At 67.4% G+C, this 57,422-nt stretch carries 51 protein-coding genes (1 of these 51 running past the window's edge); 14 read left to right on the top strand and 37 right to left on the bottom strand.

The features are described 5' to 3' along the window. From CQ034_RS08145 to CQ034_RS08085, 13 genes are all read right to left on the bottom strand, one after another. On the bottom strand, positions 1-885 hold the 5' portion of the coding sequence (locus tag CQ034_RS08145; RefSeq protein ID WP_105710645.1) for an SRPBCC family protein. 93 nt of this gene lie to the left of the window's left edge; the window shows 885 of its 978 coding nt (coding positions 1-885); it begins with the start codon at positions 883-885; its stop codon lies beyond the left edge, outside the window. Position 886: 1 nt separating this feature from the next. After that, positions 887-1,276 (bottom strand): helix-turn-helix transcriptional regulator, encoded by a 390-nt coding sequence (locus tag CQ034_RS08140; RefSeq protein ID WP_029273822.1) that lies wholly within the window; start codon positions 1,274-1,276, stop codon positions 887-889. A 212-nt stretch (positions 1,277-1,488) separates the two neighbouring features. Next, complete coding sequence (locus CQ034_RS19555) at positions 1,489-3,516, bottom strand: glycosyl hydrolase family 28-related protein (RefSeq protein WP_219860778.1); 2,028 nt, start codon at positions 3,514-3,516, stop codon at positions 1,489-1,491. Continuing rightward, on the bottom strand, positions 3,516-4,769 hold the full coding sequence (locus tag CQ034_RS08130; RefSeq protein ID WP_105710644.1) for a right-handed parallel beta-helix repeat-containing protein: 1,254 nt from the start codon (positions 4,767-4,769) through the stop codon (positions 3,516-3,518). The genes CQ034_RS19555 and CQ034_RS08130 overlap by 1 nt, the downstream gene beginning before the upstream one ends. 166 nt (positions 4,770-4,935) lie before the next feature. After that, positions 4,936-6,285 (bottom strand): right-handed parallel beta-helix repeat-containing protein, encoded by a 1,350-nt coding sequence (locus CQ034_RS08125; protein ID WP_167381582.1) that lies wholly within the window; start codon positions 6,283-6,285, stop codon positions 4,936-4,938. 240 nt (positions 6,286-6,525) lie between these two features. Further along, on the bottom strand, positions 6,526-7,761 hold the full coding sequence (locus tag CQ034_RS08120; protein WP_091032894.1) for a right-handed parallel beta-helix repeat-containing protein: 1,236 nt from the start codon (positions 7,759-7,761) through the stop codon (positions 6,526-6,528). An 81-nt stretch (positions 7,762-7,842) separates the two neighbouring features. Continuing rightward, the gene (locus CQ034_RS08115; protein ID WP_105710643.1) at positions 7,843-9,051 is read right to left on the bottom strand and encodes a right-handed parallel beta-helix repeat-containing protein; all 1,209 of its coding nucleotides are present in this window, start codon (positions 9,049-9,051) and stop codon (positions 7,843-7,845) included. A gap of 75 nt (positions 9,052-9,126) precedes the next feature. After that, entirely contained in the window at positions 9,127-10,584 is a 1,458-nt protein-coding gene (locus CQ034_RS08110) for a rhamnulokinase family protein (RefSeq protein WP_105710642.1), read from the bottom strand. Beyond that, positions 10,581-11,360, bottom strand: a complete 780-nt coding sequence (locus tag CQ034_RS08105; RefSeq protein WP_105710641.1) for a class II aldolase/adducin family protein — start codon at positions 11,358-11,360, stop codon at positions 10,581-10,583. The genes CQ034_RS08110 and CQ034_RS08105 overlap by 4 nt, the downstream gene beginning before the upstream one ends. Positions 11,361-11,380: 20 nt before the next feature. Beyond that, entirely contained in the window at positions 11,381-11,947 is a 567-nt protein-coding gene (locus CQ034_RS08100) for an RpiB/LacA/LacB family sugar-phosphate isomerase (RefSeq protein ID WP_105710640.1), read from the bottom strand. Continuing rightward, on the bottom strand, positions 11,944-12,912 hold the full coding sequence (locus tag CQ034_RS08095) for an alpha/beta hydrolase (protein WP_167381583.1): 969 nt from the start codon (positions 12,910-12,912) through the stop codon (positions 11,944-11,946). The genes CQ034_RS08100 and CQ034_RS08095 overlap by 4 nt, the downstream gene beginning before the upstream one ends. Continuing rightward, entirely contained in the window at positions 12,896-15,691 is a 2,796-nt protein-coding gene (locus tag CQ034_RS08090; protein WP_146114818.1) for an alpha-L-rhamnosidase, read from the bottom strand. Before CQ034_RS08090 ends, CQ034_RS08095 begins: the two co-directional genes overlap by 17 nt. A gap of 2 nt (positions 15,692-15,693) precedes the next feature. Then, positions 15,694-16,632: a dihydrodipicolinate synthase family protein gene (locus CQ034_RS08085; protein ID WP_105710638.1), complete on the bottom strand. Its 939-nt coding sequence runs from the start codon at positions 16,630-16,632 to the stop codon at positions 15,694-15,696. Positions 16,633-16,737: 105 nt separating this feature from the next. On the opposite strand from CQ034_RS08085, the gene CQ034_RS08080 reads away from it, so the two are divergent. Further along, on the top strand, positions 16,738-17,745 hold the full coding sequence (locus CQ034_RS08080; RefSeq protein ID WP_091032916.1) for a LacI family DNA-binding transcriptional regulator: 1,008 nt from the start codon (positions 16,738-16,740) through the stop codon (positions 17,743-17,745). A 9-nt stretch (positions 17,746-17,754) separates the two neighbouring features. Here CQ034_RS08080 and CQ034_RS08075 read toward each other — a convergent pair whose 3' ends face one another. The 6 genes from CQ034_RS08075 to CQ034_RS08050 all read right to left on the bottom strand — a co-directional run bounded on the left by CQ034_RS08075 (position 17,755) and on the right by CQ034_RS08050 (position 23,798). Next, a complete protein-coding gene (locus CQ034_RS08075; RefSeq protein WP_181156252.1) occupies positions 17,755-18,546 on the bottom strand; it encodes a sugar phosphate isomerase/epimerase in 792 nt (263 codons plus the stop codon). Next, on the bottom strand, positions 18,543-19,628 hold the full coding sequence (locus tag CQ034_RS08070; protein WP_105710636.1) for a Gfo/Idh/MocA family oxidoreductase: 1,086 nt from the start codon (positions 19,626-19,628) through the stop codon (positions 18,543-18,545). Before CQ034_RS08070 ends, CQ034_RS08075 begins: the two co-directional genes overlap by 4 nt. Next, the gene (locus CQ034_RS08065; protein ID WP_105710635.1) at positions 19,600-20,427 is read right to left on the bottom strand and encodes a carbohydrate ABC transporter permease; all 828 of its coding nucleotides are present in this window, start codon (positions 20,425-20,427) and stop codon (positions 19,600-19,602) included. The genes CQ034_RS08070 and CQ034_RS08065 overlap by 29 nt, the downstream gene beginning before the upstream one ends. Before the next feature lies 1 nt (position 20,428). Then, positions 20,429-21,268, bottom strand: a complete 840-nt coding sequence (locus tag CQ034_RS08060) for a carbohydrate ABC transporter permease (RefSeq protein WP_244175983.1) — start codon at positions 21,266-21,268, stop codon at positions 20,429-20,431. 167 nt (positions 21,269-21,435) lie between these two features. Beyond that, the gene (locus CQ034_RS08055) at positions 21,436-22,737 is read right to left on the bottom strand and encodes a sugar ABC transporter substrate-binding protein (protein ID WP_105710633.1); all 1,302 of its coding nucleotides are present in this window, start codon (positions 22,735-22,737) and stop codon (positions 21,436-21,438) included. Between the two features lie 470 nt (positions 22,738-23,207). After that, positions 23,208-23,798, bottom strand: coding sequence for a TetR/AcrR family transcriptional regulator (locus CQ034_RS08050; protein WP_105710632.1), 591 nt, complete (start codon positions 23,796-23,798; stop codon positions 23,208-23,210). A gap of 99 nt (positions 23,799-23,897) precedes the next feature. Between CQ034_RS08050 and CQ034_RS08045 the strand changes: the two genes are divergently transcribed. Together CQ034_RS08045 and CQ034_RS08040 are read left to right on the top strand one after the other, a co-directional pair. Then, a complete protein-coding gene (locus CQ034_RS08045) occupies positions 23,898-24,704 on the top strand; it encodes an NAD(P)H-dependent oxidoreductase (RefSeq protein WP_105710631.1) in 807 nt (268 codons plus the stop codon). A gap of 58 nt (positions 24,705-24,762) precedes the next feature. After that, a complete protein-coding gene (locus tag CQ034_RS08040) occupies positions 24,763-25,206 on the top strand; it encodes a hypothetical protein (RefSeq protein ID WP_105710630.1) in 444 nt (147 codons plus the stop codon). 37 nt (positions 25,207-25,243) lie between these two features. Here CQ034_RS08040 and CQ034_RS08035 read toward each other — a convergent pair whose 3' ends face one another. Next, positions 25,244-25,597 carry a helix-turn-helix transcriptional regulator gene (locus CQ034_RS08035; RefSeq protein WP_105710629.1) on the bottom strand — a complete coding sequence of 118 codons (354 nt, stop codon included), beginning with the start codon at positions 25,595-25,597 and terminating at the stop codon, positions 25,244-25,246. A gap of 83 nt (positions 25,598-25,680) precedes the next feature. On the opposite strand from CQ034_RS08035, the gene CQ034_RS08030 reads away from it, so the two are divergent. Continuing rightward, on the top strand, positions 25,681-26,982 hold the full coding sequence (locus CQ034_RS08030; protein WP_105710628.1) for an FAD-dependent oxidoreductase: 1,302 nt from the start codon (positions 25,681-25,683) through the stop codon (positions 26,980-26,982). A gap of 45 nt (positions 26,983-27,027) precedes the next feature. On the opposite strand, the gene nhaA is transcribed toward CQ034_RS08030, so the two are convergent. Beyond that, entirely contained in the window at positions 27,028-28,335 is a 1,308-nt protein-coding gene (nhaA, locus tag CQ034_RS08025) for a Na+/H+ antiporter NhaA (protein ID WP_219860777.1), read from the bottom strand. Between the two features lie 304 nt (positions 28,336-28,639). Between nhaA and arsB the strand changes: the two genes are divergently transcribed. The 3 genes from arsB to CQ034_RS08010 are packed head-to-tail and all read left to right on the top strand — an operon-like array spanning position 28,640 to position 31,068. Further along, a complete protein-coding gene (gene arsB / locus CQ034_RS08020; protein ID WP_258134158.1) occupies positions 28,640-29,647 on the top strand; it encodes an ACR3 family arsenite efflux transporter in 1,008 nt (335 codons plus the stop codon). Beyond that, positions 29,644-30,636, top strand: coding sequence for a metalloregulator ArsR/SmtB family transcription factor (locus CQ034_RS08015; protein ID WP_105710625.1), 993 nt, complete (start codon positions 29,644-29,646; stop codon positions 30,634-30,636). The genes arsB and CQ034_RS08015 overlap by 4 nt, the downstream gene beginning before the upstream one ends. Positions 30,637-30,660: 24 nt before the next feature. Further along, positions 30,661-31,068, top strand: coding sequence for an arsenate reductase ArsC (locus CQ034_RS08010; protein ID WP_029264043.1), 408 nt, complete (start codon positions 30,661-30,663; stop codon positions 31,066-31,068). Between the two features lie 24 nt (positions 31,069-31,092). Here the strand turns inward: CQ034_RS08010 and CQ034_RS08005 are convergent, their stop codons facing one another. Both CQ034_RS08005 and CQ034_RS08000 read right to left on the bottom strand, forming a co-directional pair. Beyond that, positions 31,093-32,004 (bottom strand): arsenic resistance protein, encoded by a 912-nt coding sequence (locus tag CQ034_RS08005; RefSeq protein ID WP_258134137.1) that lies wholly within the window; start codon positions 32,002-32,004, stop codon positions 31,093-31,095. A gap of 50 nt (positions 32,005-32,054) precedes the next feature. Continuing rightward, positions 32,055-33,074 (bottom strand): LacI family DNA-binding transcriptional regulator, encoded by a 1,020-nt coding sequence (locus CQ034_RS08000; protein ID WP_181156249.1) that lies wholly within the window; start codon positions 33,072-33,074, stop codon positions 32,055-32,057. A gap of 126 nt (positions 33,075-33,200) precedes the next feature. Between CQ034_RS08000 and CQ034_RS07995 the strand changes: the two genes are divergently transcribed. From CQ034_RS07995 to CQ034_RS07980, 4 genes are all read left to right on the top strand, one after another. Continuing rightward, positions 33,201-34,691, top strand: a complete 1,491-nt coding sequence (locus CQ034_RS07995) for an MFS transporter (protein ID WP_181156248.1) — start codon at positions 33,201-33,203, stop codon at positions 34,689-34,691. Between the two features lie 8 nt (positions 34,692-34,699). Continuing rightward, positions 34,700-35,716, top strand: coding sequence for a Gfo/Idh/MocA family protein (locus tag CQ034_RS07990; RefSeq protein WP_105710621.1), 1,017 nt, complete (start codon positions 34,700-34,702; stop codon positions 35,714-35,716). Further along, on the top strand, positions 35,713-38,160 hold the full coding sequence (locus tag CQ034_RS07985; protein WP_105710620.1) for a glycoside hydrolase family 2 TIM barrel-domain containing protein: 2,448 nt from the start codon (positions 35,713-35,715) through the stop codon (positions 38,158-38,160). The genes CQ034_RS07990 and CQ034_RS07985 overlap by 4 nt, the downstream gene beginning before the upstream one ends. 109 nt (positions 38,161-38,269) lie before the next feature. Continuing rightward, a complete protein-coding gene (locus CQ034_RS07980) occupies positions 38,270-38,851 on the top strand; it encodes a hypothetical protein (RefSeq protein WP_105710619.1) in 582 nt (193 codons plus the stop codon). 33 nt (positions 38,852-38,884) lie between these two features. Here the strand turns inward: CQ034_RS07980 and CQ034_RS07975 are convergent, their stop codons facing one another. From CQ034_RS07975 to CQ034_RS07935, 9 genes are all read right to left on the bottom strand, one after another. After that, on the bottom strand, positions 38,885-39,535 hold the full coding sequence (locus CQ034_RS07975) for a hypothetical protein (RefSeq protein ID WP_219860776.1): 651 nt from the start codon (positions 39,533-39,535) through the stop codon (positions 38,885-38,887). 99 nt (positions 39,536-39,634) lie between these two features. Beyond that, the gene (locus CQ034_RS07970; protein ID WP_105710618.1) at positions 39,635-40,984 is read right to left on the bottom strand and encodes a GHKL domain-containing protein; all 1,350 of its coding nucleotides are present in this window, start codon (positions 40,982-40,984) and stop codon (positions 39,635-39,637) included. Beyond that, on the bottom strand, positions 40,981-41,703 hold the full coding sequence (locus CQ034_RS07965; RefSeq protein ID WP_029264036.1) for a LytTR family DNA-binding domain-containing protein: 723 nt from the start codon (positions 41,701-41,703) through the stop codon (positions 40,981-40,983). Before CQ034_RS07965 ends, CQ034_RS07970 begins: the two co-directional genes overlap by 4 nt. Before the next feature lie 18 nt (positions 41,704-41,721). Beyond that, positions 41,722-42,747 (bottom strand): glycosyltransferase family A protein, encoded by a 1,026-nt coding sequence (locus tag CQ034_RS07960; protein ID WP_029264035.1) that lies wholly within the window; start codon positions 42,745-42,747, stop codon positions 41,722-41,724. A 26-nt stretch (positions 42,748-42,773) separates the two neighbouring features. Next, a complete protein-coding gene (locus CQ034_RS07955) occupies positions 42,774-43,421 on the bottom strand; it encodes a hypothetical protein (RefSeq protein WP_029273808.1) in 648 nt (215 codons plus the stop codon). Beyond that, entirely contained in the window at positions 43,421-45,847 is a 2,427-nt protein-coding gene (locus CQ034_RS07950; RefSeq protein WP_258134136.1) for a glycoside hydrolase family 3 C-terminal domain-containing protein, read from the bottom strand. The genes CQ034_RS07955 and CQ034_RS07950 overlap by 1 nt, the downstream gene beginning before the upstream one ends. Before the next feature lie 71 nt (positions 45,848-45,918). Continuing rightward, a complete protein-coding gene (locus CQ034_RS07945) occupies positions 45,919-48,879 on the bottom strand; it encodes a glycoside hydrolase family 3 protein (protein WP_258134135.1) in 2,961 nt (986 codons plus the stop codon). 94 nt (positions 48,880-48,973) lie between these two features. Beyond that, a complete protein-coding gene (locus tag CQ034_RS07940; RefSeq protein ID WP_105710617.1) occupies positions 48,974-49,414 on the bottom strand; it encodes a hypothetical protein in 441 nt (146 codons plus the stop codon). Positions 49,415-49,514: 100 nt separating this feature from the next. Then, positions 49,515-51,881: a glycoside hydrolase family 3 N-terminal domain-containing protein gene (locus CQ034_RS07935; protein ID WP_105710616.1), complete on the bottom strand. Its 2,367-nt coding sequence runs from the start codon at positions 51,879-51,881 to the stop codon at positions 49,515-49,517. Between the two features lie 398 nt (positions 51,882-52,279). Between CQ034_RS07935 and CQ034_RS07930 the strand changes: the two genes are divergently transcribed. Then, a complete protein-coding gene (locus tag CQ034_RS07930) occupies positions 52,280-53,044 on the top strand; it encodes an SDR family NAD(P)-dependent oxidoreductase (protein ID WP_105710615.1) in 765 nt (254 codons plus the stop codon). A 147-nt stretch (positions 53,045-53,191) separates the two neighbouring features. Here the strand turns inward: CQ034_RS07930 and CQ034_RS07925 are convergent, their stop codons facing one another. Together CQ034_RS07925 and CQ034_RS07920 are read right to left on the bottom strand one after the other, a co-directional pair. Continuing rightward, positions 53,192-53,518, bottom strand: coding sequence for a hypothetical protein (locus CQ034_RS07925; protein ID WP_029264028.1), 327 nt, complete (start codon positions 53,516-53,518; stop codon positions 53,192-53,194). A 144-nt stretch (positions 53,519-53,662) separates the two neighbouring features. Further along, positions 53,663-54,121 (bottom strand): MarR family winged helix-turn-helix transcriptional regulator, encoded by a 459-nt coding sequence (locus CQ034_RS07920; RefSeq protein ID WP_029264027.1) that lies wholly within the window; start codon positions 54,119-54,121, stop codon positions 53,663-53,665. Positions 54,122-54,250: 129 nt separating this feature from the next. Between CQ034_RS07920 and CQ034_RS07915 the strand changes: the two genes are divergently transcribed. Both CQ034_RS07915 and CQ034_RS07910 read left to right on the top strand, forming a co-directional pair. After that, positions 54,251-54,493 (top strand): hypothetical protein, encoded by a 243-nt coding sequence (locus tag CQ034_RS07915; protein ID WP_091033026.1) that lies wholly within the window; start codon positions 54,251-54,253, stop codon positions 54,491-54,493. Next, positions 54,493-55,044 (top strand): MarR family winged helix-turn-helix transcriptional regulator, encoded by a 552-nt coding sequence (locus CQ034_RS07910; protein WP_029264025.1) that lies wholly within the window; start codon positions 54,493-54,495, stop codon positions 55,042-55,044. Before CQ034_RS07915 ends, CQ034_RS07910 begins: the two co-directional genes overlap by 1 nt. 3 nt (positions 55,045-55,047) lie before the next feature. Here CQ034_RS07910 and CQ034_RS07905 read toward each other — a convergent pair whose 3' ends face one another. From CQ034_RS07905 to CQ034_RS07895, 3 genes are all read right to left on the bottom strand, one after another. Then, positions 55,048-55,365, bottom strand: a complete 318-nt coding sequence (locus CQ034_RS07905; protein WP_308737263.1) for a metalloregulator ArsR/SmtB family transcription factor — start codon at positions 55,363-55,365, stop codon at positions 55,048-55,050. Further along, the gene (locus CQ034_RS07900; RefSeq protein ID WP_105710614.1) at positions 55,362-55,844 is read right to left on the bottom strand and encodes an SRPBCC family protein; all 483 of its coding nucleotides are present in this window, start codon (positions 55,842-55,844) and stop codon (positions 55,362-55,364) included. The genes CQ034_RS07905 and CQ034_RS07900 overlap by 4 nt, the downstream gene beginning before the upstream one ends. Positions 55,845-56,104: 260 nt before the next feature. Next, positions 56,105-57,328, bottom strand: coding sequence for an MFS transporter (locus tag CQ034_RS07895; RefSeq protein WP_105710613.1), 1,224 nt, complete (start codon positions 57,326-57,328; stop codon positions 56,105-56,107). Positions 57,329-57,422: the final 94 nt, after the last annotated feature.

The raw sequence follows: 57,422 nt of genomic DNA, 5'->3' as shown, positions 1-57,422 counted from the left end.
GTCGGGGTACTCGATGAGCACCGTGACGAGGGTCGCGCCGTCCTCCTCATACAGGTTCAGATCGTTGAGGGTCTCAGTCGGCATGCCCTGCATCCGCTCGGTGGTGACCGCGCGGCGCGGGGCGTCGATCAGGAGCGCCTCCCCCTCGAAGCCGAACGGCTCCCCCTCCGTGTCGCCGACCGGCGCCCACGAGTTCCGGTACGACTGGCCGACCTCGGTGGCGGCGACGCACTCCGTCATCTCCCAGCCGTCGGGGCCGAGCATCCACTTGCGGATGAGCTCCGGCTCGAAGTGCGCGCGCCAGACAAGCTCGCGCGGCCCTTCGACCAGACGGGTGATGCGCACGTGGGTGTCGTCGAGCAGCTCGACCCTGGTGCCCTTGCCCTGCGCGTATTCGCGGAGGTCCTGCAGCACGGCATCCAGCTGCGCCATCGCCATCTTGATGCCCTCGACCTGGCCCATCTCGACGACCTGCTCGAGTGCGTCGACCGAGTCGAAGTGGCTGGTCGTGACCATGCGGGTGCCCTCGGCGGTGGGCTCGAACGAGAACGACATCCGCTGCGCGGGGAAGCCCTCGAGCGGCTTGCCGGACTCGTCGACGAAGGAGTCGATCACCTCGAAGGAGTTCGGTGCATCGATCGAGAGGAACTCCCACGACCCGGACGACTTCTCGCCGCGCGGGCCGTTCATCGAGTAGACCGCGCGTCCGCCGACGGTGTGATCCCAGGCGGTGAAGGTGGCCGGCCATCCGGGAGGCCCCCAGAAGCGTTCGAGCTGGCGCGGATCACTGTAGGCGCTCCAGACCCGCTCGATGGGTGCGGCGAAGTCGGCGACCACAGTCATCGTGAGGTTGTCGGCATCGGTGGTGACGTCGGTGACAGGCATTTCAGTCTCCTTGCTCGTTCTTCTGGGTGTCGCTGTTGTCGGATGCGCCGGACCGAGGCGTCTCGGCCAGCAGGTCGTCGAGTCGGGCGATGCGCGACCGCCACAGCTCTTCGTATCGGGCGAGGAGCGCCCTGGCGCGGGCGATCATCTCGGGGTTCGCGCGGACGAGCCGCTCGCGTCCCTCGGCGCGCTTGACGATGAGGTTCGCGGCCTCGAGCACGGCGACGTGCTTCTGCACCGCCGCGAACGACATCTCGTAATCGGCGGCGAGGGTCGAGACCGACTGCTCACGCTCGATCGTCCGGCGCAGGATGTCGCGCCGGGTCGACGTCGCCAGTGCGTGGAAGACACGGTCGACCTCCGCTTCGCTCAGTTCTCTTTGTGCAACCATTTGGTTGTACGTTATGCCTGTGCGGCGGGGATGTCAAGAGGTGATCGTGTCTGCGTGTCGAGCGACGCCGACGGCCTTCCTGCGCATCGGGCAGAAGGGGACTCTGTCCAGAGGGGAGGAGTAACGGCGAGCGGGAGGACGAATCCTGCATCACGACATCGCCACCGGAACGCGTGATTCCGGTGGCGATGCGGCTGATACGACGCTGTCGATCAGTTGAGGACGAATGCGTATTCGACGGAGTTTCCCGCCAGATCGTATGCGACGAGGACGTTAGCACCTGCGACAGCGCCGAAGACGCCGGGGCGTAGCCCGTTGACGTCCGACCAGACGTCATCCGTGAGGTTCTTCACCTTCCCGTTGATCTCCACCTTGTCGATACGGCCGACATCGTGGAGCTTGAGGCTGAGTCGGTCATATCCCTCCCCTGCAGAGACCGTCTCGCCAACGCCGGACTTCACCACCACGGTAGGTGCTGTGCGGTCCACCGTGAAGGCGAATGAGCCGGTCGCCGAGACGTTTCCCGCCAGGTCATGCGCGTTGTACCTCACTGTGTAAGCCCCGTCGTCCAGCTCCGGCGCCGCGGCATGGGTGGCACGCGACGCTCCGTCGAATGCCGTCTGAGTGCTGGTGACGAGCGACGCCCCGCGATAGATGTTGGCGACGACACGTCCGACGCCGAAATCATCTTCCGCTGTCACCTCGATTCTCAGATCGCGGAGGGGTCCGGCAGTCGTCGGATCGACGAGGGAGGCTGTCGGCTTCGTCTCGTCGCCTCTCTCGATGAGTGTGTTGCGCGCAGGATCGATATCGAACGCACTGATCTCCGCGCCACGGACAAGATTGTTCTCGATGATGTTGTCCACCGCGCGTGAGGGCAGCCCGGATTCTTGGTTGCCTGGCAGAGCGTGGCGATCGGATACCCCATACGGCATCCGACCCGAGTTCGAGACGATCGTGTTGTGGCGCACCACATTGCCCTGCGGCCGTGCGTCGTGGTCGAGGTTGGCGAAGAAGGAGAAGGCCCCCTCGAACATGATGCCGGTGCCTGTCGTGGCATCCGGACCCCAGAACTCCCGCCAAGCCTGCGCGCCGAAGCCGCCCCCGGAGTCGACGATGTGATTGCCTTCGACGACATTGCCTCGAGTCGAGGAGTGATCTGCTGCGGCCGTCGTGCCCGCCGTGATCCAGATGCCCGTCAGGCCTGTCGTTCGAACGGTGTTGAACCGGACGATATTGTCTCGGACATCGTTCACGAGCTTGATCCCGGGACCGTAGATGTCCACCACCGTGTTGTGCTCGATGATCGAGCGCTGCGTTCCCCGGTATCCCTGCTCGGTCCGTTGCGCGATGTCCGCGGCAGAACGATCGGGGACGTTCTTGCCTCCGCCGATGTCGATGCCTTGGCCGGCCAGCTCGACGTAATTGTTGCGCACGGTTCCGTCGATGCTGCTGATGACCGCCAGACCCGCACCTTGAAAGTTCGTATAGGGGTCATCATCGTCGAGGAAGCGCTTGGTCTCGATCACGGAGTTGTTCTCGATGACGTAGTCCTTGCAGTGCGCGAGCGTGAGCCCTGTCCCCTTCACCATCGTGATCACCCCGGCCGCGTCGGTCGTGGTGCGCTGATAGTCGCGGATTGTCACGTTGCGCACAACCACGTCATGGCACGGCGTGAGGTCGGAGGTGTCCTCGAAACGCCCGGCGATGAAGATGGCCGAGTTGAGTCCGCGGTGGTCGAGAATCGTGATCCCGTCGATCGTGATGTTGTCGGAACGGTAGATCTTGATCGCGGCGTCTTCGGTGAGGTGAGTCGGTTCGTCGCGCTGGAGCGCGAATCCGGTCAGCTGCACCTCCGAGAGGAAGTCGCCCTCGATGCGGTTGGTCCCGTTGAGGACGAGCGTGGAGTCGGCACCGCCGGTGAGCCCTCCGCCGCTACGGAGGTCGAGGTTTCCCGTGACTCGGAAGGTGCCGGGCCCGAGATCGACGAGACCACCTGTGTCGAGGGCTGCCTGAAGTGCGGCCGTGTCGTCTGCGGCGCCGTCTCCGGCGGCACCGAAATCACGCGGATCCACGGTTGTCGGCGCGGCGAGCGAGGCGTACCGTCCGCTGACGGACGTCTCCGTTGTCCCATCGGAAGCGGAGGCGCTGGGAGCCGCGGCGACGAGCCCGAGGGCTGTGACCGCCACGGCGATCACGGCGACGGGACCGCTGCTTCGGCGCCGATTCCTAACGCGCATCAGTACTCCCCGCATCCGGTCGCGTCGCACCACGGTGTGGTGTCATCGCGGAAACTCGCCTTCAGCGCACCGACGATCACATTGTTCTTCACTGTGTTCCCGACGTTGTTGAGGTCTTCCCAGATGCCGTATTCCATCCGGTGAGGTGAGTAGGTGTCGATGATGACGTTGTGCTCCACACGGGTGTTGGTCACGGGAGCCCACTCCGAGTGGTAGCCGTGCAGCGAGATGCCGGCGCGAGGGATCTCCGGGAACGGATGAGTCGTGCGATCCTGCGAGCCCGCGTTGACGACGGTGTTGAACGTCACGGAGTTGTTCTCGGTCGGTCCGTTGCCAGCGATCGATGATGCCCCGTTGAAGACGACGATTCCCGCGAGTTGAGCCCGCAAGACGTAGTTCGCGGTGATCTCGTTGTTTCGTGAGCCGTTTCCCATCTTCAGGCCCCACCCGGAGATGTCCGTGGCTCGATTGAATCGGATGGTGTTGTTCTCGGCGGCACCGAGATCGATGGCTTCGCCGACATTGCGGATGACGTTGTGTTCGACGATCACGTCGTCGCCGGTCAGGAAGATTCCGTCCGACTGCAGGCGCGGGCCACCATCGAGGTCCTCGATGCGGTTGTGGGCGACGAGGCCGTCGTCGGACATCCGGATGTAGATGGCATCGATGGAGATCGGGTCGCCGTCCGGAAGGATACCGGGATCGTCGGCGGAGTAGCCGTGCAGATGATTGTCGGTCACCGTGAAGTCGCGAGAGTTCAGGAGTTCGATTCCCGACCGAGCACTGATACCGGTGATCTCGACCCCGTCGATGCGCAGTCCGTCGACGTTCTCCAGACGGATGCCGTCGGCGATGGAGTTGTTGACGAAGTCCTTGTCCAGGACGAAGCCCTCGAGAGTGATGTCGGCATCCCCACCGGCCGGATCGGCATTGAGGATGGTGTCCACATCGGCAGTCTGGTGCAGGGTCGCAGCGCCTGAGAGACCGCTGCCTCCGGGGACACGCAGGGTGTCGCTGAGCAGATATCGCCCTGAGTCGAGCGCGACGACGCCGCATCCGGAGGACAGCGCGGCTTGGAGGGCGGCGGTGTCGTCGACGCCGTCGTCAGGCACGGCTCCAGATCCGGCTGCGTCGCAGGCTGTATCGGCGATCGCTGGGGCCGGTGCAAGAGTGACGAGTGTCAGCGCAAGCATGCCGGCGAGGGCGGCGGTGAGGGGCTTGCTTCGTGCGGAGTTCTTCTCTGAGCCGGTCATGTGCTCTCCTTCGAGCCATCGGACGATATCTGCCGCTGCGGCAACCGGGCCAACGATAGGACAGGTCCGACGATTCCGCAATCGTTAACGCAATCGTTTCCTGTTTTGCTCGGCCCAGGTTATTTGGTCACCGGGACCGGCCCCTCGAGGCCGGTCCCGGTGCTGACTACTGATTGAAAGCGAAGTTCCGCGCCGGATCGATGCTGTCCCTGGCCAGGGACCACCCGGAGATGGAGTTGGAGATGATGTAGTTGTTGTACGCGTACTGTTGCCCCGTCTCGCTCTGCGTTCCCGCGTCCGTGATCCCGTACGGCATGTCGCCCGTGGTGCTCGTGATCGTGTTCCGTGTCACCGTGTTGTATCGGGGTCGCGGATCAGCATTGACGTAGGGGCCGTTCGGGTTCACGATCTCGAAGACGATGCCCGAACCGGCGGCATCCTGAAGCCACGCGGCCCCGCCGGGTCCCGTACCCGGGTCGGTGATCGTGTTGCCGCTGATGATGTTCTCCCGGGTGATCGAGAGGTCCTTCGCAGCACTGTTGCCGGCAGTGATCCACACGCCGGTAAGACCGGGGTTCTCGATCACGTTGTCCGTGATCGAATTCCCTGTGGCTCCATTGACGAGCTTGATCGCCGGTCCGTAGATGTCTTCGATCAGGTTGTCATGCACCGAGACGAAGGTCGACCCGCGGAACCCCTCCGTAGTGTCCTGATTCGTGTCATCCGTCGAGCGGTCGGGCACGTTGTAGCCGCCTCCAATATCGATGCCCTGCCCGGCATAGTTGACATGATTCTGAGACACAACCCCGTACTTCGAGCTCGCTACCGTGATGCCCGCGCCTTGGAAGTTCTGATAGCTGTCTGTCGGGCCGATGAACCGCTGGTTCTCGATGACCGTGTTGCCTGAGACATCGAACACCTTGCAATGCCCCAGCAGCACGCCAGTGCCCTTGATGCCCTGCCCCGAGCCCGCGCCAAGGCCTCCCGCTTCGATGCGTTGATAGTCCTGGATGTTGTTGTTGGTGATGCGGATATCGGAGCAGGTGTTGGCGTCAGAGGTGTCTTCCCAGCGGCCGAGCACGGAGATCGTCGGAGACGTCGTCCTTGTGCCCGTGATGGTGAGCCCGTCGAACGTGACACCCGACGAACGCCAGAGTCGAATCAGGCTCTTGGTCGCCGTGTTCGCCCCGACTGATCGCTTGATCTTCATCGTGGTGAGCGAGACGTTGTCCGCTCCGTCACCGAAGAACTCGTAGTCGCCTTCGACGTCGATCACCGACGTGGCCCCGACGCCGCGAAGCCACGAACTCGTGGTCAGGGTCAGATTGCCGGTAACTCGGTAGGTGCCGGCGGGCACGTCAACCCGTTCCCCGGCGTCGAGTGCAGCCTGGATCTCCGCCGTGTCATCGGCTACGCCGTCGCCGACCGCGCCGAAATCCGACTTGAGGTCGAGGGTGACCGCCGCCGCAGGGGCAGCGGGTGCAAGCAAGGATCCGACGACGACGAGAGCGCCCACGGTAACTGCTCCCGCGACGGCTGTTCCGATGGACTTCCTTGTCCTTTGTATGACCACGAGGTGTTTCCTTCCATTTTCGATTGGCCGCATCGTTGCGGACGGGGTGTCGGGACCGACACGTCTATGTATCGATTGCAGGAACGACTGCGCGAGCGACCGCGCGGATCAGTTCCGGTTGAGGGTGGCCGAACGGAATCCGACCACCCTCAACCGGGCGCTCACGCTGTCATCGCGCGGGATTCAGTACTCTTCACAGGTCGAATCGGTGCACCACGGCGTCACATCGTCCCGGATCTGCTGTTTCGCTGCTCCGATGATGACGTTGTTCGAGATCGTGCTGTCGACGTTGTTCAGATCCTCCCAGATGCCGTACTCCATGCGGTGCGGCCGGTAGGTGTCGATGATCACGTTGTTCTTCACGACGCTGTTGGCTACCGGGGCCCATGCACTCAGGTATCCGTGCAGGGAGATGCCCGCTCGCGGAATGAAGGGGATGGCGTGAGTCGTCTTGTCTTGTGAACCCGTGTTGAGGATCGTGTTGAAGCTGACCTCGATGTTCTCCGTAGGGCCGTTGCCTGCGATCGTCGACGCGCCATTGAACACGACGATTCCGGCGAGCTGGGCACGCTCCACGTAGTTGCGGGTGATGACGCTGTTACTGGAGCCGTTGCCGATCTTCAATCCCCAGCCCGAGATGTCGGTCGCTCGGTTGTATCGGACGGTGACGTTGTCGGCAGCACCGACGTCGACGGCCTCGCCGACGTTCCTGATGACGTTGTACTCCACCACGACGTCGTCACCGGTGACGAAGATGCCATCGGATTGAAGACCGGGCCCGCCGACCATGTCCTCGATCCGGTTGTGCGACACGGTGCCACCACTCGACAGCCGCACGTATATGGAGTCGATCGAGATCGGGTCCCCGTCGGCGAGGGCGCCGGTCTGATCGGCGGAGTACCCGTGCAAGTGATTGCGAGTGATGGTGAAGTCGCTGGAGCGGAGCAGCTCGATGCCCGATCGGGCACTGATACCCGTGATCTCGAGACCCTTGACCGTCGCACCGTTCACGCGCTCGAGCCGGAGGCCGTCCGCCAGCGAGTTGTTGACGAAGTCCTTCGCGATCTTGAAGCCGTCAAGGGTGATGTCCGAGTCTCCGTTGACGGTGTCCGCATTGAGAATCGTCACGACATCCGCCGTCTGCCGAAGCGTGCCCGATCCCTTGATGCCCCCTCCGCTCGGCACGCGCAGCGTATCGCTCACGATGTAGGTCCCTTTGGGCAGCGACACCACGCCACATCCCGACGACAGAGACGCCTGAATCGCCGCAGTGTCGTCGATGCTGTCGTCGGCGATCGCCCCATGCGAGGTGACCGAGCACGAGGGACTCGCGTGAGCAGCGGGAACAGCCAACACCGACATTGCGAATGCGGCGATCACCGTCCGCCAGATGTGCTTCTGTGTGCGGGCGAACATCATTGTTGGCTCCTTCTCTCACCGGCTCGGCGCCGGCGATCTGTTGAGGACCGACGTGCGCCGTCGATCCGGTCCGTCGCGGACCTACGAGAGGTCCCTGAGGCCTTCGACCGTGTGGCCGGAGATCGTGTTGTCGACATAGGTTGTGCCGACGGTGTACTCATCCACGAGGATCCCGAATTGCATCGTGTGGACGGTCTGGGTGTCCGTGATCTGGTTGTCAGTGATGATCGTGCCGGCAACGGGCGCCCAGAACGGTCGATCGCCGGTGACATAGACACCAGCGCGCGCGCTGCCGGGGAACGGGTGCCCCGCCGTCCCATCCGAACCGGTATCGGTGATCACGTTGCGGTCGACCGTGATGTTCTCGGTGGGGCCGTTACCCGCGACAGTCGAAGCGCCTCCGAAGACCACGACGCCGGACATCTGAGCGCGGGCCACCGTGTTGTACGCGAATGTGCTGTCGATCGAGCCGTTGCCGACCTTGAGGCCGAAAGCTTGAGCATCTTCGATGAGGTTGTAGTCGACGAGAACGTCCTCGGTGTTGCCGAGGTCGATCCCTTCACCGACGTTGCGGATCTCATTGTCGGTCACGTGAACACCTACGGCATTGGAGACGAAGATGCCGTCGGTCTGGAGCGATGGACCGGCATCCATGTCCTCGATCCGGTTCCCGGAGACCGTGCCGTTGTCGGAACTGCGGATGTAGATCGAGTCGATCGAGACGGGGTCGCCGTCGCCGAGCACTCCGGTCGCGGTGGCCGAGTAGTCGTGAAGATAGTTGTCGGAGACGGCGAACGTGTCGCACAGCAACAGCTCGATTCCCGATCTCGCACTGATCCCGATGATCTCCACTCCCGATACGACGATGTCTGTCGAGCGTTCGATCCGGATGCCGTCGGCGAGGGAGTTGTCGACGAAATTCTTGTCGATCACGAACCCGTCGAGGGTGATGTCACTGTTGCCGGCTGCAGTGTTGCTGTTGAGGATGGTCGTGACGTCTGCGGTCTGGTGCAGGACGCCGGGGCCGACGATGCCACCGCCCGAGGGAACCGTGAGCGTGGCAGAGATCAGGTACGCCCCGGCAGGAAGATCGACCGGACCACACCCGGCATCGAGCGCAGCCTGAATCTCGGTGGTGTCGTCGATGCCGTCACCGGCGACCGCTCCGAAATCGACCACGGAGCAGGCGAAGGCATGAGCGGGCTCCGGCGAGCCAATCGCACCGACGGACGCACTGAGCAGCAGCGCACCGGCGATCGACGAAACCGACAGGCGAATGGGATGCATCATTGATCCTCACAGTCCTTCGTCTTTGAAGCACACGCGGCGAGCGAGCGCACAACAGGTCTACCAGAAATAGGATCGTTAACGCAAACGTTCCCGTCTGCGATGGGAAACCGGCTCATAACGGCGAGGGATGTGCGTCCGCCCAACGAGATCGCGGAGGGAGTCGATCGAACCCGATACGAGACCGACCGCGCGCGCTTGGACGAGAATGTTGCCCAGAGAGGTCGCCTCGACAGGGCCGGCGAAGACGGGAAGCCCCGCACGATCGGCAATCCGCTGGCAGAGGAGCTCATTGAGGGCTCCTCCCCCCACTATGTGGACTGTCCTCACGTCGACGCCGCCGACGCGACCGGCAGCGTGGGCAGCATCCGCGAACGCCTGTGCAAGCGACTCGATGATGCTGCGGACGTACTCGGCGCGAGTGCGAGGCGCAGGGACGCCATGCTCATCACACCAGGCGTCGATCCGCGCGGGCATGTCGCCAGGCGGAAGGAACCGCGCATCGTGGACATCGAAGACCGGAACATCGACGGCGACCTCGGCAGCCGCGCCCAACAGAGTCGAAAGATCGATCGAGCTCCCGACGCCGTCCCAGGCGCGGAGGGCTTCGGAAAGCAGCCAGAGTCCCATGATGTTGCGAAGCAACCGCACACGGCCGTCGACGCCGCCCTCGTTCGTGAAGCTCTCCGTCAGCGCCGCCAGCGTCAACACGGGACGCTCCAACTCGACTCCGACGAGACCCCACGTGCCGCAGGAGATGTAGGCGGCGGCCTCCGGCCGCATCGGGACAGCGAGCACCGCCGACGCGGTGTCGTGCGAACCGACCGCCGTCACGCTCACCCCGTCGGGTGCGCCGAGCGACTGGGCCACCGTCGGCGACAACACACCCAGTCGCTCGCCGGGCGAGATCAGCGGCTGCATCAGCGAACGAGGCAGCTCGAGCGTCTCGAGCAGGCCCTCGTCCCAGGTACGGCTGGTCGGATCCAGCAGACCGGACGTCGAGGCGATGGTCCGTTCGGAGCGTGAGACGCCGGTCAGCCAGAAGCCGACGATATCGGGGATGAACAGCAGCGCGTCCGCGAGCTCGAGAGACTCGTCAGCCTCTGCAGCCACCTGGTAGATCGTGTTGATCGGAAGCAGTTGAAGACCGTTCCGCGCGAAGAGCTCCGGCGGCGCCACCCGCTGATGAACACGCGCGACACCACGCGCCGTGCGGTCGTCCCGGTAGTGGAACGGGGCGCCGATCAGGCGCGCCTGCGACGTACCCGCTCCGCGAAGAAGCCCGTAGTCGACACCCCAGGAGTCGACGCCGACGCTCCTGATGTCAGGCATCACCGCGAACGCCCTGCGCAGACCATCGAGCGCCTCGGCGTATAGGCCGAAGAGATCCCAATGCAGCCCATCGGCCGCGCGTACGGGTCTGTTCGCGAACCGCGAGATCGCTCTGGTCTCGAGCGTCGCCGGGCCGACTCGACCAACGATCACGCGGCCGCTGGTCGCGCCCAGATCGACAGCGACGACGCGACCCCCTCTCATCCGCTCTGCTCCCAGGAGGCGCGGGGGCGCGCGACCGCGAGCGCTTCCCGCCGAAAGATCTCGTCGGGCCTTTCATCGATCCGAGCCACATCGGCCGGCTCGAGGAATCGAGGCCCGCCTGCGCTCAGCGCCCCCAGGACGACCGAGGCGCACTTGACCGCCATCTCAATGATCTGGAGCACTTCTTCTGCGGTTGCACCGAGAGCGAAGACGCCGTGATTCTGCAGGTACATGATTCGAGGAGTATCGCGACGAGCACTCAGCAGCCGTCGAACCGTGCGCGCGAGCTCGAGCCCGGGATCCACGTAGGGGACGAACATCGGCTCACTGCCGAGCACGACGATCTGATCGGGGAAAAGGCTGCCTCTGGCGAGCAGTCCGGCATCACTCGAGCAGAGCAGAGCGAGGATCGCCGTGGGGTGGGCATGCCCGACGATCTCGATGCCCGCTTGATCCAGGCACACGGCGTGGAGCAAAGCCTCCACCGACGGCCTGCGACCGGCGGCCGCCTGCACACGATCGAAAAACCTCGCCACGTCGGCGTCACCAGCCCGCGGATCGTCGATCAGTCGGAGCAACTCCACGATCGATACGGCGACCATGTCGTCTGCGTCCGCCGTGCCCATCTGCACCCCGCTGGCCTTGACCCGCATGGTGACCGCATCGACGCGAGCGGACACATTCCCCTCGGCGAGTATGACCCACTCTCGCTGCGGTCCGGCGATGTTCCGTGCAAGCGCCGCGAGCGCTCGTGCGTCGGAATCTCGATCAGTCATCGACTCATCGCCCCTCGACGTCAGAATGCGAGCCCCCGCGGCTGCGCTCCGAGCCGCGGCACAGAGGCATCCGCCACCATGAAGCCGTTCGCTCGGTACGCGGCGTAGTCGAAAGCGTCGCACTCGTCATAGCCGAGCCGGTGATAGGTGTCGAACCCGTCCCACTCCTCGTAGCCGTCACCGAGTGAGCTCTCGAGAAACGCATCCGCCATCGCCATCGCCAACTCCGGACCCGTGAAGAAGGCACCCATCGCGAGCAGGTTGGCGTTGTTGGCTGTGGCCGCGCGTCGTGCCGACGCCACGCTCTCGCAGACGGCGGCATGCACGTGTGGACACTTGCTCGCGGCGATGTGAATCCCCATCCCGGAACCGCAGAACGCGAGAGCTTTCTCGAACTTCCTCTCGGCTATCTGCGAGCCGACGAGGAATCCCACTCGGTGATACATGGGCAGCTCGTCACGAACGGGGGTGAGGTCGGTCACCGCCCAGCCGCGTGATCGGAGATGGTCCGCCACGGCGTTCTTGAGGGCGAACCCGGCGAAGTCTGCGCCGAGCACCACCCGCTTGTCTTCGAGTGTTCTTGTCATCGTTGTTCCTCTCGTTCCCGAATCTGCTTGTGGGCTTTCACCGCAGCCGCGATCGCCAGGTACTGATCACGATTGATCGCCGCACCCGCCGCGACATCCATACCGACGAGGGCAGAGCCGTGAAGCGATCCCGCGTACATCCGCAGGTCGACGTCGACCTCGTCCAAAGCCATCCGCCGCGCAAGTTCCAGGGCCTCGTCGCGGAGCGCGTCGACCAGGTTGATCGTGATCAGGGTCGGCGGCAATCCGGCGAAAGCAGTCGCGCGTCCCGGAGCGGCATACGACGGCACAGGTCCCTCGTTGCGGGCGAGATAGTGGCGCCAGCTGACCGTCGCCTCCTCAATGGTCCACACCGGTCCGCCTGCGGATCGCTGCATGCTCGCGCTCTCGAGTCGATCGTCGACGACAGGGCAGTCGAGGATCAGGCCGGCCAGGACGTCATGGCCGTCGTCTCGCAATCGCAGCGCGACCCCGGCCGCGATCGCGCCGCCCGCACTCTGCCCGTGCAGAATGATCGGTGCGTCGGCCATCACTCCCAGCTCCTCCCGGTGTCCGGACGACCAGATCGTGGCAGCATGACAGTCGTCGTGCCCCGCCGGATACGGGTGCTCAGGGGCCAGACGGTAATCGACGGCGAGCACTGCGGCTCCGGTCTCACGTGCCGTCCTGGCGCACCAGGCGCGAGTGTGCGGATCGGTCGCCGACCCCAGCACGAAGCCGCCGCCATGGACGTGCACCAGGAGCGCATGCGCGCTTCCTTCGTCGTGACGGAAGAGCACGGCCGGCACTGCCCGCCCTGCGACCTCGAGGTCGATCGCCTGTTCGCTGATGCCCCCTTCCGTCGACGGACGAGAGCCGACCGCGATCTTCCCTTCGAAGGCCCTCACGCTGGGCATGTCTGTGAGGTCGAGCCGAGGGAAGTCCGCGTACAACGCTGCGAGTTCTGAATCAATACGTGCGGACATCGGGGCGCCCTTCTCCCAGCGATTCAAGGAACGCGCGGCGCACGAAGGGGCCGGCCGCGCGAAATGCCGGGTGCGCGATCTCATCGGCCAGATCGCGCACTGGCATGCTCGCGTAGGGCGAGAGCCTGCGGTACGCGTCGTCATCGTCGTCGGCAATCCCCAGACGCACCAGCAAATCGATCAGTCGGGTTCCCTGATCTTCGTCGGCCAACACGTCTTCGACGAGCCGGTCCGCCGACGCATCATCTCCTCTGCTCGATGCCTGCGGCGTGCCGGTCCTGAAGTGGTGACGTCCAGAGGGGAGCCGCCCCGGAACCCCGGGGATGTCGACCACGGCATCGACGCCCGGAGGAAGGATGATGTCGACTGTCACGCCGTCACTCCCGCGCGCCCACTCGACCGAGATCTCGCCATGCGGGCTCTCGTGCCGCACCGATGCGGAGGAGATCGAAGAGGTCAGGATCGGTGCGATTCGGGCGGTGCGATATCCCGGGGCTGCGGGGGCAAGCCCCCCGACTCGACGATGGATCCAGTCGGCGACGGAGCCCAGGGCGAAATGGTTGAACGACGTCATGAACGGATCGTTGACCACGCCGTCGTCGTCGAGGCTGTCCCACCTCTCCCAGACCGTCGTCGCACCGAGACGGACCTGCGCGAGCCACGACGGCATCCGATCCGTCAGCAACATCCGCATCGCGATATCGGAAGCCCCGATATCGTCGAGCGCGTCGAGCACCTGCGCAGTACCCAAGAAGCCTGTCGAGGCTCGGTAGCCGCGACCGCGCAGATGTGAGATGAGGCGTTCGGCCGCCCGCAGTCGCTGCTGCGGATCGAGAGCGGCTAGGCGGATCGCGAAAACGTATGCGCTGACAGAGTCGCCGAGAACGAGTCCGTCGTGGGTGACATAGCGTTTCGTGAATGCCGAGAGCAGCCGGCTGTGCTCATCACGGAGCGCGGGGACGTCATCGGGAGACGCGACGGATGCCAGCTCGGACAACGCCTCGACGGTGCGCGCGAGCGCTGCGGTCGCGACGAGGTCGACGGGGGTACTGCCCTGCGAAGGGTCCCCGGACGGTGCGCTGGGATCGAGCCAGTCTCCCCACTGGAAACCGCCCTCCCAGATGCGGTCCTCGCCTGCCGCCTCCAGCGCCCGACGAACCCACCGGCGCGCGCTCTCCCACTGCTGCTCCACGAGCCGGGCATCGCCATAGGCGCGATAGGCGGCGAGCGGCACCATGACCGCAGCGTCGGAGAAGCCGGCACCGCGGGCGGCGCCGGGAGCGATCAGTTCGCCGATGACGTCCGGGATCACTGCGGGGACGCTCCCGTCCGGATGCTGCTCACAGCGGAGATCCGTCAGCCAGCTGTCGAGCATCGCAGCCATGTCGAAGAGGAAGCTGGCCGCGGGCGCGAACAGCTGCAGGTCGCCCGTCCACCCCAGGCGCTCGTCACGCTGCGGGCAGTCGATGGGCACATCGATGAGGTTGCTGCGAGCGCTGCGCACGATGTTGTCGTGGAGCCGGTTCACTCGCTCGTCACTGCACTGGAACCAACCGGTACGCTCCAGATCGGAACCGATGACCACGCCCACGATGTCGTGGATCGACTCGAGGTCCGCTCCCCGGATCTCGGCGTATCGGAAGCCGTGGAAAGTCAGCCTCGGCTCGAGAGTGCGGGCTTCGTCTGCGGCGAGGACGTAGGTGTCGAGAGCGCGGGCTGTGCGCAGCGTCTCGGTCGCGAGAGCACCATCGACGAGGATCTCGGCGTGGCGGATCTCGATCTTGCGGCTCGCCAGGCCGGCGACGCGCAACGACACCCATCCGGTGAAGTTCTGGCCGAAATCCACAAGTGTTGCACCGTCGCCCGTCTTGCGCACCTCGACCGGCGCCAGACGCGCCAGTTCTCTGATCGGAGCAGTGAAGGAAGGAAACAGAACGCGACGGATCTCCGGCCCGACTCTCACGGAAGCCGTCCGCGGCGGTCGGGGCCGGAGGTCGACCTCGACGCCGTCGTAGAGGTCGTCGGCGATCACATGACTCTCCCGAACGGCCCAATCAGGCCCGGTCGCGAATGTGTCCCGCGACCCATCGGGCCTCGTCACCTCCAGCTGAGCGATGAGACCGAGGGAGGCGCCGTAGTGCGCCCGGGCTCCGGACCATCCGAGTCTCCCGCGAAACCATCCGTTCCCGACCAGCACATCGATCGAGTTCATCTGACCGCTCCGAAGCAGGGTCGTCACGTCATACGTCAGGAAGCGCAGACGCGATCGGTACGCCGTCCAACCGGGCGAGAGAATCTCGTCGCCGACGCGATCGCCGTTGATCTCTGCTTCGAAGACACCGTGTGCCGTGATGTACAGACGGGCGGACTCGACGTCACCCGTCTCGAATGCCGTCGAGAAGACAGGGGCCGGCTCATCGAGACCCCCCACGCCGACGGGTTCGATGAGAACGGCATTCCAGTCATCCGCCTCCAACAAGGTGGTCTCGAACGAGACGGGGTCCGACCAGGGCCCCCAACCCCCGTCGGCCTCGGCCCGCACCCGCAGCATTCCGCGCGCGCGGGAGCCGAGCGGGGCGAACGGCCACTCGATCAGGGACGACCGAGCCCCCTCGATCGTTCGCACGTCGGGGCCGTGCCCGAGCTCCACTTCGACCTGCGAGCGCAGCGGCGTCGCCGATCCTTCCGCCCAGCGCCAGCTGAGTCGAGGAGTGGAGGTTCCGACGAAGGCGCCATCAGCAAGATGTTCCAGCCGCAACCCGCGGGGTGCTGCCTGCACGACTAGACCGTGACGCCGACGGCGGGAAGGCGAGCTTCGTCGAGTGCCGCCCCGATCTCGGCCGCTGCCCCCTGCGCGAGCGGGCGCAGAGGGGACCGCACCGTCGCGTCGTCGAGGACACCACGGTGGACGAGTCCGAGCTTGAGAGCCACGGTGCCCTCCATATGCGAGCCCCGGTGATAGACGGCTTTCGTCACCGGCAGCAGCTGCTCGTGGATAGCGTGAGCCGCCGCGTAGTCCTTGGCCTTGCCTGCTGCGATGAGCTGGACGAGGGGCTCGGGAGCGAGCGAGCCGTATCCCACGAGCGCGCCGTCGACGTCGAACATCGTGGGCAGCAGGTACTCGTCATGGCACGTGAGCACCTGGAGGTCTGGCACCTCGCGCCGAAGTGCGGGAATCTCCGTGTACCAGCGGCGCATATTGCGCACGCCGTTCTTGGTGGCGAACACACCGGGCTGCGCGGCGATCTCGAGCTGTGTGTCAAGGTCGTACGTCGCCTTCGTGACGTCGGGGTATTGGAAGAGGATCAGGGGGAGACCGGTCGCTTCGAAGATCTCCCGATAGCGCTCCTGCGGCGCACCCTGCTGGAAACCGAACCGCAGCCACCCGTGCGAGGAGTATACCAACCCTGCCGCCGCGCCGGCTGCCTTCGCACGCGCCGTCTCTTCAGCCGCGACGGCCGTTCCTTCTCCGGTGATACCAGCGATGATCGGCGTGCGATCTCCCACCTCATCGACGAGCGTCTCGATGACCGCGACTTGCTCACGCGGGGTGAGGAAGGTTCCTTCTCCCGCGTGCCCGAGGCAGACGAGGCCCTTGACTCCCTGGACGTCGGAGAGCCACCGCGCGAGTCGCCGAAGCTGACCATGGTCGACGTCGCCGTCGGGCGTGAACGGGGTGACAGGTGCGGGCACGAGCCCACGGAGATCGATGGATGACATCAGTGCAACCAATCCGGTAACGTTTGCAGGAACGTTTCTAGTATTGCCATTCACGCGTCGCTCGTCAACTGCCCGCTACGCTGAATGCCAGAAGAGAGGGCATCGATGACCGTCGAGAGAACGCGACCGGCGACGCTGAAGGACATTGCGCAACGCGCGGGAGTCAGCATCTCCACGGTGTCCCGCGTGCTGGATGAGAGGCTTCCCTCCTCGCGGAGCGCGGCCGCCGATCGGGTTCGGGTGATCGCCGCGGAGCTCGGCTATTCGCGCGATGTGCTGGCTTCGAGCCTGCGCCGCCAAGGCACGGACACGATCGGTGTCCTGGTGCCACGCCTGACCGACACCGTCATGGCCGTACTCTTCGAGGCCATCGCCCGCGAATGCGACCGGCGCGGAAGATTCGCGGTGGTGTCCACGACCGGCGACGACGAAGATAAGGACGTCTCGGCAGCGGACGCTTTGCTCCGCCGCAAGGTGGATGGCCTCATCCTGACGACCGCCCGGACCGACATGGACACGACGGCCGCTCTTCGCAATCGCGGGATCCCCCACGTCTTCGCGCTCCGCACCGATGGTGTCACGGCTTCCGCCGTCGGCGACGACACCCTCGGCGGCTTCGTGGCGACGCGTCACCTCATCGATCTCGGCCACACCGACATCGGCATCGTCGGCGGGCCATCCTATGCATCGAGCGCCGCCGGCCGGATGCAGGGATGGGATCAGGCCCTCCAAGAGTCGGGCATCACGGCGCGAGACGACCGTCGACTGTCCCTCGGCTTCCAGATCGAGGATGGCGAACGTGGCGGGATGGCGCTGTTGGACCGGGAAGATCGCCCGACCGCGATCTTCGCCGTGAATGACAACACCGCGATCGGAGTCCTGGCCGCCGCGCATCGGCTGGGTCTACGCGTCCCCGAGGATGTATCCATCGTCGGGTACAACGACATCCCCATCGCAAGTCATCTTCCGGTGCCGCTGACCACGGTGCGCGTACCGTTCGATCGTGTCGCCGCGGATGCCGTCGATCTGTTGCTCGAGGTGCCGCAGACGGATCGCATCCGCGTCGTGCAGCCGACTCTCATCCCCCGCGGAACCACCACCCGACCGGCCTGACTTCGCGGTTCATTCCCGCGACGATGAGCGAAGCAGCGATACGAGGGCGTCGACGTTCCATTCGGTCGCACCGGGGTCCGCGGGAAGATGACTCTCGACGATGTATCTCCCTCGATAGCCTTCCGATTCCAATGCGCCGATCATCGCGCGCCACGGCATGACGCCTCTCCCCAGCCGGCGCCAGCCCGTGTCGGGATGCCAATCGCGCACGTGAACACTCGCAACACGGTGCGCGAGCTGCCGTGAGCCGGCGACGAGGTCTCGGTCGCCGGCGGCAACGGCGTTCGCGGGGTCCCACACGACACGGAGGTCGAGAGCCTCCGCCACGCCGACGAGGTCGTCACACGTCGCCACGTGACAGAGCGAGCTGTTCTCCAGTATCAACTCGACGCCTCCCGCCCTGGCACGTTCCGCGGCCTCGCCGAGTATCTCGATGACAGCGTCGCGCGGCTCTCCCGCACCGCCCCCGAACACGACCACCTGCGGGACGCCGAGGTCCACGGCGAGTCTGATCGATTCCGGAAGCATGACCTGCATCTCCCTCTGGCGCTTCTCCCCGCGGACGGAGCCCTTGAACAACCCCGGGCTGAGCGCCCCGATGTCGAGCGCCACTGCAGCGTCGGCCAGACGCGCGAGCGTTTCTCCGCTGAAGGAGGGAACGCGCGCGTCACCGATCGATCGCACGTGGGCGTGGCGCACGCCCCATTCGAGGAGCGTATGGACTGCGTCCGCGATGTCGAGGTCGACTTCGTCCGTGACTGCGCCGATCCGCTCGAGAAGCAGCGCCGATGCCGCGCTCACCAGAGATCCTCGAAGCGCGGATCGGCACGCAGATCCACGACAGCACCCGTGTCCGCCGCACGCAGGGCCGCGTCAACCATCGCGGCGACGATACGGATCTGCCGTCGCCCGCTCACGTCGATCTCCGTGTCCGAAGAGGCCAGCCAGCGAAGGAACATCCGATCCCACGCGCCTACCGCGCGTCGCGGCGTCACCGCGATCGACTCCCCGTCTGCGACGATGCCGACCTCCACGTCGGGGTCGGCGAAGTGCTGCCCCGTCGCGGTTATCACCGCAGTATCGGTTTCGATCTCCGCGCGATATGTCGTTCGCTCCCCGCCGAACCCGAACGCGTGCAGCACGTGGCAGGAGTCGTAGTGCAGCCATGCGTGGCCGATCGAGTCCCTGCCGCTTCGCCCATCGTTCGCGGTCCACGAATCGACCGCGATGGCGTGGGGGAGAATGCCCAGCCACGACGAGAGGACAGCGTAGTGATGAACGGCGTATTCAAGGATCCCGGTCTGCTTCTTTCCTTCGAGCGTGCCCTGAGACGATGAGGGCTTCCGATGATCCAGCAGGATACGGCGTGCCGGTCCGTAGCGGTCCAGGAGCGTACCGATCTGGATGGCATGGGCCTCGTCGGGGTACTGCTCGGCCACGTCGATCGACACCCGCGCGTCATCAGCGAGCGTCAGAGCCCGCTCGGTCTCCTCCCAATCCATGCCGAGCGGTTTGGCGACCAGCATCGGTCGACCCGCCTCAGCGCACAACGCGATATGTGCAAGGTGGAGAGATCCCGGGGAGTTGATCAGAACCGGCGCGTCATCGCCCCCGCGCCGCAGGGCGTCTTCCACGCCATCGAAGCTAAGGGGTGCGGGCGCTCTCCGCGCCACCTGATGGACGACGGCCTCGCGCGCGGCAGCGTCCGGATCCATCACCCACGACACGGACCCACCGGACTCGAGGAAGGAATCGATCGTCGCGCGGGTGACTCCGCCGCATCCGATGATTCCCACCCCTGCACGATCCCGCACGAGACCGCCGCCGGTACCCCGAGCCGCTTCCCCCGGATACTCAGTCCTGTCCGGTGCCGACGATGCCATTGATGTACCACTTCTGCGTGAAGATGAAGATGAGCAGCACCGGGATGATGCTGAGCACCGCCGCGGCCATGCCGACGCTCTCGCTGATGGACTGGTATTCGCCCCGGGCGAGCGGAGCCAGCGCCACGGGAATCACCTTCAGGTCAGGGTTCGGTGCCACGAGCTGCGGCCAGACGTACATGTTCCACACGTTCAGGAACGTGATCGATGCGAACGCCGCGAGGGTCGGCTTGGCCAGCGGCAATGCGATCTGCGTGAGCACTCGAAACCAACTCGCCCCGTCGATGCGCGCGGCTTCGATGATCCCGTCGGGCAGCGTGGCGAAGAACTGGCGGAAGAGGAGCGTCGCGAAGGTCGTCGACGCGGCGACCGGCAGGATCAGACCCGCATAGCTGTTCAGAATTCCGAGTTCGCGCGTGACGACGAAGAGCGGGATCAGCGTCGCGTTGCTGGGCAGCAGCAGCGGCGCGGCGAGGACAGCGATCACGACGGCGGCCCATCGGAAGGGGATCTTCGCGAGCGCGAAGCCGGCCGGCAGCGCGAGCACGAGCTGGATGAGGATCACACCGATGCTGAAGAGGAAGCTGTTCAAGATGACCGGCCCCGACAGGAACTGCAGAGCTTCGGTGTAGTTCTCCCACCGGATCTCCGTCGGCAGGAGGTTCGGCGGATAGGCGACGACCTCCTTCGCCGTCATGAGCGAGGTGGAGACGGCATAGAAGACGGGGAGGCCCATGATCAGTCCGACGACCGCAATGGCCGCATAGCGCAGCCCGATCGAGCGTTTCGTGCGCAACATGTCAGGAGCTCCTCTGTCGAATGCCGGTGGTCAGCGCGCGGATACCTGCGGCCGCCGCGATGATGAGCACGGATTGGAACAGTGTGAGTGCGCTCGCATATCCGATGTCGAACCGTTCGAAGGCCATCTTGTAGATGTACAACGCGAGGTTCTCGGTGCTGCGAAGCGGACCCCCCTGCGTCATGATCAGCGTCACCTCGAATGTTCCCGAGAGGAAATTCACGAACTGGATGACGATGAGAAGAGCGGTGGCTCCGCTCACGTTGGGCCAGGTGATCTGCCAGATCGTGCGGACCGGCCCCGCCCCGTCAAGGCTGGACGCCTCGTACAATTCGCGAGGAATGCGCTGCAGCGCGGCGAGGTAGAGGATGATCACCAAGGGAAGACTCAGCCAGACCAGCATCAAAGTGACCGCCGGCAGAGCGGTGGCCGGGTTGTTCAGCCAGTCGACCGACGGCACCCCGAACCAGCCGAGCACGGCGTTCAGGAGACCGCTGTCGCGGGCGTAGACCCGGGTCCAGAGCACGGCTGATACCGCGACCGAAACGACCATCGGGATGAAGAACAGCACGCGAAGCGCCCCGACTGCCGGAAGATTCACATTGATCAGTACCGCGAGCATGAATCCGATGAGCACAGTGGGAATAACTCCCAACACCAGGAAATAGCACGTGCGCACGAGAGCCGACCACATCGCCTGATCGGCGAACATCCGCTCGTAGTTGCTGATGCCTGCCCAAGTGGGATCGCCCGTGAGGTTCCAGGTGAAGAAGCTCAACCCGAGCGCCACAACCCCGGGGAGCAGGATGAATACGGCGAAGAGCACGAGGTTCGGGGTCACCAAGACGAGAGCGGAGAGCCCGTCCTCTCGCGTCCCGCGCTTTCTTGGCCTTCCCGAGCCAGAACGGCGGGGCCGGGTGGCCGACGACTCGTCGACCACCCGCCCCTCAACTGCACCCGCGAACGGTGTCGCTTCGTCCATCGTTTGCGAGGAGGTCATGAGACTGCTCACTCGACCGTTTCGAGGGCTTCGTCGACCAGCGCGGCAGCTTCGGTGAACGCTTGCTCGACAGAGACACCTCCGAGCACCACCTGCTGGAAGGCCTGAGCGATGGCGTCGTCATAGACCGCTTGCACGGTCGGCGGGAACTGCGTGATCATGGTCGCCTCGGTCGCTGCGGTACCGAACGCCGCCTGGTTGGCGGGGCGATCGAGCTCCTGCCACGTTCCGGACTTGACACCCTCCACGGTTGCCGGGACCACTCCGCCGTTGGCCTGCATGACGGCCATTCCCCCGTCGTTCGAGTACATGAACTCGAGGAACGTCCACGCATCGTCGGGGTTCTTCGCATCCTGCGTCAGCGAGAGAGCGTACGAACTCCCTCCGACAGGGCGGACCCCATCGAGCGACGGCATGCTGACGACGTCCCAGTTATCCATCGCCGCGTTCACACTCGGAACTGCGGGCCGAACCGTGAAGATCATCGCGACACGGCCATCCTGGAACTTGGGCCGTTCATTGCGGTTGACGGTATAGGGCGCCGCGCGCCCGCTCAGCCATTCGTCTGCCATGAGCTGCCACGCCTCGAGGGCTTCCGGCTCGGCCATCCCGGTGGTGTTGCTGCTCGGGTCGTATAGATACCCGCCCATCGCCCGGATGATCGGGTCTGAGATGAGGGCGTTCTCTGGGCCGTTCGCGAGCCCGAAATACTCACCTGCACCGGCGGCCGAGATCGCGTCCGCAGCGGCGTCGAAGTCCTTCCAGGTCCAGTCATCGGACGGGACGTCGACCCCTGCCTTCTCGAACACGTCGGCGTTGTAGGCCAGGATCAGCGCATCGGCACCCACCGGGAGGCCGTGCACCTCGTCGGGAGCGTCGAGCGGGCGGTACGCGTCGAGGTAGTTCGGCAGGAAAGAGTCCACCTGCAGCTCGGAGTCCGAAAGGCGGTCGCTGACATCGGCTGTGACGTCAGCAGCGGCGAGCTGATTGATGTTGTCGGCGAATCCCACCACGATGTCGGGCAGCTGACCGCCGAGCTTCGCCGTCTGCAGGGACCGAGTCATGTCAGGTACTTCATCGGGCATCGACTGGAGCTCGACCTCAATGTCGGGATACTCCTTGTGGAAGGCCGCGATCACCTCTTCGTACTGCGGCGTGAGGCCGGCGACCATGCCGATGGTGATCTTGCCACTGCCAGGCTCTGCCGAGTCGTCGCCGGCCGACGACGCACACCCGGTCGTCACCACGGCGAGCGTCAACACGCTGCCAATGGCCGCCCCAGCGCGCCATCTCGTTCCAAGAACTGCCATGTTCTACTCCAAAGCTTCGTTGCCAATAGATCGGGACGAACTAACTATATCGTTCACGGGAACGTTTGCAAACCCCGGTTTTGATCTGCTCATCGCAACCATCACGCTCACTCTATTCGCGTCGCGCTCAGCCCTCTCCGGCTCGCAGGAGTGCCGCTCCGCGAGTCGCCAAGAGCAAACATCGGAGCCCAGCGGGCGGAGCCAGGACGTAGCGCCACCCCATGCGCGGAGGTCGCCCCGAATCACGCCCCGAAGTCGCTGCGGAAACGTCCGTGCTGATCGTCGGCGGCCTTGACGCGGCGGAAACGATCGACGCTCTCCGCGGGCAGCGTATCGGAGAGCTGCTCAGCCCGGGGCGCTGTACGCACTCGGAGACGAGCTCCACGCCGACTACATCATCCGGTGCGGCGAGAACGGGATCGTCGGGATGGATGCCATCGGCGACTTCGCCCGGCTTCGCGAGCTCTAGCTCACTCCCTGATCGAGGCGAGGAGGATCCGCACGAGCGTCTCGTGCGCGTCACCCTCGTCGATGCGCGAGGCGAGCACCGCGCTCGCGAGCACATCCGCCGAGGCGAACGCCGCCTCCAGGGCGATCGGATCGATGCTCTCGGCGCCGACCACGCGGGCGAGGGCGGCGCGACAGCGTTCGACGTACGCCCCCACCGACTCCTGCCGTATCCGCGCGAGCACGGGCGTGCCGTGGAGGGCGGCGACCACTCCCGCCATCTCCACGCCTTCGGCACGGGCGCAGGCGACATAGCTCGTGGCGATGACGTCCACGACTCCTTCGATGTCGGGTCGAGCGTTCGCCAGCGCGGTCTCGAGCGACGCATCCTGGCGCTCGTCGAACTGTCGGTACAACGCGGCGAAGAGCCCCGATCGGTCACCGAAGTGCTCGTAGACGACGGGCTTCGTGATGCCCGCCCGGTCCGCGAGCGCGCCGAGGGTCAGCGCGTCTGCGCCCTCGGCACGGATCATCTCCCGTGCGACACTCAGCAGCTGCGCGCGACGGTCGGCCTTCGACAGTCGCGGTCGCGCACCCTCTTTCGCCTTCGTCATCTCGCCCCTCGCGACCCATACTTACGATGAGTAAGTTACGGTTGGTAGGTACCAATCCTACCCCGTGCCATCGGCACCATCCACGATCCGAGGAGAGACATGACCGCCGACCTCCGGCCCACCACCCACTGGGTCTACGCGCACCCGCAGTCGGGCTCCCTGAACCGGCAACTGTTCGAGGCAGGAGTCGAGGCACTCACGCCGCGCTACGACGTGCAGACCTCGGATCTGTACGCCCAGGGGTTCGACCCGTTGCTGGCGCAGCGCGACATCGGCGGGCGCGAGGGGAACATCGTCGACTTGATGGGCGAGGTCCACGAGAGCGGGCTCGTGCCCGACGACGTGCGCGTCGAACAGCGGAAGCTGGAGGCCGCCGAACTGCTCGTGTTCCAGTTCCCGCTCTGGTGGTACGGCGCACCGGCGATCCTCAAAGGCTGGTTCGATCGGGTGTTCACCAACGGCTTCGCCTACGGCGGCGTCGACACGGAAACGGGGCTGCCGCTCCGCTACGGCGAGGGCGGCCTGAAGGGCAAGCGGGCGCTCATCATCGTGACGGCGGGCGAGGATGCGCGGAGCATCGGATCCCGGGGCGTCAGCGGTGACATCGATGCCCTGCTGTTCCCGATCACGCACGGCACGCTCTGGTACACGGGGATCGAATCACTCGATCTCCACGTCGTCCACGACGCCGACGCGCTCGATGCCGCGGCTGTCGCTTCGGAACGCGACCGGCTGACCACCCGGCTCGCGGGCATCCACGACGAAGTGCCGTCTCGGCCATACCGCGCCCTGCGCGACGGTGACTATCGAGGCACCCGAGCGTTGCGCGCCGACATCCTCCCCGGACGAACCGATCTCGACATCCACCGCATCGACCGCGCGGGCGTCGCGAACGGCACCCGCTAGGAGAGCACGACGTTCGGCGCGGGCGGGGTCGGATTCCTCGAGCGATACGCTCGCGGGTATGGGCTTCTCGGTGCTGGGTCTCGCGCTCAGCCTCGCCATCTTCGCTCCGAGCCTGTCACTCATCTGGTTTCCGCCCCGTCCTGCGTTGCCGACCGGCGCGGTGCCTCGTCCGCTGACGGTGCTGGAACGTGCGGGGCAGGCGCTCTGCGTGACGGTTCCCGCCATCACGGTGGGCGCCTCCGTGGGGTGGTGGTGGTTCCCTCTCGTCGCCGTGCTCGTGCTCGCGTACTGGGCGCTGTGGGTGCGATTCCTCGTCACCGGGCGTCGCCGTGAAGCGCTCTTCGGCCCCGTCTGGGGCGCGCCGGTGCCGATGGCGCTGCTCCCCGTCGCCGCGTTCCTCGCCGGCGCGGCGTGGCTGGAGAACGCCTGGATGGCGATTGCCGCGGCGGTGCTCGCCGCCGGGCACATCCCCAGCTCGCTGATCACGGCAAGGGCTCGATAGCCCGGCCGGCAACCGGAGACCCCGGAGAGCTCAGGTTCTACGGCCGGGGCACCGCCACCCGAAGCGCGTCGGCGGCGGCATCCATCGTGTCGGCGTTGAGCGAGAAGTACGCCCACTTGCCGCGCTGTTCGCGGGTGACGAGACCCGCCTCCGCGAGGAGCTTCATGTGGTGGGAGACCGTGCCCTGCGAGAGGCCGACGGGCTCCGTCAGGTCGCAGATGCACGCCTCGCCGCCGGCACCGGCGGCGATGAGAGACAGCAGCCGGACTCGCGTCGGATCGCCGAGCGCCTTGAAGACCCGCGCGACGCGCTCCGCATCCTCGACGGTCGGCGCGGCCGTGACACGCGGCACACAGCAGGCGGTCGCTTCGATGGTCGTCGGCAGGCTCATGAGTCCATCCTGACACGTATTGACAAACTTCGATAGATCGACGACAGTCATCATATTGAAGATTCTCGATCTGAGGAGATGTGATGTCCGAGCTTCCCGTCGTCGTCATCGGAGCAGGCCCGCAGGGTCTCGCCGCAGCCGCGCACCTCGTCGAACGCGACGAGAACGTGATCGTCGTCGAGCGCGGGAACGGCCCCGCGTCCGCCGTCTCCGAGTGGGGGCACGTGCGCCTGTTCTCAGCCTGGCCGGAGCTCACCGACGCTGCTGCTCGCCGCCTGCTCGAGCCCACGGGGTGGACGGCACCGGCGAACGGCTATCCGACCGGCGCGGAGTGGGTTCGCGACTACCTGGCACCGCTCGCGGATGCTCTGGGCGAGCGAGTCCGCTACGCGACGACCGTCACCGGCGTGGCCCGGCAGGGGCGGGACAAGGTCGTCGACGGGGGACGCAAGAGCCAGCCCTTCGTGGTGCACACCGTCGATGGGGAGGGGCGCGAAGCCCGCCTCCTCGCCCGCGCCGTCGTCGACGCGAGCGGCACCTGGGATCTTCCGAACCCTGCGGGGGCGGACGGATTCCCGGCAGTCGGCGAGGCCGCAGCGTCGGACCGGATCTCGTACCGCATCCCGGCCGACGTGTCAGAGCTCTCGGGCCGACATGTGGTCGTCGTCGGAGCCGGGCACTCCGCCACGCACGCCGTGCTGCGCCTGAGCGAGCTCGCACGACGCGCTCCGGGAACGCGCGTGACCTGGCTGCTGCGCCGAGGAAGCGCCGCCAACGTCTTCGGTGGCGGGATCGGGGACGAGCTTCCCGAGCGCGCCGCACTCGGCTCCCGCGCCCGGAAGGTCATCGACGAGGGGGTCGTGGACTTGGTGACAGGGTTCCGCGTCGCCGAGTTCCGGCAAGGCGGCGACGGGCTGACGATCGTCGCGGAAGACGGCCGGGAGGCTACCGACGTCGGGCACGTGTTCGCCCTCACCGGCTTCCGCCCGGACACCGGCATGCTGCGAGAGCTGCGGATCGACCTCGACACCGCACTCGAAGCGGTCGCGGGCATCGCCTCCGAGATCGACCCGAACATCCACTCCTGCGGCTCCGTGGGCGCGACAGGGGCGAGGGAGCTCGCCCAGCCCGAACCCGGGTTCTTCATGGTCGGCGCGAAGTCCTACGGTCGAGCCCCGACCTTCCTCGCCCTGACCGGATACGAGCAGGTCCGCAGCGTCGCCGCCCACCTCGTGGGTGATCACGAGGCCGCGGGCCGCAACGAGCTGAGCCTGCCCGACACCGGCGTGTGCGGCGGCGCCGGCGGATTCGACGACTCGGCCGGCAGCTGCTGCGCTGCTCCGGCTACGCTGCAGATCGGCGCGCGCCCGGTCGCCGTGGGCTGATCGGCGCTTCCTGAGGAGCCGCTCGCCCGCTCCTTCTCGTACACCTCAGCTGCCCTTCACCTCGTCGTCAGAACCCGCGAGCCGCCGGTAGCGGCGATTGCGGGCCCCGAGGAGCACGGACGCTCCGACGGCCGCGATGACGGAAGCGGTCAGGATGGCGACCTTGGCATGGTCGTGGTGTTCGCTCGTGACGGCGAAGCTCAGCTCGGCGACCAGAAGCGACACCGTGAATCCGATGCCGGCGAGGAGGCCGACGCCGATGATGTCGATCCATCTCAGGGCCGGGTCGAGGTTGATGCGGCGGATCCTGGTGATGATCCAGGTCGCCACGGTGATGCCGAGCGGCTTCCCGACCACCAGGGCGAGGACGATGCCGACGACCACGGGGTCTGCGAAAGCCGACGCGAATCCTTCCCCGCCGCCGATCGCCACACCCGCCGAGAAGAACGCGAAGACAGGCACCGCGAAACCGGCCGACAGCGGGCGGAACCGATGCTCGAAGACCTCGGCGAGTCCTGGACCGGCATCCGGTCCGCGGTCGGCCTTCTTGTGGAGCACGGGGATCATGAAGCCGAGCAGCACACCGGCGATCGTGGCGTGGATGCCCGAGGCATGGACGAGAGCCCAGGCGACCACGCCGATGGGCAGCAGGATCAGCCACGCGGCGGTCGGGCGCAGATGGAAGAAGTCGCGGTATCGCTGCGCGATCACGCCGTACACCGCGATCGCGATGAACGCGAGCACCAGCGGCAGGATCTCGATCGTCTCCGTGTAGAACAACGCGATGATGCCGATGGCGATGAGGTCGTCGACGACGGCCAGGGTGAGCAGGAAGATCCGCAGTGCGCTCGGGAGGTGCGATCCGATGAGGGCGAGCACGGCCACGGCGAATGCGATGTCGGTCGCGGTCGGGATCGCCCACCCGTGGGATTCCTCGGCGGACCCGGCCACCACAGCCAGGTAGATCACGGCGGGGACGATCACGCCACCGACGGCCGCCACGATCGGGACGACGGCCGTGCTGAACTTGCGCAGGTCCCCCGCGACGAACTCCCGCTTGAGCTCGAGGCCGACGAGGAAGAAGAAGATGGCGAGCAGCCCGTCTGCGGCCCAGGCACCGAGACTCAGGCGCAGGTGCCAGGGCTCGTACCCGATCTCGAAGTCCCGCAGCGCGAAGTACGACTCCGCCCAGGGCGAGTTCGCCCACAACAGGGCGATCGCCGCGAGCGAGACGAGGAGGATTCCCCCGACGGCCTCCTTGCGGAGGATCGCACCGATGCGGCGCGACTCAGCGCGCGAGGCGGAGGGGAAGACGGAGCGGACTCTGGCGAGACGCGAGGAGGGCTTGACCATGAGGGAGCTTTCGGGTCGACGAGCGGGCATTCGTCGACCAGGCTTCCCGACACTCCACTTCCCAGTTTAGCCGGACCGCTCTCCGCCTCCCCTGGGAGTGGTCGCCGACACCATTCACTCCGAAGATGACGAACGGGTGAACACTGCTGCGTAGAATTGATTCTGATATAGACGGGTGTCAATATAGAGACATGTCGATTCAAGGTCCCTCGTGAGCACCGCGACCGCACCCGTCACCACCACGCCGGCCACGCGCCGCCTGTCCACCCTCGACCGGTGGCTGCCGCTGTGGATCGGCCTGGCGATGGTCGGCGGCATCGTCATCGGCCGCTTCATCCCCGGCGTCTCCGACCTGCTCGCCCGCCTCGAGGTCGGCGGAATCTCGATCCCCATCGCCCTCGGCCTGCTGGTGATGATGTATCCGGTGCTCGCGAAGGTCCGCTACGACAGGGTCGCCGCCGTCACCGGCGACAAGAAGCTGCTCGTCTCCTCTCTGGTGCTCAACTGGCTCGTCGGCCCGGCGCTCATGTTCGTTCTCGCCTGGGCACTCCTCCCCGACCTGCCCGAGTACCGCACCGGTCTCATCATCGTCGGACTCGCCCGCTGCATCGCCATGGTCGTCATCTGGAACGACCTCGCCTGCGGCGATCGTGAGGCGGCGGCCGTGCTCGTCGCCATCAACTCGGTGTTCCAGGTCATCGCCTTCTCGCTGCTCGGCTGGTTCTACCTGACCGTCCTCCCCGGCTGGCTCGGACTGGACTCGCAGGGCTTGGACATCTCGATCGGCCAGATCGCGCTGAACGTGCTGATCTTCCTCGGCATCCCCCTCGTCGCCGGCTTCGCCTCCCGATTCCTCGGCGAGCGCGCGAAGGGGCGCGACTGGTACGAAGACCGCTTCCTCCCGAAGATCGGCCCCTGGGCCCTCTACGGCCTCCTCTTCACCATCGTGCTGCTGTTCGCGCTCCAGGGCGAACAGGTCACGAGCCGACCCTGGGACGTCGCGCGGATCGCACTGCCACTGCTGGCGTACTTCGCGATCATGTGGTTCATCGGACTCTTCACCGGCAAGGCGCTGGGGCTCGGTTACGCCCGCTCGACGACGTTGGCCTTCACCGCCGCCGGCAACAACTTCGAACTCGCCATCGCCGTCGCCATCGGCACGTTCGGCGCGACATCCGGCCAGGCTCTCGCCGGGGTCGTCGGCCCTCTCATCGAAGTACCTGTTCTCGTCGGACTCGTCTACGTCTCGCTCTGGGCAGCCCGCCGCTGGTTCCACACCGATCCATTCACCGCCGAGAGGATGCCGTCATGAACGTCACGCAGACGACCGCAGCCGACACCTGCAGCCCCGTCGCCACCCACGCCATCGGGTTGGAGGCAGCCTCGACGGTGGCAGCGACACTGAAGGCGCTGTCGGATCCGCTGCGACTGCGGATGCTGTCCGCCATCGCCTCCGACCCGCGCGGCGAGTCGTGCGTCTGCGACCTGGCCGAGCTCGCCGACGTCTCCCAGCCCACGGTCTCCCACCACCTCAAGGTGCTGAAGGACGTCGACGTCCTCACCTCGGAGCGCCGGGGAACCTGGGTCTGGTATCGGATCAACCCGACGCGGCGCAGCGCCGTCACCGCGCTGCTCGATTCGTTCGCACCCGCCTCGGTCGCACCGTGGAGCGCCTCCGCCGACGACGATCAGCGCCGGCCCGACTTCGACGCCCGGGTGACCCGTCTCGCCGAGGAGCTCGCGGCAGAGGTTCCCGAGTTGGATCCCGATGTCGTGCTCACGACCGTCCGCGAGTCGTACACCGCACTCGCGCGGAGTGCCCGGGTGACGTCATCGCTCGTGCCGCTCACCGAGCGCTTCGCCCGCCAGCGCCTCGCCGACCTGACCCGCGACCGCGATGCGTCCGTGCCGCAGGTGCTGTTCGTCTGCGTCGCCAACGCCGGGCGTTCGCAGCTCGCCGCCGCACTCGTGAACAAGCTCGCCGCAGGCAGGGTCGTCGCGCGCTCGGCCGGTTCCGCGCCCGGCGACGTCATCCACCCGCACGTCCGCTCGCTGCTCGCCGAGATCGAGGGCGACGCGGCCGCCGAGCGCTTCCCGAAGCCGCTCACCGACGACGCCGTCCGCGCCGCCGACGTCGTCATCACGATGGGCTGCGGCGACGTCTGTCCCGTCATCCCCGGCGTCCGCTACGACGACTGGGCGGTCGGCGACCCCGCCCTCGCCTCACGCGAAGGCGTCGAGGCCATCCGCGACGACATCGCCGGACGCGTACGCGCGCTCGTCGACGACCTTCTCCCCTGACCACACCTCTCCGAAGGAGCAGTCATGACCGACACGAACACCAAGCCCTCCGTCCTCTTCGTCTGCGTGCACAACGCCGGACGCTCGCAGATGGCCGCGGGTTTCCTCCGCGACATCGCCGGCGACCGCATCGAAGTCCGCTCCGCCGGCTCGATGCCCGCCGATCAGATCAACCCGACCGCCGTCGCGGCGATGGGCGAGCTCGGCATCGACATCACCGCCGAACAGCCCAAGGTGCTGACCACCGAGGCCGTACAGGCCTCCGACGTCGTCATCACCATGGGCTGCGGCGACGCGTGCCCGTTCTTCCCCGGCAAGCGCTACGAGGACTGGAAGCTCGACGACCCGGCCGGCCAGGGCATCGACGCGGTCCGGCCGATCCGCGACGAGATCCGTGCACGCATCGAGCAGCTGGTGAGCGAACTGGTCTGAGAGCCCGACCGCGGCGCCCCTGCCTCACGGCCGTTGCCGCACCGGCACGAATCGCGGGACGAGCCGCACGAAGACCACCATGGCGATCAGCTCGACGAGCGTCTGCGTCACGACGGCGAGCGGTGCGAGCGCGAAGGTCGCCGGCAGCGCGAGGGCGAGCGGAAGCACGACCAGCGAGTTGCGGGTGGCGCCCGAGAACACGACAGCGCGCGTGCGGGCGACGTCGAGGCGCGCTGCTCTGCCGGCGACGACGCCGACGGGGATCATGATCGCGGCGAAGGCGGCATAGAGGGGAATCGTCGCGAGCAGTGCGGGGAGTTGTCGGCTGACGCCGGCGATCTGCGAGGCGACGACGACCGCGAGCGTGAGCATCATCAGCGGCACCATCGCGCTCTGGGCCGCGTCGCTCACAGCTCGCCCCGCGCGCGTGCGCGACGCCGCGTACTGGGTGAGGCCGGCAGCCGCGAGGGGCAGCACGATCAGCAGGAGGAACGCGTCGAGGAACGGGGCGAGGTCGACGGCGTCGATCAGCTCGGGGCCGACGAAGAGCCACAGATACAGGGGCAGGAGCAGCATCTGCCCCAGCATCAGGATCGGCGCGGCCGCGAGCAGTCGCTCCTTCGCCCCTCCGGCGAGCCCGGTGAACACGATCACGTAGTCGACGCACGGCGTCAGCAGGACGAGCAGCACTCCGACCAGCAGCGCCTGATCGTGGGCGACGAAGCGCGACAGGCCGAACACGATCACGGGCACGATCACGAAGTTCACGACCAGCAGCACGGCGAGGAAGCGGATGTCGCGGAATGCGCGTCCGATCGCCGAGAACGGGACGCCGAGGAACGTCGCGTACAGCAGCAGCCCGAGGACGGAAGTGATCGCGAGCTCCAGCGGATGCGCGACGGCGGGCGCCCAGAGGCCCACGACGGCACCGACCACGATCGCCGCGAGATAGAGGGCGATCTGGTGTCGCTCCCCCCAGGCGACGATCAGGTCGTCTCCCCGCGCACCAGCTCGAGCACCCGGTCGAGGTCGAACTCGTATCGCTCCGGATCCGCGTCCGTGCGGCGCGCCGCCAGGGCGGCCAGGTCCTGCACGAACGCGTCCATGAGGAGAGGCTGGTCGATGGCCACCGTGCTGAGCCGCGGGCTGACGAGTTGGCCGACGGCCGTCTTGTCGACGCCGATGACGGCGACATCCTCGGGGATCCGCAAGCCGAGCGCGCGACTGGCCGCGACCACCGCGATCGCGACGTCATCGTTGTAGGCGCAGATGCCGAGAGGAGCAGGAGCCGCCTCGTCGCGTGCCCCCTTCAGCGCCCTCGTGGCGCCCTCGACGTCGAGCGGGATGCGCGGGGTGAGCGGCGCGTCGAGGCCGCGGTCGCGCGCCTCTCGCCGGATCCCCTCGAGGCGCGGTGGCCCGAACGGATCGAGGCGCTTGTCCTCGAGCGCCGCGTAGACGAGCCGCCGGGGGCCGTTCCGCAACAATTCGCGGACCTGGATCCGCCCGATCTCGATGTCGATCGGATCGGGGTCGGCGCCGTCGGCGACGTACGCCCGCCGGGGAACGACGAACGTGCCGGATGCCTGGATCCGCTCGCGCTGCGGCGCGGTGAAGACTCCGAAGTCGACGACGGCAGCCGGCCGCAGATCGAGCACGGAGGTGAGAGTCGTCTCGTCCTGCATCCTCGCGAACCGCACGACGACACTCATTCCGGCGGTCGCGCTGGCTCCCGTGATCCGGTCGACCGAGTCCTGCAGGTGAGGGCCGAAGGTCGCGTGGGGGACGACGACCACGACGATGTCGCTGAGACCGGTGACCAGCGCTCGCCCTGCCCGCGACGGGCGGTAGTTCAGAGCGTCGGCAGCAGCCCGCACGCGCGCGCGGGTCTCTTCGGGGAACCGCTCGTCACCGTTGAGGATCTGGCTCACGGTCGAGCGGGACACTCCCGCGCTCGCGGCCACGTCTTTGCTCGTGGCTCGTCGAGAAGGCTGCACATCCACCGTCATGGCCCCAGTCTCGCACATCGCTATTGACACGTGACACCTCGTCCATCTACCGTGGTGTCGCGTGTCACTGACACGTGACACCAGCGGTCACTGTGACCGGTCCCATTCATGACGAAGGAGTCAGCCATGGCGAAGGATTCGACCCGGACCTCGGCGGAACAGCAACGCGCCGCCGTAGCCGTGAGCGCAGAGGAATCGGTGACGGCGTCACTGGCCGCCGTCGCGGTCGGCGAGACGATCGGCGACCCGAGCGGTCAGAAACTGAAGGTTCGCGAACGGCTCGCGTACGGCGTCGGAGACATCGGCGGCAACCTGATCTTCGCGCCGATCTCCGCGTTCCTACTCTTCTACTTCACCGACACCGTCGGCATCGGCGCTGCGATCGCCGGAACCCTCCTGCTCTTCGGCCGCGTGCTCGACGGCACCATGGACCTCATCCTCGGCACGTTCATCGACCGCACCTCCACCCGCTGGGGGAAGGCGCGCCCCTGGATCCTGTTCTCGACCCCGGTCGTGGTCATCTCGTTCATCCTGCTCTTCAACGTGCCCGCGGGGCTCGGCGCCGGGGCCAAGGAGTTCTACGCCTTCGCCATGTACTTCCTGTGCCTCGGCGTCGGCTTCGTCGGGTCGAACCTGGCGTACCACACGCTGCTCTCGGTGATCACGAGCAACTCGAAGATGCGCGTCTCCCTCACCGTCATCCGCACGTTCTTCGCCCTGGTCACCACGCTGGTCGTGAACTTCGTCACGATCCCGGTCGTCACCGCGAACGGCGGAGGCCAGGCCGGCTGGACGATGATCTCGGTCGTCTACGGCATCATCGCCGCTGTCACGTTCCTCATCGTGTTCTTCGGCACGAAGGAGCGCGTGAAGTCGACGATCAAGCAGGACGACGGGGTCAAGCTCCCGCTCGGCAAGTCCCTCCGCATCCTCGTCGGCAACCCGTACTTCTTCCTCGCGTTCGGGTTCTTCCTGCTCAACTACCTGCTCACGGGCACGGCGGGCGTGGGCATCTACTTCGCCAAGGACGTGCTCGGCGACCCGAACATCTACAGCTTCCTCGGCCTCGTTCAGCTCCTCCCCCTGATCATCGGTCTCTGGTTCATGCCCGCGCTCATCGCCCGCTTCGGCAAGCGCAAGCTCATCCTGGTCGGCGTCATCGTCACGGTCATCGGCATCCTCATCTCGCTCATCGACCCGAGCAACATCACCCTCGTGATCGCCGGCGGGCTCGTCCGCTCCATCGGAGGCATCCCCGCCGCGGCCGGCCTCTTCGCGCTCGTCGCCGACGTGGTCGACTACGGCGAGTGGAAGAGCGGCTACCGACTCGACGGCATGACGTATGCCGCCGCCACCGCGGGGCAGAACTTCGGCGCCGGGCTCGGTGTCGCGCTCGTCGGCTGGCTGCTGGCCGCGGGCAACTACGACGGCCAGGCGGCCTCGCAGCCGGCGAGCGCGGTCAGCATGGAGATCTTCCTCTACCTGTGGCTTCCGCTCATCGTCGCCGTGCTCATGGGCATCATCATCTGGTTCCTCAACATCGACAAGCACCTCTCCCAGATCCAGCGCGACCTCGCCGCCCGACGGGCCGCGGTGGATTCCGCCTCGAACGCCTGAGCGCTGACATGAGCACGCACGGCGCCGAGCTGAACTGGGCGGTCATCGGCACCGGCTTCATCTCCCAGTCCATCTCGGACGACCTCCGCCTCACCCCGGGAGCACGCCGCCACGCGGTGTGCTCCCGGGATCCGGAACGGGCCCGCAGGTTCGCGGCGGACCAGGGGTTCGCCGTCGCCCACGGGAGCGTGTCCGCCCTGCTCGACGACCCGACCGTCGACGCGGTCTACATCGCCACCCCGCATGCCACCCACGCGGCGATCGCGATCGCCGCACTGGAGTCCGGCAAGCACGTCCTGATCGAGAAGCCGATGGCAGTGAACGCCGACCAGGGCCGGCAGATCGCGACGGCGGCAGCCGCGAGCGGGCGATTCGCGATGGAGGCGATGTGGATGCGGTTCAACCCTGCCTACCGTGATCTGGTCGCGGCGGCGCGAGCGGGGGCGATCGGTGAGGTCCGGAGCGTGCGTGCCTCATTCGGACTCCCGTTCGGCCCGGCCGACTCCCCCCGCTGGACCGCGGACCGCGCCAGCAGCACGCTGCTCGACCAGGGGATCTACCCGATCACCCTCGCCCTCGATGTGCTCGGACGGCCCTCGCGGGTCCACGCGACCTGTCGCCTCCGGGACGACGGCGTCGACCTCACCGCGCACATCACCTTCGAGTACGACGACGGACGATTCGCGCAGCTGAGCGCGTCGATGGTCGAGTACATCGAGCCGACGGCATCCGTCAGCGGTTCCGACGGGTGGATGACGGCGCCCGCACCGTTCTGGGCCGCGGATGAGTTCACCACCCACGCGGGGTCGATCGCCCGCGCCCTGACCGAGCCGCAACGCACGCAGCACGCGCGCCGAGGCAACGGGTACGTCCCGATGCTCGAAGCGGTCACGCTCGCGATCGCCGAGCAGTGGACCGAACACCCCACCCACCCCCTCGCGGACAGCATCGCCACCCTCGAGGTGCTCGATGCCGTCCGCGATTCCCTGAGCAGCCCCACCGCACGACCGAAGGAGACCCGATGAAGCGCACGGCATTCAACGATGGCTGGCAGTTCCGACCGAAGCAGAACCCGTTCGCCGAGCTCGGCGGGCTCAGCACGCCGTACACGGACGTCACCCTCCCGCACGACGCACTGATCCACGAGCAGCGCGATCCCGACGGGGAGGGCGCCGTCGCCTACTTCCCCGCCGGCGCGTACCAGTACCGCACGATGTTCACCCCCGCGGCCGACCTCGCCGCCCAGCGGATCGTCCTCGAGTTCGAGGGCGTCTACCGCGACGCGACCGTGCACATCAACGGCGCCTTCGCGGGGCAGCGTCCATACGGCTACTCCGGGTTCACGATCGACGCCGACCAGTTCCTGCGCTCCGGCGAAGAGAATCTCATCGAGGTCGAATCACGGCACGGCGGAGACTCCCGCTGGTACACCGGAGCGGGTATCTACCGCGACGTCTGGCTCCACGTCGGACCGGCCGTCCACATCCCGGTCGACGGGGTGCGGGTCAGCGCGTCCGACATCGAACCGGATGGCGCCGTCGTGGAAGTCGACGTGGTCGTGGCGAGCACGAGCAACCGTCGCGAGACGGTCGACGTCGCCGTCACCCTCACCGACCCGGCAGGGACCACCGTCGCACGGGGAACCATCCCGGTGACCGTCGAGGCGAACGGACGGTCCCGCAGCCGGCAGCGCCTCTACGTGCGCGCACCGCAGCTGTGGAGCGCCGAGAGTCCCGCCCTGTACTCCGCCGCCGTGGAACTGGTCGTCGACGGCGCGGGCATCGACGATGCCTCGGCGGCCTTCGGCATCCGAAAGCTCCAGGTCGACCCCGCGCACGGACTGCGCGTCAACGGCGAGGTCGTGAAGCTCCGCGGGGCCTGCGTCCACCACGACAACGGGATCCTCGGGGCGGCGACGTTCGCGGATGCCGAGGAGCGCCGCGTGCGACTGCTCAAGGAGGCCGGCTTCAATGCGATCCGCTCCTCGCACAACCCGATGAGCGTCGCCATGCTCGAGGCGTGCGACCGGCTCGGGGTGTACGTCATGGACGAGACCTTCGACATGTGGACCTCGAACAAGATGCCCCACGACTACTCGCTCCACTTCACCGAGTGGTGGGAGCGCGACGTCGAGGCGATGGTGACCAAGGACTTCAATCACCCGTCCGTGATCATGTACTCCATCGGCAACGAGATCCCCGAGACCGGCTCGCCGGCCGGCGGGCTCACGGGTCGCGCACTCGCCGAGAAGGTGCGCGAACTCGACCCGACGCGGTACGTCACCAACGCGGTCAACGGGATGCTCGCCGTCATGGACGACATCAAGAAGCTCGCCGCGCAGCGGGGCGAGGGAGACGGCGACGCCGCGGGGATCAACACCCTCATGGCCGGGCCGGGAGAGTTCATGAACCAGATCGGCACTTCCCCGATGGTCACGGAGAAGACCGCCGAGTCCTTCGGCGTGCTGGACATCGCCGGCATGAACTACCTCGACGGCCGCTACGAGACGGACAAGGAGCTGTTCCCGAACCGCGTGATCGTCGGCACCGAGACGTTCCCCTCTCGCATCGACCACAACTGGGCCCTCGTCACCGAGCACGCGCACGTCATCGGCGACTTCACCTGGACCGGGTTCGACTACCTCGGGGAGGTGGGACTCGGACGCGCCCATCACCTCGCCGAAGGAGAGACACCCAGTCTCAGCGGCCCGTATCCCTGGATCGCGGCCTGGTGCGGCGACCTGGATCTGGTCGGCTCCCGGCGCCCCGCCTCGTTCTACCGGGAGATCGTCTTCGGTCTCCGCACGACGCCCTACATCGCCGTGTCGCGCCCCGGCAACGAGGACAAGACGTTCTATGCGGGGCCCTGGACCTGGAGCGACAGCATCGGCAGCTGGACCTGGACCGGCCACGAGGGCGCATCGCTCGCGGTCGAGGTCTACAGCGACGCGGAGGAGGTCGAGCTCGCCCTCGACGGAGAGGTGATCGGCACGGCCGCCGCGGGCGCCGACAACCGCTACAGAGCCGAGTTCACCGTCGCCTACCGCCCGGGCGAGCTGACCGCCACGGCGATTCGACAGGGCGTGCGCGCCGAAGCGTTCTCCCTGTCCAGCGCCGGCGACGCCACCCAGCTCGTCACGCGAGTGGAGAACGGCCCGTCGGGAGAGCTGGCCTTCATCGAGATCGCGGTCACCGACGCGGACGGTCGGGTCGACACCGGAGCGGACCGACTCATCGACGTGCGCGTGGACGGCGACGGCATGCTCGCGGCCGTGGGCAGCGGGGACCCCGCTCCGACGGACACCTACGACGGACCTACGCACCAGACGTTCGACGGGCTGGCCCTGGCCGTCGTCCGCCGCACGGGCCCCGGCGTGGTGACGGTGACGGTCTCTGCCGACGACGGAATCGCCCCGGCGACCGTCGTGCTCGAAGCGGATCCCCTCGGAGCCGCACCCACCGTTTCGTGAGACCGGGTCAGATCTCGGCGGTAGCGGTCTCGGGGTCGCGGGCGTACGCGCGCGGCCCCGCCCCATCCCGGGCATGTCAAAACTATACCGAAAATGGTATAGTTTTGACATGCCGCAGACGACCTACCGCGATGTCGTGCATGAGATCGCCGCCGACAACTACGGGTATGTGACCACCCGCGATGCGGAGGACGCTGGTGTCCCCAAGATCGAGTTGGTGAAGCTCGCCACGCGCAACAGGTTCACGCACATCGCTTACGGGTTGTACCGCGACGAGACAATCCCGCGCACCCCTCTCGATGAGTACGCGGAGGCGACGTTGCGGGCGGGAGAGGGTGCCTTTCTGCGAGGCGAGTCAGTGCTGGCCCTTCTCGGCCTTGCAGACGTGAACCCCCGCACCATCACAGTCGCCACCCCCAAGCGCACCCGACGCAGGATGCCCGCGCACATCGCACTCACTTCCGCTCCTGAGGGCGCGAAGCCGACGATGTACGAGGGCATTGCGGCGCAGCCCGCGGCGGAGGCCCTTCTCGAATGTCAGGGGCGCGTACAGGCCGGACGACTCCTCGACGCTGCTACCCGGGCACGCGCAGAGGGCTACCTTACGACTGCAGAGATGGTTCGAGTACGCGAGGCGCTGACCGCATGGACAACCCCTACTCATCTCCCAAGTCAAGACGCGTCTGAGTAGAGCTGCCCCGGCCCGATGACGGTGCCGGTCGCGTCAGACGCGCTCTCGCACGACGGCCGGCACCGCATCCGCCGGCCCCGCCTCCACCACGACGACCTCGGCCTCGCGGCGGAAGATGATCTTGAAGATCGGGAAGAACACGGCGCACGAGATGAGCGCGTTGATGAGCATCGTGACGACGTCGGCGACCGTCTCCCCGGCCGCTCCCATCCCCCACGTGACCATCAGCAGCTCGTAGATCGGCGTCTTGTAGAGCGTCTGCAGAGCCGCGGCACCGAAGGTGAGCACGACGTAGGCCACGGTGTACCAGGCGGCCGCCCGCCACACGTTGGTGTTGGACTTGAAGGTGACGTTGCGCTGCAGGAAGAAGTTGATCACGGTCGCGATCAGCAGCGTGATCTGCACGGCGAGGAAGTACGCGAGCCCGCCTCCGCCCTCCGGCAGCGCGCCGGCCGTGTAGTCGAAGACGAAGCCGCCGCCCACCGGCACGGCCTGGAAGTCGACGTCGACGAGCGAGGTGCCGCTGAACATCAGCTTGAACACCGGCATGATCACGAGCTGCAGCACCGTGAGTGCCACGTTGAGCGCACTGAACACGATGAGTTCGGCGAGCGTCGGCTTCGCCTCGGCGAAGGCCGCCCAGGCGGCGGACAGCGGGTTGCGGGTTCTGACGGCGTCACTCACGCCATTCAGTACACCAATCGGATGCCGCGCGCCGGCCGCCGCGGACACGATCGGTCGGTTCCGGCGCATGAACGGTAGCCGTGCGGGCGGGGCAGCCCGTCAGACGGCGTCGCCCTCGCCGTCATCCGCGCCGTCGGTGCCGCCGTGCGCCGGGAACAGGACCCGCAGCGAGAACCACCGGTCGTCGGCCGTGATGGCGACCGCGCCGCCGTACGCCGCCGCGGCGGTCTCGATGTTGCGCAGCCCGTAGCCGTGGCCCCTGCCGCGCTGGCGGGTCACGATGCGATCCCCGTCGCGCAGGACCACCCCGTCGAAGGTGTTCTCGATGCGCACCATCGCGAAGTCGTCCTGCGCGAAGACCGCGAACCGGATCACCCGCAGATCCTCCGCGGACACCCGCGCGGCACCCTCGATGGCGTTGTCGAGCGCGTTGCCGACGAGAGAGGTGAGCTCCAGCGGACGCATGAACGAGAGGAGGGCGCCGTCGGCCACCACCGACACCTCGATCCCCCGCTCACCGGCGCGGGCGAGCTTCGCCGTCACGATCGCGTCGAGCACGTGGTTCCCGGTGCGCACCACGGCGCCGTAGCGGCGGATCGACTCCTCGAGGCCGTCGAGCATCCGGGCCCGCGTCGTGGCATCCTGCTCCGACCGGATCGCATCGAGGTGGTGCTTCATGTCGTGGTGCTTGCGGTTCACCTCGTCGATCGACCGTCGGGTGATCTCGTACTGGTCGTGCTGACTGCGCAGCAGCTGCGCCATCGCCTCGGCATCCCGCCGCGCCGCGGATTCGCGATGGATACGCAGCTGGACGTGCAGGGCGATGAAGCCACTGAGGTCGACCAGGGTACGGATGTAGAGGATCTCGGTGCCGAAGCGGCCGCTGAAAGGCGTGTCGGTCGTCACGAAGCTGAGGTTGGAGATCGCGAAAGTCGCGACCGCGATCGCCATCGCGCCGACCAGCTGCGTGCCACCGACGTCGAAGCGCTCCGCCCGACTGAACTGGCGGCGCTCCGCATACCCGACGACCCCGAGACCTGCGGCATACACGAGCGCCGCGCCCGACAGCTGGGCGAGCGGATCGCCGAGACCGCCGTAGAACCGGTCGAGCTGCCAGAAGCCGGAAGCCACGAGCTCCGCGAGCACGAAGGTGCGCGCGAGCACGAAGCCCGCTCCCCGCGCCGAGGTGTCCAGCCCGAGGTACACGAAGCCGAACATGGTCACCGCGGCGAGCAGCATCCCCGGGATCCACCACGCGATCGGCAGCGTGCCCGCCCACAGCTGCACCGCCAACAGCATCCCCAGCGCGAGGATGCAGAGGCCGATCGTCGCCAGCCACCCGAACCGTCGTCGGGCGACGAAGATGTACACGAGGCAGGCGCCCCATTCCGCGATCGCCGTGAGGTACCGCGGGATCTCGGCGAGGACCGGCCCCTCGACGCCGTTCACGCCGAGATTCCGCGCGAACCGACGTACTCGGCGAGGGCGGCGTAGAACTCCCGTTTCCGAGGTCGGCTGATGGGGAGGCTGCCGCCCCCGCGGATGCGGCAGTCGTTGCCGTCGATGCCGGTCACGTGTCGCAGGTTCACGAGCAGGCCGCTGTGGCAGCGCAGGAACCCCTTGTCGGCCAGCTGCGCCTCCATCGCCTTCAACGTCGTCGCGATGCTGAACGTGCCGTCGAGCGTGTACAGCTCGACGCGGTGACGGATCGATTCGATGTAGCGGATGTCGTCCACGGCGACGCGGTGGTGCACGCCGTCGGTCGCGGTGAAGAGCAGCTCCCGCCGCGACCGCCGCTGCAGCCGCGTGAGGATCCGCGACATCTCCTGCTCGAATGACGCATAGGCCACCGGCTTCAGGAGATAGCTGAGGGCGTCGACCTCGTACCCGCCCACCGCATAGTGCGGCGAGCTCGTGATGAAGACGATGATGACCTCGGAGTCGACCTCGCGGATGCGGCGGGCGGCCGCCATGCCGTCGACCCGGGGCATCTGCACGTCGAGGAACAGCACGTCCCAGTCGGGACGGTAGTCGGCGAGGACGTCAGCCCCGTCGTGGAAGGCGGCGATATGGAACCGCTCGCCCTGGTCGCGCTGGAAGCGGTCCAGGTGCGAGAGCAGTCGCTCGATGGCGGCACCGTCGTCCTCGACGATTCCGATGCGGATCATTCCGCCTCCGTTCTCCGATCAGCTGAAGCCGACGACTCGCCGTGCCACATGATAGGCGAGGTTCGTCGCCCGTCGTCCCGCCTGCCCCGGCAGATTGCTGGTCGCCCCCAGCAGGCTCCGGCGCATGCGCGTGTACAGCCACGGGTTCTCCGCCCTGACCTCATGCCAGAACAGATCCCGCTGCTGCAAGTGCGCGGCCGTGCCACCGCGGGCGAGGGTCGCGCTGGTCACCGCGCAGACGCCCTCGAGGTGATGGAGCATCGCCCGATGCAGCTGCCGCGGCACCCCGCCAGCGGCGAGGTCGGCGTGGGACGGGAGGGTGGCGAGAGCGAGCCGGTTCACGCGCAGTTGCTGGTCGACGCGGCGCACCATCACCTCGGGCGCCACCGACTGCCCCTCGCGCCCGATGAAGTAGCGGTACAGCGGCACCGGCAGGTAGCTCATGCGCCGGAGCCGGGCGAACGGCTGCAGCACGAAGAGGTTGTCGACGTAGAAGGTGTGCTCGGGCAGCGACAGCCCGACATCGCGCAGCAGCTGCGTGCGGTACACGATGGCGTGCATCATCAGCACCTGGCGTCGACCGAAACGCTCGGTGTCGGACCACTCGAACACGCGCCCCTCGGGGAAGACCGAGTCGAAGCGCGCGGCCTTCGGTGACTTGCCCAGGCGCTCGTGGACGAAGTCCGTGAAGACGGCGTCGACCTCGGTGCCCGTCTCGCGCAGCACGTCGAGGTGAGCGACGAGCAGACGCAGCGACCGGATGTCGAGCCAGTCGTCGGCGTCGAGCACCTTGAAGTAGTCGCCGCGGGCGGAGGCCAGCCCGGTGTTGATGGCGCCGCCGTGGCCACGGTTCTCCTGGCTCACCACGCGGATGCTCTCGGGGCTGCGCGCCGCCCACGCTTCGGCGACCTCACGCGTGCCGTCGGTGGAGCCGTCGTCGACGACGATGACCTCGATGCCGCGCACCGCCCCCAGTCCGTCAAGCGCGCGCCCGAGATAGGCCGCCGCGTTGTAGGCAGGGACGATCACGGACAGCAGCGGCACACGGTCTATTCTCGCGGATGGAACCATCACTTCACGGCACCGTCCGCCGTCGCCTCGGCGGCCGCGACCTCGGCCTGGTCCTCGACCGGCACCTGACGGAAGATCACCCGGAAGATCGGGTAGAAGACCCAGAAGCTGATCGCCGAGTTGATGATCATCGTGAGCACGTCGGCGACGACCGATCCGGTGGAGCCCCAGCCGAGCGTGACCATGAAGAAGTCGTAGATCGGCGCCTTGTAGAACCCCTGTGCGGCGGCCGCGACGAAGGTGATGACGATGTACGCGAGCGTGTACCAGCCGGCTGCGACCCACACCGAGGTGTTCGACTTGAACGTGATGTTGCGCTGCAGGAAGAAGTTGATCACCTGGGCGATGAGCAGGGTGATCTGCACGGCGAGGAAGTAGGCGAGCCCGCCGCCTCCGCCGGGCAGGGCACCCGCCGCGTAGTCGAACATGTAGTACTGGCTGCCGTCGACGTTGGAACCGACGGGCAGGGCCTGGAACCCGACGTCCGTGAGCCCGGTGAAGGTCGCGAAGCCCCAGCGGAAGATCGGCATCAGCGCGAGCTGCAGGACGGTGACGCCGTTGGAGAGCACGAGGAACATCAGGAACTTCGACAGCTCGGGGCGGCCGTCCTGAAAACCGGTCCACCAGTTCTTGATCGCGGTGAACATCAGATACTCCTCTTCGTGGCTGCGGCGTCGAACGCCTTCTTCGTCGCCTTCTCGTCGCGGCGTCCGCCGAAGTACGCGGCGATCACACGCCCCAGCCCTCGGATCGTCTGCCCGTTCACCAGCGTGAGGACGGCGGCGGTGAGACGGCGCGTCGCCAGTCCCCCGCTCATCTTCGAGATGACCCGGAACGGCCCGTTCAGCAGGAACAGGATGTTCAGGTCGGGTTTTCCCGCGGCCTCCGCCTTGCGGCGACGGCTGTCGAGGAGGCGGAAGCCGGCGCGGGCCAGCGGGCTCTTCGCGGTCGCGAGTCGGTCCATCGGATCGTTCTCGGCGAGCGGACCCGTACCCCAGGCGGCATCCGGGAGCGCGCGGCCGAGCATCGCGGCGAACGTGCTGTCGTCGACGCGCGTCGTCGGCAGCGCAGCCGGAAGGTCGACCGACGCGGAGACGGTCGCGCCTTCGCGCGTGATCGTCGCGCGCACCGGGAGGTCGCGCACGTGGGAGCCCACGGCCACCTCGTACTCGCCCGCCTCGACCTGCCACGCGTTCGCGGCGGCATCGAAGTAGCGGAAGGTGCGGGGTCCGAAGGGGATGCGGAGGCGCCGCGACTCCCCGGCCGCGAGACGCACCTTCGCGTAGCCCTTGAGCTCGCGCACGGGCCGGGTCACCCCGGAGGCGCCGAGTCGCGACACGTAGAGCTGGGCGACGTCGCTGCCGTCGCGGTCGCCGGTGTTGGTGACCGTGACCTCGACGCCCTCGGCATCCGCCACCAGCTCGGAGTACGAGAAGGTGGTGTATCCCAGGCCGAAGCCGAACGGGAAGGCCACGGGAACCTCGGCGGTCTCGTAGTAGCGGTAGCCGACGAACGGCCCCTCGCGGTACTCGGCCGTGCGCCCCGCACTCGGGAACGCCCCGGCGGTCGGGGTGTCGGCGAGGCGGAGCGGCATCGTCTCGGCGAGGCGTCCGCCCGGTTCCACGGCGCCGGTGAGCACGTCGGCGATGGCCTCGGCGCCCGCCTGTCCGCCGAGGTAGGCGTGCAGCAGCGCGGCCGCATCTTCGGCCCACGGCGTCTCCACGACACCACCGGCGCTGAGCACCACGACCGTGCGCGGGTTCGCCGCCCGCACCTCGCGGAGGAGGCGCACCTGCTCGGCCGGCAGCTGCAGGGTGGAGCGGTCGAGCCCCTCGGACTCGGCGATCTCGGGCAGGCCGAGCGCGAGGACCACGACCTCAGCGCGGCAGGCGAGCGCGACGGCCTCGCGGTGGAGCTCGTCGTCGCGGATGCCGTCGCGGCGGAAGCCCTCGGCGACGCCCTCCAGCTTCAGCGTCGATGCGCCGACCGCGTCGACGAGTGTGGGGACCCGCGTCGCGTTGACGAGCGAGGAGCCGGCGCCCTGGTAGCGGGGCACCGTCGCGAAGGCGCCGATCAACCCGACCGACGTGCCACCCGCGAGGGGCAGCAATGCGTCATCGTTGCGCAGCAGGACGGCCGACTCGGCCGCGGCCCGGCGGGCGAGTGCGTGGTGGGCGTCGAGGTCGACCGAGGCGCGCGGGTGCGCGGTGACCCGGCGCACGAGGTCGATGACCTCGGCTGCGCGGGCATCCACATCGGCCTCCGACAGCTCGCCGGACTCGACGGCCGCGACGATCTGCCGCACCGAGTCGAACCCGGGCGACGGCATCTCGACCGTGCCGCCGGCCGCGGCAGCCGCCACCGCATCGTTGCTGCCGCCCCAGTCGGAGACGACCGCACCGGAGAAGCCCCACTCCTGCCGGAGGATGTCGATCAGCAGGTGCGCGTTCTCGTGCGCGTAGGCCCCGTTGACCAGGTTGTACGACGACATGATGCCCCACGGGGAGGCCTCGCGCACGACGATCTCGAACGCGGTCAGGTAGATCTCGCGCAGCGTGCGCTCGTCGATGACGGAGTCGCTGACCATGCGGCGCAGCTCCTGGCTGTTCACCGCGAAGTGCTTGGGCGTCGCCGCCACCCCCTCGGACTGGATGCCGCGCACGTAGGCCGCCGCGAGGCGACCCGACAGCTCGGGATCCTCGGAGAAGTACTCGAAGCTGCGACCGCCGAGGGGGCTGCGCTTGATGTTGAGCCCGGGGCCGAGCAGCACGCCGACGCCCTGTGATGAGGCCTCGCGGCCCAGAGCCGTGCCGATCTCCTCGGCCAGCTCGTCGTCCCAGCTGCCGGCCACGGTCGCGGCGGTGGGGAAGCAGGTCGCGGGCTCGGAGCCGTTGATGCCGAGGTGGTCGGCCGAACCGACCTGCCGGCGCACGCCGTGGGGGCCGTCGGCCATCCAGACGGCGGGGATGCCGGCGCGTTCGATGGCACGCGTCTGCCAGGTGTTCGCCCCGCTGAGCAGCGCGGCCTTCTCGAGAAGGCTCAGGCTCGCGACGAGTGCGGTGGTTTCTTTCACGATGGGTCTTTCTGTGTCGATCAGGGCATCGCCGGGGCGGACGAGCACACGTCCGCCCCGGCGATCACGGTCTAGCGAACGGTGACCGTGGTGCGCGCGTTGTGCCGCCGCACGCGGAGGATCACCATCACCACACCGGCGAGGATCAGCAGTCCGAGCACCGACGAGATGACGATCTGCCACACCACCCAGGCGGGCGGGGTGTAGGCGACCGTCGCGCCCGGCGCCAGTCCGTCCATCGCGTTGGAGTTCGCGACGGTGAACAGGATGTTGTGCGTCGAGTCACGGATGTCGGCGACCGCCTTGGCGGAGCTGTCGTCGTTGAACGACTTCGACGGCTGGAAGGTCAGCATCAGGTCGGACCCGGCATGGATGCCCTCGTTGGGGTTCATGTACGGGTACAGGTTGAAGTCCGTGATGGCGAAGCCCTCGAACCCCCACTCGCCGCGCAGCACCGTGTCCATGAGTGCGACGGAGCCGCCGGCCCACGTGGCTCCGATGCGGTTGAACGAGCTCATGATGCCGGCGGCACCGATCGTGGTCTCCGACACCGTGCCCTCGTCATCCGAGAGGTACTTCACGTCCATCGAGATGTTCTTGATCCCGATCTCGAACGGCTTGAGGTAGACCTCACGGATCGCCTGCTCGGTGGCCCAGGTCGCGATGCCGTTGTTGACGCGGTTCGTCTCCTGCTCGTTCATCGCGTAGTGCTTGATCGTCGTGTAGACGCCCTTGGTGCCGACGCCGTTCGCGACGGCGGTGAGCATCTGTCCGGACAGCAGCGGGTCCTCCGAGTAGTACTCGAAGTTGCGGCCGGCGAACGGCGAGCGGTGCAGGTTGACCGCCGGTGCGTACCAGCCGTTGATGTCCTTGAACAGCGCCTCGTTGCCGAGCATGACGCCCATGGCCGTGCCGAGGTCGACATCCCACGTCTGCGCGATGAGCACCTCCGACGGGTAGGCGGTGCCGTTGATGGCCGAGTTGATGAACGACGAGAACCCGGCGGGTCCGTCCGGCTCCAGCGTCTGCGGCTTGCCGATCGAGCCGATCGCGGCGGTCTGGTACGCGCCGTTGAGGAGCATCGCCGTCATGTCGTTCACGCTCAGCGAGTCGAGCAGCTCGTCCCACTTCGGGTCGTCCTTGGCGAGGCCGCGCATGTCGATCAACGAGAGGTCGCTGCCCGCGCCGGTCGTGGGCATATCGCCCTCGAAGGCTTCGGCCGCACCCTCGTGGTCCCACACCGCGAAGCCGTCGGCGACCGCGTCGTCGGCGACCAGCATGTCGCCGGTCGGAGCCGTCGGGAACGTGCCGGCGAAGTCCGCGCGGGACATCACCGGGATCTTGCCGGCCTCACCGGTGGTGGTGAACTGCGCCGACACGTCGTCGAACTGGTTCGTCACGGCCTCGAGGTCGGATGCGCGGTGGTCATCGCCGGTGTAGACGACGTCTTCGCTCACGGTGTACGCGATCGGCTGGGTGCCCGCGGCGACCGTGTGCGAGTCCTCGCGGAGGCTGAGGACGTAGTCGCCCGCATCCAGGACGTAGGCCTTCTCGTCGAGGTAGTCGTACGACGCCATGTCCTCGACGGCGAGCTCGATCGTCACCGACTCGGTCGCGCCGGGCGCGATGTCACCGGTCTTGGCGAAGCCGCCGAGCACGACGGCCGACTTCTCGACGCCACCGGGCGTGTACGGGGCCGAGTAGTACAGCTGCACCACATCGCGTCCGGCGACCGCACCCGTGTTGGTCACGTCGACCGTGACCGCGATGGTGCCGTCGACCTCGCCGAGCTCGGTGTTCGACACCGCCCAGGAGAAGTCCGTGTAGCTGAGGCCGTGTCCGAAGGGGTAGACGACGGCGGCGTCGTAGTCGATGAAGCCCTCGACCGCCGCGGTCTCGTAGTAGCGGTAGCCGACGTAGATGCCCTCGGCGTAGTTCACGAACGGCGCCTCGTCGGTGACGGTCGCGTTCGACGTCGCGCTCTCGGTGACCGGCACCGGGTAGTTCGGGGCGACGTTGTCGTAGAGGAAGTTGCCGAAGTTGACGAAGGTCGGGTCGGCCGTGAAGTCGGCAGCCCACAGGTCGACCGTGCGACCGGAGGGGTTGACCTCGCCGTTCAGGATGCGCCCGAGCGCGTTGAACGCGGTCGATCCGGGCGAGCCGGCGAGGAGGATCGCGTCGACGCCCTGGTCGCTCTGCAGGTCGCCGAGCTCGAGCGTGGTCGAGGCGTTGATGACGACGACGACCTTGTCGAAGCTCTGCTTGGCGAGGTCGAGCAGGTCGCGCTCGTCCTTGTTGAGCTCGAGCTGGTGCTGGCCGGGCTGGGCGTTGTCGTCCCAGTCGGTCATGTCCTGCGTGAGGTCGCCGCCCTCGCCGCCGGGGCGCCCGATGAAGACGACGGCCGCGTCGCCGAACTGCGCGAACGTCGAGGCCTGCTCCTGGTATCCGGCGATCGGCATCTCGCCGATGTTGTAGGTGGAGATGTCGGGACGGTCCATCTCGATGTAGCCGCGCGGGTTCTCGGCCGCGTAGGCCTCGATGGCCGCGTAGGCGGGGTCGTTGACGGCGAAGCCGGCGTTCTCGAGACCCATGCGCGCCGTGACGGCGGAGTTGGTGTCGACCGAGCCGGAACCGGAACCGCCGTAGACGGGGTCGGCAGCGGCACGACCCAGCATGGTGAGCTGCGCGCCGGAGGCGAGCGGGAGGGCTGCGCCGTCGTTCTTCGCGAGGACGATGCCGCCGGCACCGATCTCCTCGACGAGCCCGAGGGCTGCGGCATCCACCGCTTCGAGGTCGGGGTAGTCGGCCTCGTAGTACTCGGTGTCCCAGTCTTCGGACTCTTCGGAGTTCGTGAACGTGTAGGTGCCCGAACCGAGCTGCGAGGCGATCCATCCGGTGGCCACGTTCATGGCGACGTTGGCGACCACGACCACGACGGTCACGAGCGCGAGCAGGGGTACCCAGATCCACAGGTACTTCTTGTTGGACATCGGCATCGCGCTCGCCTTGTCCTTGGCCGTTCGGGCGTTCACTTCGGTTCTCCTTCGGTACTGCGATTACGGGTTGCGGAGGGAGGGCCGCCGACGCCGGTGACGCCCGCAGGCGTGCGGGTCGGCGGCCGCTCCGTCACTCCGAGGCCTGAGTGATGTTGCCGTCCTGGTCGATCTGCCAAGTCTCACCCGTCTCGGCGGACTCCGCCTCGATGACGTACTTGCCGTCGGCGATGTCGACCGTGCCGGTCACGCGCTTCGCCGCCTCGCTCTTGACGAACGGCATCACCAGGAGGCCGTACTTCTGCGTCGGCTGCTTGACGTCACCGGCGAGCATGACCTGCTTCCAGCTCGGGTCCTCGGCGAGCGCGTCGACGATCGCCTGACGGGCCGTCTCAAGGTCGGCGGTGACGTCGGAGGTCTCGGACGTCGAGCCGCTCTCGCTGCTCTCGCTGTTCGAGCTGTTCGAGCCACCCGTCGTGGTGCCCGCGTCGCCCGCGCACCCGGCCAGGCCGAAGGTGCCGGTGGCGAGGATGACCGCCGCGAGAACTCCCGCGCGCAGCTTGGTGCTGTTCATTTCTGCTCCCTTTCCTGTCCGACGGGGCGCCCCGTCGGGTTCTGCATCGACGGCATGGCCGGCGTGATCAGGCGCCGGCCATGCCTGTGGCGATCTCCGCCTACTTCTTGATCACTCCCGAGTAGTTCAAGCCGAAGCCGAACTTCCAGTCGTTGCCCTCGGCGTCGACATACGTGTCCATGTCCTCCGGCACGTCTTCGAGCTGTGCTTCGACCGCGTCCATGTCGAGCGGGAAGCCGATCGGCAGACGCCCCTGGGGCTCGTGCTCACCGGCCGCGACCGTCAGGGTCGCCTCGTCGCTCACGCCGAACCCGACGAGGACCACGTTCGACTTCGCCTCGAACTCCGCCGGGACGACGGGGTTGTTGGCCTTGACGACCGTGACGACGGGGATGTCGGCACCGCTGGCCTCGACCGCGGCGACCGCACGGTTGAACGCGTCGATGTCGGCGGCGTTCGAGATGCGCGAGGTGTTGCCGAAGTACGAGCGGTTCTCCTTCGATCCGTCGGCGAGCACGTCGCCGCTGATCGAGGTCTTGCGCACGTTGTCGCCGTCGGCTGTGTACGGCGCCCACTGCAGGGAGAACGGGTACCACTCACCCGATTCGGCGTCGTGGCCGGCGGCCGAGAAGTTGTTGCCGTTGTTCGGCGAGCGCAGACCCACGAACACGGCATCCACATCGCTGAGGTCGGGCGCGGTCATCGAGACGACCTTGCCGTCGGCGTCGAGCTCGACGGTGTCGGTGACGACCTTGCCGAAGATGCCCTCGGCCGCTTCGATGCTCAGCGTCGCGCCCTCGGTGTACTCCGGCGGGCCGAAGAGACCGGGGCTGCCCACGTCGAACGTGTGCGGGATGTACACGGTCTTGTCCGACCAGTCGGCGTCTTCCGCGACGGTGCCGTCGTTCTTCAGCATCACGACCGAGTCGAGCTGGGCGTCGAAGCCGGCCTCGACGTTGGCCTTGCTGCCGACCGTCTTCTCGGAATTCTCGAGGTCGACGAACGGGCTGTCGAACAGTCCGGGTGCGAAGTAGGCGGTGAGGATGCGGGCACCGGACTCCGCCCAGCGGGCGTCGGCGTCCTGGTCGACCTCGCCGGCCTCGAACCGCTCGTTCCAGAGGTCGTAGGCCTGGAGGAGGAAGGTGGCGTCGTTGACGCCGCCGAACATGTCGACGCCGTTCTGGAGCACCGTGAAGTAGCGCTCGACCGGGTCCATGTCCTCGGCACCCCACGCGGTGGCGATGAACGCGTCGGGGTCGTTCGCGCCGGTCATGACGCCCCAGTCGGTGACGATCGCACCGGTGAAGCCGACCTCGTCGCGGATCATCTTCAGCGCCTCGGCGTTGTACGCCGTACCGACGGCCTCGTCGCCGAGCAGCGGGTTGCCCTCGCCGTCGAGCATGATCGAGTAGTTCGTCATCATGCCGAGCGAGTCCGACGCCGCGGCGAACACGGAGGCGTGCTCTTCGAGGTTGTCGCCGGGGAAGACCTCGTACTTGCCGACCGCCGTGTGCGACTCGCGGCCGCCCTCGCCCGCACCGTCACCCGGTGCGTGCTTGATGGTGGTCGGAACGGAGTCGGTGCCCCATCCGATGTTCTCGCCGTCTTCGTCGTAGGTGCTCTGGAAGCCGGTGACGTAGGCGGCGGCCAGCTCCTTCGCAAGCTCGGAGTCCTCGCCGAGGGTTCCGGAGACGCGCAGCCAGCGCGGCTCGGTGGCGAGGTCGATCTGCGGACTGAGGGCGTTCGAGATGCCCAGCGCGCGGTACTCCGAAGAGACCACGCGGCCGAACTCCTCCATGGTCTCGGCCGAGAAGGTCGACGCGAGGCCCAGGACCGACGGCCAGAGCGAGACGCCGGATCCGGTCTCGGTGTAGGTCGAGTTGGACTGCGCCTCCGAGCGGGGGTCGGACGAGAAGTTCGCCGGGATGTAGGGCAGCTCGGGCGTGGCGAGGCTCTCGACGTGGGCCTGGATCGCGTTGACCCAGGTCACGTTCTCCTCGACATCCGAGCCGCCTGCGTTGAGCACGTTGCGCAGGTTGTCCTCGGAGAGGTAGGTCTTCTGCGCGTCGGTCAGACCGTCGCCCGGCGACCGCTCGTGCGAGCTGAAGAGCATGAGGCCCGAGATCTGCTCGGCGGTGAGCGTCTCGGCGTAGGCGGCGGCGCGCTCGGCCGGCTTGACGCGCCAGTCCTCGAACGTGTCCAGCTTGTCATTGCCGTTCAGGTCCTTGAACGCATAGGTCGAGCCGTTCTCCTCCACCTCGAGGATCTCGATCGAGCTGTCTGCGGAGTACGACAGCGTGGCGCCGCCGTGGGGGTTCTCGATGACCACGAAGTCCGTGGTGCCGTCCGTCGCATCGCGCGACGTGTACGCTGCTGGTTCTTCGGATCCGGACGTGCATCCGGCGAGGGTCAGCGCGAGGCCGAAGCCCGTGACCAGCGCGATCCCCTTCTTTGGCATGGCCTTCATTGGCCGTTCCTTTCGTCATCGACAGACACCCGCACGCGCCGTGCGCGAGGATGCTGGCCCCGCCTCTGGGGCCGTAGCCGTGACCGTCGCGTTGTGCGGCCGCCGGGCATGCCGGTGATCGCACAGTCGGGTCGGTCGTGCTGAATCGATCGTTCTACGGGCGGCGCATCGGGCGAGAGCGGAACGCACGATCGGTCGTTTCCGTCACATGTTCTGTCATCCGAGCCCGGAAATCCGCGGATTTCGTGACGGTTCCGTGACCTCGGCGCCGCCGCGCGGCTGCGCTCCAGCCCCGGAGACGTATCCATTCACATGAATCCATCACCGATACTCAGGCGTAGGCTGGAGAGAAGGACGGACCGTCCGAGAAGATCTCCCGGCACCGTGACCGCCCGGAAGTGGAGTCACTCGCGGCTCAGTACGACGTCTCGAACCGCTCGGCGATCGTGACGGGAGCAGGCAGCGGAATCGGACGCTCGACCGCTCTCCTGCTGGCGAAGAACGGCGCATCGGTCGTGGTCAACGACCTGAACGCCGAGCACGCGAACGCGGTCGTCGAAGAGATCCGCGCGGCCGGCGGCATCGCGGAGGCATCGGTCGGCGATGCGACGGATGCGGCCTGGATCGCCTCCTCCGTTGAACTCGCGAACACCCTCGCCCCGCTGCGCATCGGCGTCAACAACGCCGGCATCGGCGGCGCATCCGCTCCCACCGCGGAGTACGAGGACGAGGCCTGGGACAAGGTCATCGCCATCAACCTCAACGCGGTGTTCCGCAACATGAAGGCGCAGATCCCGTCGATCCTCGCGAACGGCGGCGGATCGGTCGTGAACATCGCGTCGATCCTCGGCAGCGTCGGCTTCGCCGGATCCCCCGCGTACGTCGCCGCGAAGCACGCCGTCGTCGGCATGACCAAGTCGGCCGCGCTCGAGTACTCGGCGCAGGGCGTGCGCGTGAACTCGGTGGGCCCCGGCTTCATCGATACCCCGCTGCTGGCGAACATGGGCGACGAGGCGAAGGACTTCCTCGTGTCGAAGCACCCGATCGGACGCCTGGGCCAGGCCGACGAGGTCGCGAACCTCATCGTGTTCCTCGCCAGCGACGCCGCCAGCTTCGTCACCGGCAGCTACCACCTGGTCGACGGCGGATACACCGCCCTCTGATCGAATGGCATCCGGTCCCGGGACCCGATTCCCGGTGACCGGATGCCATCCACAGCGACGTACCCCCCGAAACGTCGCTGTGCACCTCCCGCCCGCGGGCCGCACCGCTTTGCCCAGGATGCGCCGGCGAGGGAGGCGAGTCTGCAGTCAGGCGACCGCGTGCATGGTCGGGAGCGCGGACCACAGCGGCGCGAAGTCGATGTCTGTGAGGTCCAGCCCCCCGGCCGTGCTCGCCGCGGCCATCATCTTGACCAGCATCGGCCGCTCGAGCTCGACGTCCTCATCGAGCGTGAAGCGCACCGGGATCGACGCGTGCATCCACAGCGTCTCGGTGGCCGCACCCGCCGTGCGCAGCGTGAGCGGAAACGACTCGCCGCGGCGCAGCTTGGTGACGGTGACGAGCCTCAGGTGCGCGAGCACCCGATCGTCCACCTCCACGATCTGCGAATCACCGGCGTAGCTGAGCTGACCCATGGCACCCCCTCGAGAAATATCTTCATCAATTAGATTACTAGTTTAACTAGCTAAATGGTAACCGACGTATCGGGGGCCTCTCCGACCGTCATCGATCGCCACAGACCGTCACCGACGGAGGCGGCGCGGGGCGAGGAGCCGAAGCTAGCTCCGGGACGACTCTGCGAGTTCGGAGATCTCCTCCGTGAGGCGACGGAGGAACCGGGAGATCACGGAGAGCTGCTCCGGCGTGAATTCGCTCTCGATGTCGGCGACCCGCCGGGAGATCTCGTCTGCCGGCGAGTGCAGGTCGCGCAACGACGGGCGGAGGATCTTCGACCGTGCGTCATCCGGGTGCACGGAGACGACGATGTGCCCGCGTGCGGTGAGCCGGCGGATCAAGGCGGTGACCGCTGCGGTGCTCACCCCCAGATGCTGGGCGAGATCGCCGGGCGTGACCGGCCGGTCAAGGGGCGCATCCGCGATGAAGCCCATGGCAGCACGATCGGTCTCATTGGGCTGACGCTCGGCCGCGAGACGGCGTCCGAGCCTGGCGTCGACGCGGCGCAGAGCCTCGACTTCGCGCGCGAGTTCCCGCGTCGCGATCTCCAGCTTCGCCCCCATCACACCCTCGCCTTCCCCTGGCGGCCCATGTTACCTCGATCGCCTGATTACCGGTTCGTCTAGCGAAATCGGTCGATCATCAGGGGCTTCCGACGATGAGAGGATGGAATCACGACGAGAAGGGACGTCATGGTCGAGCCCATAGACCTCACGGACGAGCGGTACATCGGCTTCGCCGACCTGCTCGATCACCTCCACGCGCAGTTCCCCACCGTCGCCCGGGATCGCATCGCGCGCATCATCGAGGCCGAGAACGACGCCATCACCGGCGGCTTCCTCCTCGTCGTCCCCGCCGAGGTGGCGACCGGCGCGATCGAGATGCTCGAACTCAGCACGGCACGCACCCTCGACGACGGAGAGGGGGTGGCGTGATGGCCGAACCTCAGGACCACGCCCGCTCCGGATACTGGTACCCCGACGGCGAGAGCACGAGCACCATCGACGTGCTGAACATGCTGCGCCGCTACCGCGCAGCGGAGACCGCGATGCGTGAGCGCACCCGCATCTCCATGGGCATGAACGAGACCGACCTCATGGCCCTGCGATTCCTCCTGCGGGAGCAGCGGGCCGGCAGGATCGTGCGCGCGATCGACATCGCCCGGATGCTCAACATCTCGACCGCATCGACCACGACGCTCATCGACCGCCTCGAGAAGGGCGGTCATGTCCGCCGTGAGGCGCACCCCACCGACCGCCGGGCAGGGGTCGTCGTCCCGACCGTCAGCAGCGATGAAGAGGTGCGCGCCACGCTGGGGGCGATGCACCACCGCATGCTCACGCTCGTCGACGAGCTCTCCGACCAGGAGCGGGCCGTCGTCACCCGGTTCCTCGCCGGGATGACGGCTGCGATCGAAGAGGCATCCGACCTCGACGAGGAGCTGCGCGACGTGATCCGCGACCAGGCGGGGCCCGAAGCGGAGTGACGGCTACAGGCCTTCCGCGATCTCCTTGATCGCGGCGAGGCGGCGGTCCCACTCGCGGCCGATCACGTCGAGCTTCGCCGCGGTGGCGGAGAGCTCGGCGCCGACGACGCGGAAGCGCACCTCGCGGCCGACGCGCACGGGCTCGACCAGGCCGACCTCCTGTAGGACGGCGAGGTGCTTCGCGATCGCCTGTCGAGACACCGGAAGGCGCCCGGCGAGGGCGGATGCCGAAGCATCCCCCTCGCCGAGAGCCGTCAGGATGCTCCAGCGCGTCTCGTCCGCGAGCGCCGCGAACATGGGCAGCAGCGTCTCTGTGGTCACGCTTCGCCTTCCACCAGGGCGACCATCTTGTCGAGCTCCAGGTCCCAGCCCGTGCGGTGCGACTCGAGGTTGCCGCGCGGGTCGGACGTGCCCTCGAAACCACTCTCGACGACCGTCAGGCGCGTGCCGCCGTCGGCCTCCTCGAGCGTGAAGGTAAAGACGGTCGAGGTCGCCTCGTCGATGCTGTCGGGGAGCTTCCCGAGGGCATCGTCGTTGTTCCAGCGGTAGGTTATGCGCCGCGGCTCGTCGTACTCCTCGACCCGCAGCGGGATCACGTCGTAGTCGGGGAACGTCATCGTGCCGGTCGCACCGACGCCGGTGCCGTCGAGCACGGTGCGCCCGAACCAGCGGGAGACGTGCTCGGGTTCAGCCACGGCTCGCCACACCTTCTCGACGGGGGCCGCGATCTGGATGCTGCGTCGGACGGAGAAGGTCTCCTCGTCGACGACGGATGCCTCGTTGTGGGTCATGTTCACCATGATGGATCCTTTCGGGGTCTCGCGCTGGCCGGTCGACCAACTGCAACTTCAGAGTTGCACACTGGTGCGGGTTGCGCAACCCCAGAGTTGCAGTTTTCCGGCCACGGCATCCGCTCTACTCCCGGGCTCCGCCCCCTCCGTCCCGCGTCACTTGCAGGACCGATTCACGGATGCAGGATGAAACGCCGCGGATCCGTCCTGCATCCGTGCATCGGTCCGACATCTGTACCGAAGTCGGGGACGGACGGGACGGATGCCGACTACCCCCGCGGGCGGCGCTTCTCCAGGAACCCGGCGAGCAGCACGGCGACGAGGGCGGCCACCGGGGCGACGAGCAGCCCGGCGCGCAGGCTCTCGGTCTCGGCGATGTAGCCCACGAATGGCGGCGACAGCAGGAACCCGAGGCGCAGCAGCCACGACACGACTGTGAGCCCGACGCCCGCCCGCAGCCCCGGCAGCTCGTCGGCGGCATGCATCGCCGCGGGAATGAGGGTCGCGATGCCGAAGCCGACGGCCGCGAACCCGAGGATCGTGCCCGGCACGGTCGGGAAGGCGAGCGCGAGCGTCATGCCCACCGCCGCGATGATGCCGCCCACTCGCGCGACCCAGCGCTGCCCGAACCGGTCGGTGAGCGGGTCGCCGAGCATCCGGCCGATGAACTGCGCGCCGACCAGGGCGATGAAGCCGAGCGGGGCGATCGCCGCCGCGGCCCCGAGCGAGTCGGCGAGGTACAGGGTCGCCCACGAGTTTCCGGCGTCCTCGGCGACGGCTCCGGCCATCGCGATGAGGGTGAGCGCGATGATCGCGATCACGGTGCGCGGGGTCACGTGGCGACGGAGCGCCCCCGTCACCTCGGCCGGGGCGGCGACGGCATCCGGCTCGGTCTCGTCGTCGCGGCCGGGGAGGCAGAACCGCAGGGCCACGAGGGCGACGGTCGCGAACACGGCGGTCGAGATGCCGAGGTGCACACCCAGCGGCAGCTGCAGGGCGATCGCGACGGCGGCCATCGCCCCACCGATCACGGCGCCGATCGACCAGATCGCGTGGAATCCGTTGATGATCGAGCGTCCGTAGCGCCGCTGCACGCGGAGGCCGTGGGCGTTCTGCGCGACATCCGTGATGGCGTCGGATGCTCCGCCGAGGAACAGCGCGACGGCGAACAGCACCCCCGAGGGGGCGAGGGCGGCAGAGAGCAGGCCGATACTCGTGAGCACGGTGCCGATCACGGCGATGCGCGCCGAGCCGAACCGGCGGATCAGCACCGCGGCCAGGAGCCCCGCGGCGATGGCACCCGCAGGGAACGCGGCGATCGCGAAGCCGTAGCCGAGGTTGTCGAGTCCGAGTCCGGCCTTGATCTCCGGGTAGCGCGGCAGGATGTTCGCGAACAGCGCCCCGTTGGTCAGGAACAGGGCGGAGACGGCGATGCGGGCGCGCCGGGACGCCCGGTCCGGAGCCGTTCGTCGAATCGATTCGATTGAAGCCATGTCTACGATCGTAACGGCCCGGCGCGTACTCCCTATCCGCACAGACTCGTCGCCACAACCCCGTACCCACCACCCCCTGCCCGTCGTACGCTCG

This window comes from Microbacterium sp. MYb45, from assembly GCF_002979655.1.
GTDB lineage: Bacteria > Actinomycetota > Actinomycetes > Actinomycetales > Microbacteriaceae > Microbacterium.
Note: the sequence above shows the minus strand (reverse complement) of the source record. Positions and strands in the feature narration are given on the sequence as shown.

What these genes read in the sequence shown, in the direction of transcription:
- CQ034_RS08140 (WP_029273822.1), bottom strand. Translation starts at nt 1,276, where the DNA reads ATGGTTGCACAAAGAGAACTGAGCGAAGCGGAGGTCGACCGTGTCTTC.
- CQ034_RS19555 (WP_219860778.1), bottom strand. Translation starts at nt 3,516, where the DNA reads ATGCGCGTTAGGAATCGGCGCCGAAGCAGCGGTCCCGTCGCCGTGATC.
- CQ034_RS08130 (WP_105710644.1), bottom strand. Translation starts at nt 4,769, where the DNA reads ATGACCGGCTCAGAGAAGAACTCCGCACGAAGCAAGCCCCTCACCGCC.
- CQ034_RS08120 (WP_091032894.1), bottom strand. Translation starts at nt 7,761, where the DNA reads ATGATGTTCGCCCGCACACAGAAGCACATCTGGCGGACGGTGATCGCC.
- CQ034_RS08115 (WP_105710643.1), bottom strand. Translation starts at nt 9,051, where the DNA reads ATGATGCATCCCATTCGCCTGTCGGTTTCGTCGATCGCCGGTGCGCTG.
- CQ034_RS08110 (WP_105710642.1), bottom strand. Translation starts at nt 10,584, where the DNA reads ATGAGAGGGGGTCGCGTCGTCGCTGTCGATCTGGGCGCGACCAGCGGC.
- CQ034_RS08105 (WP_105710641.1), bottom strand. Translation starts at nt 11,360, where the DNA reads ATGACTGATCGAGATTCCGACGCACGAGCGCTCGCGGCGCTTGCACGG.
- CQ034_RS08100 (WP_105710640.1), bottom strand. Translation starts at nt 11,947, where the DNA reads ATGACAAGAACACTCGAAGACAAGCGGGTGGTGCTCGGCGCAGACTTC.
- CQ034_RS08095 (WP_167381583.1), bottom strand. Translation starts at nt 12,912, where the DNA reads ATGTCCGCACGTATTGATTCAGAACTCGCAGCGTTGTACGCGGACTTC.
- CQ034_RS08085 (WP_105710638.1), bottom strand. Translation starts at nt 16,632, where the DNA reads ATGTCATCCATCGATCTCCGTGGGCTCGTGCCCGCACCTGTCACCCCG.
- CQ034_RS08080 (WP_091032916.1), top strand. Translation starts at nt 16,738, where the DNA reads ATGACCGTCGAGAGAACGCGACCGGCGACGCTGAAGGACATTGCGCAA.
- CQ034_RS08070 (WP_105710636.1), bottom strand. Translation starts at nt 19,628, where the DNA reads ATGGCATCGTCGGCACCGGACAGGACTGAGTATCCGGGGGAAGCGGCT.
- CQ034_RS08065 (WP_105710635.1), bottom strand. Translation starts at nt 20,427, where the DNA reads ATGTTGCGCACGAAACGCTCGATCGGGCTGCGCTATGCGGCCATTGCG.
- CQ034_RS08055 (WP_105710633.1), bottom strand. Translation starts at nt 22,737, where the DNA reads ATGGCAGTTCTTGGAACGAGATGGCGCGCTGGGGCGGCCATTGGCAGC.
- CQ034_RS08050 (WP_105710632.1), bottom strand. Translation starts at nt 23,798, where the DNA reads ATGACGAAGGCGAAAGAGGGTGCGCGACCGCGACTGTCGAAGGCCGAC.
- CQ034_RS08045 (WP_105710631.1), top strand. Translation starts at nt 23,898, where the DNA reads ATGACCGCCGACCTCCGGCCCACCACCCACTGGGTCTACGCGCACCCG.
- CQ034_RS08040 (WP_105710630.1), top strand. Translation starts at nt 24,763, where the DNA reads ATGGGCTTCTCGGTGCTGGGTCTCGCGCTCAGCCTCGCCATCTTCGCT.
- CQ034_RS08035 (WP_105710629.1), bottom strand. Translation starts at nt 25,597, where the DNA reads ATGAGCCTGCCGACGACCATCGAAGCGACCGCCTGCTGTGTGCCGCGT.
- CQ034_RS08030 (WP_105710628.1), top strand. Translation starts at nt 25,681, where the DNA reads ATGTCCGAGCTTCCCGTCGTCGTCATCGGAGCAGGCCCGCAGGGTCTC.
- nhaA (WP_219860777.1), bottom strand. Translation starts at nt 28,335, where the DNA reads ATGGTCAAGCCCTCCTCGCGTCTCGCCAGAGTCCGCTCCGTCTTCCCC.
- arsB (WP_258134158.1), top strand. Translation starts at nt 28,640, where the DNA reads ATGGTCGGCGGCATCGTCATCGGCCGCTTCATCCCCGGCGTCTCCGAC.
- CQ034_RS08015 (WP_105710625.1), top strand. Translation starts at nt 29,644, where the DNA reads ATGAACGTCACGCAGACGACCGCAGCCGACACCTGCAGCCCCGTCGCC.
- CQ034_RS08010 (WP_029264043.1), top strand. Translation starts at nt 30,661, where the DNA reads ATGACCGACACGAACACCAAGCCCTCCGTCCTCTTCGTCTGCGTGCAC.
- CQ034_RS08000 (WP_181156249.1), bottom strand. Translation starts at nt 33,074, where the DNA reads ATGACGGTGGATGTGCAGCCTTCTCGACGAGCCACGAGCAAAGACGTG.
- CQ034_RS07995 (WP_181156248.1), top strand. Translation starts at nt 33,201, where the DNA reads ATGGCGAAGGATTCGACCCGGACCTCGGCGGAACAGCAACGCGCCGCC.
- CQ034_RS07990 (WP_105710621.1), top strand. Translation starts at nt 34,700, where the DNA reads ATGAGCACGCACGGCGCCGAGCTGAACTGGGCGGTCATCGGCACCGGC.
- CQ034_RS07985 (WP_105710620.1), top strand. Translation starts at nt 35,713, where the DNA reads ATGAAGCGCACGGCATTCAACGATGGCTGGCAGTTCCGACCGAAGCAG.
- CQ034_RS07980 (WP_105710619.1), top strand. Translation starts at nt 38,270, where the DNA reads ATGCCGCAGACGACCTACCGCGATGTCGTGCATGAGATCGCCGCCGAC.
- CQ034_RS07965 (WP_029264036.1), bottom strand. Translation starts at nt 41,703, where the DNA reads ATGATCCGCATCGGAATCGTCGAGGACGACGGTGCCGCCATCGAGCGA.
- CQ034_RS07955 (WP_029273808.1), bottom strand. Translation starts at nt 43,421, where the DNA reads ATGTTCACCGCGATCAAGAACTGGTGGACCGGTTTTCAGGACGGCCGC.
- CQ034_RS07940 (WP_105710617.1), bottom strand. Translation starts at nt 49,414, where the DNA reads ATGAACAGCACCAAGCTGCGCGCGGGAGTTCTCGCGGCGGTCATCCTC.
- CQ034_RS07935 (WP_105710616.1), bottom strand. Translation starts at nt 51,881, where the DNA reads ATGAAGGCCATGCCAAAGAAGGGGATCGCGCTGGTCACGGGCTTCGGC.
- CQ034_RS07925 (WP_029264028.1), bottom strand. Translation starts at nt 53,518, where the DNA reads ATGGGTCAGCTCAGCTACGCCGGTGATTCGCAGATCGTGGAGGTGGAC.
- CQ034_RS07920 (WP_029264027.1), bottom strand. Translation starts at nt 54,121, where the DNA reads ATGGGGGCGAAGCTGGAGATCGCGACGCGGGAACTCGCGCGCGAAGTC.
- CQ034_RS07915 (WP_091033026.1), top strand. Translation starts at nt 54,251, where the DNA reads ATGGTCGAGCCCATAGACCTCACGGACGAGCGGTACATCGGCTTCGCC.
- CQ034_RS07910 (WP_029264025.1), top strand. Translation starts at nt 54,493, where the DNA reads ATGGCCGAACCTCAGGACCACGCCCGCTCCGGATACTGGTACCCCGAC.
- CQ034_RS07900 (WP_105710614.1), bottom strand. Translation starts at nt 55,844, where the DNA reads ATGGTGAACATGACCCACAACGAGGCATCCGTCGTCGACGAGGAGACC.
- CQ034_RS07895 (WP_105710613.1), bottom strand. Translation starts at nt 57,328, where the DNA reads ATGGCTTCAATCGAATCGATTCGACGAACGGCTCCGGACCGGGCGTCC.